We start from the raw sequence: 56,364 nt of genomic DNA, 5'->3' as shown, positions 1-56,364 counted from the left end.
GGGCGCTGCGATCACGCTCGTCGCTGTCGTCGCACTGTTGTCAGCCCTGAACGCCAACCTCTACGGCGCTTCAAGGATGATCTTCTCCCTGTCCGAGCGCGGCGAGGCTCCTGGTTTCCTGTCCAAGCTGAGCGGCTCCAAGGTGCCGGTGGCCGCCGTCGGGATTTCCGTTGCGTTCGGCTTCATCGCGACCGTCCTGGAACTGCTCTTCCCCGAGCACGTACTGCCTGCGCTCCTGAACCTCGTCGGGTCCACATGCCTGGTGGTGTGGGGCACCGCCCTGGTCTCCCAGTTCATCCTGCGCCGCAGGGCCGACCGCGAAGGAACCGAGCTGCCGCTGCGCATGAAGGGCTTCCCGGTGCTTACGGTCGTGGGGATCGTCCTGCTGGGCATCATCCTCGTGGTGGGCTTTGCCAACCCTGAGAGCGCCGGCCAGCTGATCGGTACGTTCATCCTGATCCTGGTTATCGCCGCCGGATGCTTCCTCAACGCCAAGGCGAAGGCCGGTAAGCAGCCCGTGCACATCAAGTAGCCACCTGCCTATTGAAACCAAGAGGTCCTGCGCAATTTGTTTTGCGCAGGACCTCTTTGCGTATCCAAATTGTACAAAGTGTTTCCTTGAAACTGAGCTGATTGCGCACACCCGCTAGCGGTGACTAGGGTCACAGCCATGACTACCAAACACCTGCTCGCCGCCGTCGATGAGGATGCGGCGCCGCTCACGCACGAACAGCTCCGTGAGCTCTACGCCCTGATGGCTTCCGTCCGCCACCTGGACACAGCAGCCGTCGCCTGGCAGCGCCAGGGCATCATCCCCGGCTATGCGCCCCAGCTGGGCCAGGAAGCCGCGCAGGTAGGCAGCGGATACGCCGTTGACCGGACCATGGACTTCGTGTTCCCCACATATCGCGAGATGGGCGTGGCCCGGGCAATGGGCCTGGACATGGTGGGCTACATGTCCACGCACAAAGCCACGTGGCATGGCGGAATGTACAACCCGCTGGAATCCCGCTTCGCTCCCATCCAGGCTGTAGTGGCGGGATCCGTATTGCATGCTGTCGGCTGGGCCCACGGCCAAACCCTTTCCGGAAAGCCCGACGGCGAACGCGGCGTTGCCATGACGTACTTCGGCGATGGAGCATCCTCCCAGGGCGATGTCCACGAGGCCATGAACTTTGCCGCTGTGATGAAGGCGCCAGTGGTCTTCTTCATCCAGAACAACGGCTGGGCGATCTCCGTCCCCACGGAGCGCCAGGTTGCCGGCGGCTCAGTCGCTGCGCGCGCGGCTGGATACGGAATTCCTTCGCTGCAGGTGGACGGCAACGACGTCGTCGCAGTCTTCGAGGCCACCCGTTCGGCTTTCGCCCATTGCCGCGCGGGTCACGGGCCGGTTGTCATTGAAGCGATGACCTACCGCCGCGGGCCCCACTCCACGGCGGACGACCCCGGACGTTACCGCACCCTGGATGAGGAACGGCTCGGGGCGGGCGAGGATCCCCTTGAGCGGTTCCGGCAGCGCCTGCTCGCCGACGGAGTAGCGGATGCAGCGTTTTTCGCCGAAGCACAACGGAGAGCCGAGGAGGAAGAGGAAGCCATTCGTTCGGGTATCGAGGCCCTTGGCCCACGACCGGGGGCCGAAATGTTCAGCCTGGTCTTCCAGGAACCAACACCCACCCTTCAATCCCAGGCCACAGCGTGGCGCAAGGAGTCCGAACATGTCTGAGACGATCACAGAAGCGCCGGGGACCGCGACTGACACGGCTGCGCCCGTTCTGCAGATGTCCATGCAGCAGGCCCTCAACCGCGCACTGGACGAAATCCTGGCCGACGATCCCAAAACTGTCATCTTCGGTGAAGACTGCGGCCGCCTCGGCGGCGTCTTCCGCATCACCGATGGCCTCCAGGCCAAGCACGGCGAGGAGCGCGTCTTTGACACTCCACTGGCCGAGTCCGGCATCCTGGGCATGTCGGTGGGCCTGGCCATGGCGGGCTTCCACCCCATCCCGGAAGTCCAGTTCGACGGCTTCGCCTACCCGGCCATCAACCAGATCATCTGCCAGATCGCGCGCATGAACTACCGCAGCCGCGGCACGCTCCCGATGCCGATCACGCTCAGGGTTCCCAGCTTCGGCGGAATCCGCGCCCCCGAACACCACGGCGAAAGCCTCGAAGCACTCTTTGCGCACGTTCCCGGGCTGAAAGTGGTTTCTCCCTCCAACCCGCACGACGCCTATCACCTCCTCAAGTACGCAGCCACTCGGCCGGATCCTGTCATCTTCATGGAGCCCAAGTCCCGCTACTGGCAGAAAGGTCCGGTGGACGTCACCTCCGCGACTCCCGGCACAGAGGCGTCCGACGGCGGCAGTCCCACCGGAGCCCGCGTGGTTCGGGAAGGCCGACACCTGACCCTCGTCGCATGGGGTGCCATGGTGGCCCGCTGCCTCCAGGTTGCCGAACTTGCTGCCGAGGACGGCATCGACGTCGAGGTCCTGGACCTGCGCTGGCTGAAGCCGATCGACGCCGAAGCCCTGGCGACGTCCGTCGGTAAGACGCGACGCGCCGTCGTCGTCCATGAAGCGCCCCTGACCTCAGGCCTTGGTGCCGAGGTCGCCCAACTCATCACGCAGCGTTGCTTCGACACGCTGAAGGCTCCGGTGGAGCGCGTGACCGGCTTCGACGTCCCCTATCCCTCCGGCGACCTCGAAGACGAATACATTCCGAACATCGACCGCATCCTCTTTGGGATCCAACGCGTACTGGAGTACCGCCGTGGCTGAAATTTCCTTCCCGCTCCCCGATTTGGGCGAAGGCCTCATCGAGGCGACCGTGCTGGACTGGCTGGTCTCACCGGGCCAACAGGTGGAACGCAACCAACCCCTCGTCGAGCTCGAAACAAGCAAGTCGGCCCTCGAATTGCCCAGCCCCCAGGCAGGTAAAGTGGTGCGTATTCACGGGGCGCCCGGTGACACCATCAACGTCGGCGAACCGCTGATCGTGTTCGAGGTACCGGATGACACCGCCGGGATCGTGGGCACTGTTCCAAAGGACGAAGCACCCAAGCGCCGGGTCCGCCTGAGCGCCGTACTCGATGAGGACTGACATGATGACCGGCAGGCACACCGTGGAACAGCACAGGCACACAGTTGAGGGCACCGACCCCGAATTGTTCGTTGAAGTGCATGAACCAGCCACCGATGCCGGACTGCGACCCGTCCTGTTGATCCACGGTTTCTCCTCATCCAGCAAGCTCAACTGGGCGGACAGTGGCTGGATCACCACGCTGCAGGAAGCCGGCCGTCGGGTCATCACCGTGGATCTTCCCGGTCACGGCCAAAGCCATTCCCCCGAGGACCTGGATTCCTACACCCCCAGCCGGATCCGCGCCGACCTCCTGCAGATCGTGACCGACGCCGGCGCACGGCCCCTGCGCGACGGCGATCCTTCCACGGGACTGGACATCGTGGGCTACTCGTTGGGATCCCGGCTGGCTTGGGAGTTCGCCGCGACACAGCCGGACCTGGTTCACCGGATCGTCCTGGGCGGACCGAGTTCAGCGGATCCCCTGGCAGCCTTCGACCTCGCCGCCGCCCAGCGGCACCTGGCCGATGGCACACCTATTGAGGACCAGTCCACTGCGGGGTTGCTTAAGATGGCACAGTTGCTGCCGAGCAATGACCTGTTCGCCATGCTTTCGCTGATCGAGGCCATCAAGGGTGAGCCCTTCGATCCTGCCGAAGCTGCCCCGCACGTGCCCATTCTCTTGGTTGCCGGCGAGAAAGACGATCGCGCGGCCACCATGCCTGAGCTTGCGTCCATTGCCGGCAAGCGCGGTGCCATGGTGGAGACCCTGGTGGTCCCGGGACGCACGCACACCAACGTGATCACCAGCCGGGCTTTCAAGGACGCGGCCATCGAGTTCCTGAGCGTGTAGTGATCCTGGGCGGGTAGTGATCTTGGGCGCGTAGCGATTGCGCCGGCCGGCGCTAACGGCTCAACCGCTCCGCGTTAAGGCTCATTCGCTCCAGGACGCTCAAGGCCATGGCATATTCATCGATTCCTATGCCCATGGAAAGGTCCTGGCGGGCGGCTTCCACATAGCGGAGGGCCTCGTGGTATTTTTCGCGGCCGAGCTCGCTGAGCGCCAGGCGGTCATCAATCATCGTGATCATGCCCCTGCCCACCAACGAGGCAAGCTCCCGCTCCCGCAGGCGCGCGTCATTGCCCCAGAACGGGCGCAGGATCTCATCCAGCTCATCAGGACGGACCGTTCCCTCTGCCAAAGTGCCCAAGGCCTGCCACTGCCGCCGGCTCAGCTTGACCCGGGCCAGAGTGGCATCAAGCTGGAGTTCCAGCGCGGCGTCGAGCCTTTTGATCCAATATCCAATGGGCTTGTTCACAAGCCCATGCTTCCAGCGGATGCCTCACCCGGCAAGCTTTGAACGGTAGGCTGGAAGCAGCCAAATTACGTGGAAGTGGGGCAAATGGGCATGCGTTTCAAGGACCGGGCGGAAGCCGGCCGGCGCCTTGCCGAAGGACTCCCCCAGTTCAGGGAACGGCCAGACACGATCGTCCTTGGCCTGGCCCGCGGAGGTGTCCCCCTGGCTGTGGCGGCTGCCTCCGCGTTGTACCTGCCCTTCGGTACCATCCTGGTCCGCAAACTTGGCATACCTGGCCGCGAGGAGACTGCCTACGGCGCACTTGCATGGTGCGAGGGCGACGTCGTCCGCATCGTCAACAAGCCGCTGAAGGAACATGTCCTGGCCCATGGCATCAGCCAGGCGGCGTTGGATGCAGTAGAGGCACATGAACGCGCCGAACTACTTCGGCGCGCACGGCAATACCCTGGAATCGAAAACGACCTTCGAGATAAGACCGTCATTCTGGTGGACGATGGCCTGGCTACCGGCGCCACCATGCGCGCTGCCGTGGAGGCTGTGCGGGCATCAGGTGCCCGCACGGTGGTCGCCGCCGTTCCCGTGGCCTCGCTGGAAGCCGCAACATCCTTGGCACGGGTGTGCGACTTCGTGATGGCACTGCACACGCCGGGCAAATTCCATGCTGTTGGGGCCTTTTATGAGCGTTTTGAACAGTTGACGGATCACGACGTCGTGGAGCAGCTGGAAGGTGCAGAGGCCCCAAGGGCGAAATAGCTGCTTAACGCCCGGGGCGGGCCCGGTTTTACAACCGCGCCCGCCCGGAGAATCACTGTGTTGCTGGGATTGGATCTGTTGCTGGGATTGGATCTGTTGCTGGCCTAGTGATGAACACTGAAGCCGAGGGGACGGCCTTTGGTTTCCTTGGCAAGAATCACTCCCACGGCTGAGACGATGCAGAGTCCCATGATGTACAGGCCCACTGATCCGGACCACTTGGTGGCGTCCAACAAAGCCTGGGCAATCAAAGGGGCGAAGGCCCCGCCGAGAATGGCGCCCAAGGCGTAGCCGATGGAGATTCCCGAGTAGCGGACGTGGGCAGGGAACATCTCGGCGTACATGGCTGACATCGGCCCATAGGACAAGCCAAGCCCGATGGTGAGGACGAACAAAGCTATTCCGTAGAGCAGGATGTCCTTGGAATCGATCAAAGCGAACATGGGGATCATCCATGCGAACACCAGGCCGTAACCGAGCAGGAACGTCTTTACGCGGCCAATCTTGTCCGAAAGCCAGCCTCCCACCATGGTGAAGATGAGCCACCCGAAGGAGGCAACCGTGGTGGCCAGGAGGACCTGGGGCGCCGGCATCTTCAGCGCCTTGGTGGCGTAGGAGATAAAGAAGGCGATCAACAGGTAGCCTGCGGCATTGTTGGCGATGAAGATCAGTGCCGCGAGGATGACCTCCTTCTTGTTATTCCGGAACAGCTCGCTCAGGGGCGCCTTGCTTTCGGCCTTGCGCTGCGCGATTTCCTTGAAGACCGGACTTTCCCCGACTGCGCGGCGAATGAGGTAGCCCACCACGATCAGAACCACGGAAAGCAGGAACGGCACGCGCCAACCCCAGGCTGCAAAGTCTTCCTTTGACATGCCCGACTGCAGGAAGAACAGGAGGCCGGTTGCCAGGATCATGCCGATGGGCACGCCGATCTGCGGGTAAGCACCGAAAAGTCCGCGCTTGCTGATCGGAGCATGCTCTACAGCCATCAGGGCGGCGCCGCCCCACTCACCACCGGCCGAGAAGCCCTGGACCACCCGAAGGGTGATCAGCAGAATCGGGGCCCAAAGCCCGATTGTTCCGTAGGTGGGCAGCACGCCGATCAGGGCCGTCGCCGCCCCCATCATGACAAGCGTCATGACCAGGACCGCCTTGCGTCCCAGCCTGTCGCCGAGGTGTCCGGCAACGAATGCCCCCAATGGCCGGAAGAGAAAGCTGATGCCGATGGTGGCGAAGGACAGAATTTGCGCCACTCCGGGGTTCGATTTTTCCAGGGGAGTCAGGAACAGCGGCGACAACAGCGTTGCCGTGAGCTGGGCAAAGATGAAGAAGTCGTACCACTCAATGGTGGTGCCGACCAAAGTCCCTGCCAGGACCCGGCGCTCTTCGCGCTTACTGCTTGGGCCCGACGCAGAGTCGACAGTGGAAGTTGCGGTCATTGGAACTCCAGGGGTGAGAGTGACTGGTCGGTGCATGGCTGGCATTAACCGACAGAACGGTCAGTTAGGAAAGACTACTACATACCGTGACCCAGCGCACAGCCTTTATCCCGCCACAACGGGAAAAATGCTGCTCAAGAACACAATTGTTCTATAGTTGAATAGTCAATTCGTATATGGAACGATATCTTGATGAGGTGTGCAACACAAGAGTTGACCGCCGCATGCCGTCACCCGCCAACATAGGATGGTTTGCATGAGTCCCCGCAGCGACGTCAAAAGTCCGCAGGAAGCAGCAACCCAGGCGCCGCCGTCGCAAACCCTCTCACGGGGAATCCGTGCACTGGAGATCCTTGCCGAAGCCGAACGCCCGCTTAGCATTGCTGAACTCGCCGAAGCCCTGGGAGTGCACCGTTCTGTTGCCTACCGCATCCTCCGGACGTTGGAAGACCACTCGCTGTTGATCAGGGACGATTCAGGCCGCGTCCAGCCCGGCCCCGGACTGGCCGTCCTGGCACGTGGGGTCTCCAGCAACCTGCAAACAGCTGCCCTTCCAGAGCTCACCCAGCTGGCGAATACCCTGCACATGACCGCTTTCCTGGCAGTTTGGGACCACCAGGAATGCGTCACGCTGGTCACCGTGGAACCCCGGCATTCAGGCGCCGCACTCGCCCAGCATCCCGGAAGCCGCCACCCTATAGGTATTGGCGCACCCGGCATCGCCATCCAATCGACCATGACCGAGGACCGTTGGCGTCAAGTAGGAGCAGGTATCCCCTACCGCCCCGAGGCGCACGAAGCCCGACGCATCGGCTACGCCACCAGCCACGATGAAGTGATCGCCGGGTTGTCATCAATCGCCGCTCCCATCCACGTCCCGGGCGGACGGCCGGCCGCAATCGCCGTCGTCTACATCCGCCTCGACCAGGACGCCGACGCCGTGGGTAAGGAGTTGGCTGCCAGCGCCATGCGCATCGAGAGCCAGTTGGCCTGAACCCCTCCTCCGCAGGCCAGGCATTCCTTCTGGGTCAAGTGCCCTGCCCCACAGCACAAGACCCACAGCCGCGGGAACCCAATACTCGAAGAAGGACAGGAATTTTCCTGTCCTTCTTCGAGCACTGAGAAGGAACCCATGAGCCTGAATCTTCTTGATACCTCCAACTGGCTGCCCCTGGACGGTTTGGCGCCCGGCTTCGATGCCAACAAAGCCCCCACCGTCCAGGATCTGGCGGGACGGGAATTTGCCGTCCGCAGCGATGGCGTGCCCATGACGTTCAGCTTTGATGACGAAGAAGTCCAATGGGCTGCGGCTGGAAACAGCGGGACGGCATCCTATGAGGCCTTCCTCGTAGCCGATGAGCTCTACAACGCCCAATGGCACAGTCCTGTGGAGGAAGGCCTCGCCGTTTCCTTGATCCTGGACCTCGCCAACGGACGCGCGCTCTACGTCGGCGCTCTTCTGGGACACGCATCCCCCGGCTCAACGGCAGTCCAGCACGATTTCCGCGCTGGAACCCTCGAAGGTTTCAGCGCCAATGGAACAGCCATCGCGGAGAGCACAGGCCTGATCGGGCGGCGCGTCGAATGGGTGTACAGCGATGCCCACGCCTACGAACACATCTACCTCAGCCCTACCTGGTACACCTGGCAGTGCCTCGCCGGACCGGAGCGGGGCCTCGCAGACACCGATTCCAATACCGTCTTCGAAATCCGGCCCGGTATTTTCGTCTTTACCTGGCGCGAAAAGGTCATCCCGTGCGGCTCCGTGACCATAGCCGATCATCGGAGCCCCAAAGCAATCCGCTCACATGGCAGCCTTTTCGGCTGGGATGAGGCTGGCACCAAGCCTGTGCATTTCACGTTCGGCGCCCACGGCCGGTTGATCAGCATCACCCACCACAGCCCGGAGCTTGACCCTTCGGTGTAGCTGGCCCGGTTTGACTCAATCACAGCAACAAGACACGAAAGAAAGCCCCGGCACCAGATTTGAACTGGTCACCCGCCGGGGCTTTCTTTCGTGCAGTGCTTCCGCGTGCGGAACAGTCTCAGCCTTCGAAACAGTCTCAGTCTTCGGAGCCGTGGCCGATCCGGGCATAGAGTCCGGGCTGCGAGCGCCGCAGGCGCAGCCCCCACGCGATTCCCACCAGGCCCGGCAGCAGCACTACCAGCGGCAGGACGAATGTTGCCGCCGTCGATTCCGTCTGGCCGAGAAGGACGTTGAAGTTGGCAAGGATGAGCACAAACACTACCGCCAGGAAAACAAAGCCAAGGCCGGGCGCAACACCCCGCACCCACAGGCTGGCACCATGCCGGTTCCGGCGGAAGAAGCCAATCACTGCGGCGGACACTACGGTCATGAGCAGGACCAGCCCCATGGCACCGCTGTTTGTCAGCCAGGTGAACATGGTCAGCACGGGATACAGTTCACCAAGTTCAGAACCTGATCCCGCGATGGCGAAGGCAACAGTCACGACGACGGCGATCACCGTTTGCGCCAGCGACCCCGCAAAGGGTGCGCCACTCTCTGTGCGGACTGCTGCGAAGAACGGTGGGATGACGCGCTCCCGGCCCAGCGAGAAGAAGTATCGCGCCACTGCGTTGTGGAAGCTGACCAAGGCGGCGAAAAGGCTGGTCACGAACAGGATCTGCGCGATATCACTCAACAGCACGCCTCCGTTGGTGCCCAGGAAGGCGAAGATCATGTCCGGGCCACTGTTGGTGGCTGTTTCAATGACTGCAGATGGGCCTGCACCGACGGTCATTGCCCAAGCGGAGGCGGCATAGAAGAGGGCGATGATGGCAACCGCTGCGAAGGTAGCACGGGCAACGGTTCGCTGGGGATCTTTTGACTCCTCGCCATAGATGGCCGCCGATTCAAAGCCCATGAAGGCGGCGATTCCGAAGGAAAGGACTGCGCCGATGCCGGGGACGAACAGGCTTTCGGGGCTGAACGAGCCTGCAGACACTCCTTCAGGTGCCACAGCCAGGCTGATGACGTCATAGGCGATGACCACCAGGAATTCCAGGGCCACCAGGACACCCAGCACCTTTGCCGAGAGATCCACCCGGTTAACTCCCAGCCAGCCCACAATTGCGATGCAGACCAGCACTGGGATCCACCAGGGAACGCTGATGCCGAGCCTTGCCGAGAGCAGTGAGGAGACGGTGAAGCCGAAGAGCCCATAGATGCCTACCTGCATAAGGTTGTAGGCCATCAAGGCGACCAGCGAGGCTCCCACACCGGCCGGCCTTGAAATGCCTTGGGCAATGTAGGCGTAGAAGGCGCCGGCGTTGGTGACATAACGGCTCATGGCCGCGTACCCTACTGCGAACAGTGCCAGGATCCCGCCGAGGATCAGGAACGAAAGCGGGACTCCTGTCACCCCGGTGACAGCGAAGGTGGTGGTCACCCCGCCCGCAAGGACGGTCAGCGGCGCGGAGGCCGCAATAATCATGAAGGTCACGGCCGGGACGCCCAGACGCCTCTTGGTGTCTGCGGGCCCGGCGATCTTGCGCTTAACGGGGTTATCCACGCTCATTGGTTGTGCTCCTGCCTCGGTGCCGGACGGAGATTGCGCGGCACGGTGTCGGTCATTCCGCAATCTTCCTCCGCCAAGGCGCCGCGTGACTTGTCTCACACGGCAAGGTGTTTGTCAGTGCACGCAAGCACAGCCCTCGTAAAGTCCCCCGGTGTAGAATCGTGGGCAAGCTCACGTCCGCGCTGGTGGCATTCAGTACCGGCGCCATCAGGTACGGCGGGCATTGAAAGGGAATTTGATGACCGTCGCGGCTGAGACCGGCCCCGCAACCGTGCACACGGTGGTGGCGGATTCATTCCAGGAATGGAGCCGGGCCATCTCAGCATCCTTCGTGCCATTACTGGCCAAAGGCCCTGAACATCCCAAAGACAACCACTTCCACGGGACCATGCGGGCCAGGGTCCTGGGGCAAATTTCCGTGGTCGAAGTTACGGCTGGTCCCCATACGGTCCTGCGAACGCCTGAGCTGATCGCCAAGTCCACCGGACGGTTCTTCAAGCTCAGCATCCAACTCTCCGGCTCTGGCCGCCTGGTTCAGGACGAACGCGAAGCCGTGCTCGGTCCCGGGGACCTCGCCATCTATGACACCTCCCGCCCTTACCAACTAACGTTCGACGACGACTTCCGCACTTTGGTGCTGATGTTCCCGCACGTCCTCCTTGACTTGCCGGCCGAAGCCATGGGCCACGTAACCGCCCTCCGGATACCCGGGAATGAAGGCCTCGGCGAGCTCATCAGCCCCTTCCTCGTCAGGCTTGCCGATAACCTCGAAGCCCTTTCAGGGGCCAATGGACTCCGCCTGGTCCACAATGCACTGGATCTCGTCACTACCCTGTTCAACGGCGAACTGGACCAGCTCATCGAGACCGGCCGCGATCCCCACCTCCTCCTTCTGGGCCGGATCCACGACTACATCGAGGCCAATCTGGGTGACCCCGAACTTTCCCCGGGAACGATAGCCGCCGCCCACTACATCTCCACCCGGCACTTGCACGATCTTTTCCAGGAGATCGGCACCACCGTGGCTTCATCCATCCGGCAGCGCAGGCTCGAACGCTGCAGGCGCGACCTCCTGGACCCTGTTTTGGCAGACCGACCGGTCACGGCCATTGCGGCGCGGTGGGGATTCACTGACGCAGCCCACTTCAGCCGGATCTTCCGGGCTGCGTTCGGCAACTCCCCCACCGGCTACCGCAACAGCCACTAACGGTGGCATGCCGGGCAAATGACTAGGCTGCCGCCGTCGGAGCTGTGCCTTCATCTGCCACGGCAGCCATCTCGTTCAGCATTGCCCGCAGCAGGCGCCCCTCCAACCCGGCGAAGGCAGGATCACCGGCCCGGTTGAGCAGTTCGCCGGGGTCTGTGCGGTGATCGTACAGTTCGGCGACGTCGGTACCGAAGTAGAGCGTCAGCCTGCCCTCTGCTGTGATGACCGTCCGCATCCGCACCGGCCCGGGGAGTCCATCGAGTCCGAATGGCTGCTCTTCCTCCACCAGCAAAGCATCCCGGTGCCTCTGCGCAGATCCTTGCAGCAGAGGAACCAGGGAACGGCCCTGGATACCCCGGTAGGGCGTCGAACCGGTGAGCTCGAGCAAGGTTGGTGCCAGGTCGGCACTGGAAACGAGGGCCTGGGTGCGGGCCGCCGGGATGCCCGGAACGTGCACGATCAAGGGAACATTCGTCACCGCACGGTAGTGGACAAAATGCTTGAGCATGAGGCCGTGGTCGCCAAACAAGTCTCCGTGGTCACTGGTGAAAACGATGATGGTGTCCTCGGCCAGGCCTTGGCGATCAAGCTCGTCCAGGACTCGGCCGATGTGCTCGTCCATCATGGTGATCAGGCCGTATTGTGCCGCCGCCGCATGCCTGTATTGTTCCTCCGTTGCTGCCCAGGTCATGGTGGGGTCCGGGTTCGGATGGCCCCGGTGTTCCATCATTGCCTGGATATGCGCCGGAGACGCCGAATGATCCTGGTCGAAACCCAACGGCAGGGGCAACGCACCAGGATCGTAGAGGTCCGAGTAGCCTGCCGGGGGTGAAAAGGGGTGGTGGGGATCAGGGAAGGAGACAAACATGAAGAAGGGCTGGTCCTGGCCCGCCGCGTCCTTCAGATGCTCGATAGCCTTCTCGCTCACATAGCTGGTGGGATGCACTTCAGGGGGAATGGCTGTCTGGTACACCTGGTCCCATCCGCCATACCGGCTGGCGGAGTTGCCTGCACCTCCCAGCGTTTCGGGGTCGACGCCGCGTTCCCTGGCCCAATGGACATAGTGGCCTCCGGGCCGGTCCCCATGACCAATGACGAGGTCCACGTGTTGGTAGCCGTAGTAGTCGGCAGGGAGCCCGATGAAGCGTTTATCGTGCGCCTCCCGGTTCTCCCACTGATCCCAACCGGGAGCGTAGCCGGGCCGGCGGGCGTCACCAACTGTTGGATCCAGGAGCATCGGATCGGTACTCCGGATCTCCTTGGCCTGGTGCGGCTCAAACTCCCACCCCATGTTTTGGTGGTGCAGTTTTCCTACTCCCACAGTGCGGTAACCGCCCGCTGCCAAGGATCCGGGAACAGTCTGCGTCAACGGATCCAATGTGATTCCATTGCAGCGCGTCCCGTGCGCCGAGGGCCACCGGCCAGTCATCAAGCTGGCCCTGTTGGGCATGCAGGTAGGGTTCGCCACCGTCGCATTCTCGAATACCACGCTCCTGGCTGCGAGCGCATCAAGGTTGGGCGTCCGGACGACATGATTGCCACCGAAGCCCAAGTGGTCGGCCCGCAATTGGTCCGCGATGAAGAACAGGACGTTGGGCCTGCCCTTGGCGGCACTGCCGCGCTCCCGCGTCATACCGGCCTCTTGATGAGGGACAGCACTTCCGTGCGCTGGCGTGCGAACTCCGGAAGCGAGCGCGTGGTGATCTGGTCGCGCGGAGCCGGTAGGTCGACGTCGACGATCTTCAGGACGCGGGCCGGCTTGGAGCCCAGGACCACAACGCGGTCTGCCAGATAGACGGCCTCGTCGATGTCATGGGTCACCACCAGAATGGTCATGTTGAAGTCCTTCCTGATCTTCAGGCACAGGTCTTCGAGGTCGAAGCGTGTCTGTGCGTCCACCGAAGCGAAGGGCTCGTCCATGATGAGGATCTCCGGCCGGTATGCGAGGGCACGGGCAATCGCCACACGCTGCTGCATGCCGCCGGATAACTGCCACGGGTATTGGTTGTCGGCGTGGGAAAGCCCGACGGCGGCCAGTGCGCTGTCGCAGCGTTCTTTCAGTTCCGCTGCGGGCAACTTGAGGTGCCGCAAAGGAAGAACGAGGTTCTTCCTGACCGTCAGCCACGGCATGAGCGAACGGTTGTAGTCCTGGAAAACCAGCGCCATTTCCGGCGGTGGGCCACTGATGGTACGGCCGTCGATGGCTGCCCTTCCGCTGCTGGCCGGATGAAGCCCGGCCAGGCATTTCAGGAGGGTCGTCTTTCCGACGCCGGAGGGACCGACGATGCAGACAACCTCGCCGGCATCCACGGTGAAAGTGAGGTCTTCGATGACTGCATGGGATTTTTCGCCACTCCCGTAGCTCTTGGCCAGGTGAGCCACGTCCAACCGTGGAGTGGTCGCGTTGATGCGGGTTTCTGGTTGCTGTGCCATGGCGGACTTTCTGTTTCGGGTGTAAGGGCTCGGGGCCTGTCGGATGCTCATGCTGCACGCGCCATGCGCCGTGAGCCGATGTACCAGGAGAGGACCTTGCGCCTGAGCAGGCTGAAGAGGACATTGACAAGGAATCCGATGACGCCCAGGAGCAGGATCCCGGCCCACATGTCCGCTGTCATGAAGCTCTGCTGCGCGAGCAGCGTCATGGCTCCAATGCCTTGGGAACTGCCCAGCATCTCACTGGCGATCATCACAATGAAGGCAACCTGCAGGCTGACCTGCAAGCCGGAGAAGATTTGCGGCGCCGCCGCGGGAAGCAGGACGTTCAGGACGCGCTCCTTCCGGGTCAGCCTATAGACCCTCGTCACATCCATGAGGTCGTTGCCCACCCCACGGATACCGTCCACGGTGGCGATCATCGTTGGGAACAGCGCCGCCAGCGCGATGCTGGTCACGCGCATCTGGGTGCCGAATCCAATGAGGGAGATGAAGATCGGCACCAGGGCAACCGGCGGTATTCCCCGAAGGAAGTGGATCAACGGATCCACCATCCAGCGAACCGGGGGAACAAGAGCCGTCACGAACCCGATGGCAATCCCCGCAAAGGCTGCGATGGCAAATCCCAGGAACAGGTTTCCCAGGCTCAGCAGCACATCTGACTGGAAGTGCTCAAAGAGCCAGAGCTCCTGGAACCGGCCAACGATGGTGCGCAACGGCGGGAAGAAGGGGTCAAGGGAGCTCTCGGACAGGAACCACCAAGCCACCAACAACAGCACGGGCGCTCCGGCGCCGATCAACCAATTTCTCATTGTGGGGTTTCTCATCACGGCACCACTTCACGGTAGGACTCATGCCAGTGCAGGACACGGCGCTCGGCCAGCCGCGTGGCACCTTGGAACAGGAGGCCCAGAACGCCCAGGACGATCACCAGGCCGTAGAGGCTGGCATAATCACCGGCCGCCTGGGCTTGGTAAATGCTTTGGCCCAGGCCCGGGCCACCGCCGAGCAGACCCGCTACCACAGTGACCACCAAGGCGGCCGGGGCAGCAACCCGCATGGCGGTTCCGATGTAAGGCATGGCGCTGGGCAGGACCACGCGGGCCAGGATTTCGGGCTCGCGCATGCCGTAGGAGCGGGCAGTGTCCCTGGCAACGGGATCGGTGCTCTGGACTCCGTCGACAGTCTGCATGACGATCGGGAGGAGGCAGCCGAACACCACCAGGAACAAGGACATCTCCCCGGTTGGGCCCAGTACCAGCACCGCCAAGGGAAGAATGACGATGGGCGGAACGGGCTTCAGGAATTCCAGCACCGCCAAGGTAGCGAACCTGACGGTCTCAAAAGTCCCGACAAGCAGGCCCAGGATGACGCCTGCCACCGCAGACAAAGCCAGCGCGAGCAGCGCGATCCCGATCGTGGCTCCCAACGAGGACCAGAACGTAGCCGTCCCCAGGATGGTTGCCAGGGTGCTGAAAACAGTGGTGGCTGGCGGCAGGGCATTTCCTGCCACCTTTGCCTCGGCAAGGACCTGCCAGATGACCAGCGCTGCTGCAATGCCCAGCGCACTGAAGGTCAATGGGCGGATGGACCTTTTCATGATGAGCCTCCCATGTCCGGTTCGTGCCTACTTTCCGAAGACAAGATCGCCCGGCAGCTTCACGGGTGCACTCAGGAAACCGAGGTCCGCAAGGTTCTTGTTGGCCCTTTCAATGTCCTCCGTGCGGACGTCCTCAGGCCAGTAGTTCACAGCTCCTGATTTGACGACGTCCAGCGGGGTCTTGGTGATCTCGGCGCTGAGTTGCTGTGCCTCTTCGATGTGGCCATTGGCGTACGCATTGGCCTTATAGATAGCTGCCTTGAAACCCTGCAAGGCCTTCTCCTTGGATTTGACGGTGTTGGCACCCGAAACCCAGAGGCCGATTGCGCCCTGTTCAAAGAATTCGACGCCCGGCGATGCCAGCAGCCTGTTGCCCTCGGACATCGCCTTCGACGTGAAAGGTGCAACGAGCGACGCTGCATCGACGCGTCCCGAGTTCAGGGATTGAAGGGCCGATGAAGGATCCAGGACCATCCAGTTCACCTTCGCGGGATCGCCGCCGTCGTCCTTGACGAGCTTGCTGACGGTGACTTCCAGTTGTGCCTTGCGGGCCGGGACGCTGACGCTCTTGCCTTCGAGGTCTTTTGGCCGGGAGATCGATGATGCCTTCTGGACCAGGAGCCCTGTGTCATCGACCCTGTTGAGGTCGCTGGATTTCCCTGCGCCGTCTTTATAGCCATCAGCAGCAGCGATGATCTTCAGTGGCACGTTCTGGCTCAGCGCATTCAGCAGCGGGATGGAGGGTGTATAGGTGAGATCGATCTGGCCGCTCTGGGCAGCTGCAATACCGGCGGGCGGGTTGGCAATAACGGAAGTCTCGACGTTGAGACCCTGTTCCTTGAAGTAGCCCTTGTTGATGGCGAGCTGGATCGCGGCATCGGATCCGATACCGATGGTACCCACCTTCAGTGTGGTGGTCCCGTCAGCGGCCGGGGTGGAAGCCGGGCCTGACCCGCCGCCGCAGGCAGCAAGTGCCATGGACAGGACTGCGGCCAGTGCCAAAGGAAAACTGCGTCGCATGTGGTGCTCCTTGAATCGCGAAATGGTTGGAACGGAGGGGTTTTGTTCTAGCTGTTGGATTGGTGGACTATGCGGCCACCGCTCAGGGTGAGCCTGACCTCGGCGTCGAGGAGCTTCTCGATCTCCTCGTCATCCGGCCAGGGGTTTGACAGCAGGCAAAGATCTGCGGCCATACCCGGCATCAGTGCTCCTTTGAAATGTTCTGCGTGGTCTTGCCAAGCTGCGCCTATGGTCATGGCGGCGAGCGCTTGGAGTCCGGTGATCCGTTCAGGATCGCCGGGGTTGCCTGGCGTGGAGCGGGTGGCACGACGAACAGCAGCCGCCACAGTCCGGCGCCAGTCGGGACTGGTGACGGGAGCGTCGGAGGCCAGGTTGAAGTGCACGCCGGCCTCCAGAGCGGAATGCAGTGGCTGGTGGCGGGAGAACCGTTCCTCGCCCAGTACCTGGCGCATCATGTCCCCGGCTTCCTCGCGGATCAGCGGGTTGGTGCTGTAGCCGATGTGGTGGGAAGCCATGGTGGCCAGGGTTTCGGTATCAGTGAAGGCGCCATGGATGATGTAGTGGCGATTTCCTGCCACTTTGGAGCCGGCTTCAGCGGTTCCATCGGCCGCTGCCACAATCGCTTCCACGGCCGCGGATGTGGCGGCGTCGCCCGTTGCATGGACTCCTGCCTGCAGTCCCGCGTCGTTGATAAGCCGAAGTATCCAATGGAGTTCGGCAACCCTTTGGGCGTCATCGGCACCTTGGATCACCAGGTGGCCATGCGTGCAGGCGTTTCCATATGGTTCGCTCATCCACGCGGTACCACTGCGCGGAATGCCGTCGGCGAAAATCTTGACGCCGGCAATCCGCAGCTGCTCCGGATCGATGCCCCTGCTCACGTAGGTGTTGGCCAGTCCGCTTCGCAGGCCCTCGTCGATGGCCTTCGCATCGGCTCCCCCGGTCCCCGCGAACAGCATCAGGACATTGATCCTTAGTGTCAGTTCACCAGCTGCGGTGAGGTCGCCGAGTAACTCAAGTGCCGCCGTCGAGCCCGCACCGTCCATTAGTCCGGCACTGGCAGGGCCCAAACCCGGATCTGTCAGCGACGTAATGCCCAGCGAGTGCAACTGTTCCTGCAATTGCAGCAGCGCAGGGCGAAGCGTCGCGTTCGGCACCGGTGGCATCATCTTTGAAACCAGTTGCATGGCGCCGTCCTGAAGAAGGCCAGTTGGGCTGCCATCGCCGGCCCGCACCACTGTGCCACCGTCGATGTCTGCCGTAGCAGCAGTGATGCCCGCCCGACGCAGCGCTTCACTATTGGCGAGAAGTTGATGGCCTGTGCGGTCGAACGCAACCACCGGTGTACCGGGGCGGCAATCCAGCAAATATCCGCTTGCTGGTCCGAGCAGCGCCTCGTCCCAACCATGCGCACGAACCCAGCCGTCCTCCCCTGCTGGCGCCCTGTTGATGATGTCCACCACGGCCGCCCAATCCGGTGCGATTGATGGATCCAGCCGCACGTAGCCAAATGCGGCCATTGCCGCCGAAACGAAATGCAGGTGGGCGTCATTGATTGCGGGAATGAGAGCGCCTCCGGCGGCATCCACAACCACGGTGCCGGGCCCAACCGCCCTCGCAGTGTCCGTGCTTCCGAGTGCCAGAATGCGTCCATCCCTGATGGCCAGGGCGTCTGACATCCGGTCCGGTTTTGCCGGGTCCATCGTGTGGACCGAGGCATTGACGATCACCAGATCGGCAAGTTCTTGCATCGGTTCTCCTCAGGTCATTGCATCCCATGTGATGCAGACAACAACGTTCTAGAAAGAAGTATGTCGTCTGACTGGGTCACTTGACTAGGTTTTCCGGTAAAATTCTTTTCAGGGGTCTTTCCAAAGGCTCCACGGCATTGCCAGGAGCCAGCCCGGGCGCAGAACGCCTAGGATCGATGAGACCGATGATCAGCGTGCCTGATCACGGATATGACTAAGGACAGGAAGGGGCGCGGATGGCCAGGGTTCCCGCCGAAGCAAGGCGGCTGCAGTTTGTTGAGGCTGCGGCACGGGTCATTGCCCAGGATGGGCTCGCCTCGGCTACAACGCGCCGGATCGCCAGTGAAGCCGACGCGCCGCTTGCGGCACTCCACTACTGTTTCCGTAGCAAGGACGAGCTTCTGGAAGAGGTCTACAACTTCCTCAGCCGCGATTATGCGAAGGCATTGGAACCAGTGGCTGATCCCGGATTGGGCCTGCGCCATATGATCGGAGCCCACGCCCGGCGAATCTGGACGCGCATGCTGGAGAATCCGCATGAGCAGGTGACCACCTTCGAGCTTTTGCTCCGGCGATTCCGCGTCGAGGCCGATGACCAGCCCCAGGCCCTGCTGATGAACCGCTCCATGTACGACGGCTGGGTCAGTTCAACCCTGGAACTGTTCCGGGGCGCGGCAGATGCCGCCGGCGAGCCAGTCCCCCACAATCTTGAGGACGTCACCCGCCTCTTCATCTCCGGTATAGACGGCATCAGCATGCAGCATCTGGCCGACCCCGACGAAGAACGGTCAATGCGCCTTGTGGAGCTAATGGCCCGCTCCCTCGCCGGAGCACTGGACTACGACTGAGGCTGACGCTTCATGACCAGGTAAGTCAGAACTCCAAGCACGAACAAGCCCGCTGCGGCAGCCATGGACACGACGAAGGCTGCACCAGGCCCCTGCGCCTGCGCCAACTGCCCGGCAAGGTAGGAACCAAGCGCGGTACCGGCCACGATCCCACTGGCAAGGGCCGTCATCACCGTGGCCATCCGGCCGGCCGGGGCAACCACGCCACCGATGCTGAACACCGTGACCATGACTGGTCCCACCGGGATGCCCAGCAAAAGCAGCACGAACACCATGGGCCAAATGCCTGCAGGAACCAGCAACAACAGTGCGAACAAGGACATCGCCAAGGCAGCTGCTACCCATCGGGCGGCAAGGCTGAAACGCTGCGGCCAGAACGCAACGGACAGCGCCGCCACGGCTGAGCTCAAGCCCATGACGGAGTACAGGAGGCCGGCAATTTCCGCCGTAGCGTACTGGGCAGAAAAGGCGCTCAGGGCATTCTGCGTAGCACCAAAAAACGTGCCCATGCACACCATTGCCACAACCGGCACAGCCACAACCGCGCCCGCCCGGCGACCCCCTCGCTTTGCTGCACGTTCACGGGAATTACCCACGACGGCGGCAGCAGCCTTACGGGGTGCCGGCACCACGGCATTTTGGCTGGGGTGGACGGCGAAGGCGGGTACAAGGGTGATGGTCATGAGCGCTGCCAACGCCAAAGGCAGCCAAGGAGCAATGAGGCTGGCCAGAATTCCAACCAGGGCAGGTCCGAGCACGAACGTAATCTCGTCAGCAGTGCCCTCGTAGGAAAGTGCCGTGTCCAGATCGGCACGGCTGGCCGCCACGCTCCGGCCTCCGTTCGCCGGCACTCCCGCTCCTGCTGCAGGAGCATCCTTCGTGGAAACAGTGGCCATGCGGACCGATGACAGGTTCCGGGTGGTCAGCGCCATCCAGCGAACACGGGCCATGGGGCCGACCTGCGGGCAGCTCGCCCCGGCCAGGAAACCTGCCACTAGCACGCCCGCAGCGTCCAGCACGGAGGCAGAAGTTGGGGTCATATAGGCGGCGGCAAGAAGGCCGAGGACGGCCAGAGTGTTAACAACTGCCGCAACGAGCAAAACGATGCGCTGGCCGGCACGATCGGCCAACGACCCGAGGACGGGAGCTCCCACTGCTGACCCGATACCCACTGCTCCGGCAGCCATGCCGCCAATTGCGTAGGAATGACTCACCGCTGTTACCAAGGTCAATGTACCCACGGTGAGCATTGCCAACGGAAGTCTTGCGAAGAGGCCGAGAGGCAGGAACCCCGGCCCTGCGAGCTCAGGCAGCCGCGCGAACCTTCCGGGCAGGCGGGACCGGTTGGTGGACGGCGTTGGGGTCTGATGTGAAGGCAGTGGCTTGGAAGCCAAAGAAGATTTTTCCATTGTTCCGGGTTCGCTAAAGTCTGCGCATCGTCCCTCCTCCCGATGCGCGCAACCCGGTGTAACGGATCAAGTCTATAGGATCCGGGCTCAGGCAGGCATTTCTTCGGCAACAACCACCGAGGAACCATGCCTGCCCTTGATCACGTGCAGCTGACTGCTGATGCGTTGCTTCATTTCTGCGACATGGCTGACCAGCCCGACAACCCTGCCGCCGTCGCGCAGCCCCTCCAAGGCGTCCATGACCTGTTCCAATGCTTGCTCGTCCAGGCTTCCGAACCCTTCATCGACGAAGAGCGTCTCAATATCCACTCCACCGGCCTCCTGCTGTACAACGTCAGCCAGGCCCAGGGCCAATGACAAGGAGGCCATGAAGGATTCTCCGCCTGAGAGCGTGGATGTGTCACGACGCTGGCCCGTCCATTCATCCACCACTTCCAGTCCGAGACCTGATTTCTGGTTGCGTGCCGCCCGGGCGTCGGTGTGTTGCAACGTGTAGCGGCCATCGCTCATGGCAACCAGCCTCTCCGAAGCTGCGATGGCCACCTGCTCCAGCCGGGCAGCCAGGACATAGCTGTTCAAGCTCATGCGGTAACTGTTATCCCCTGCGCCACGAAGGGTGTCTGCAAGCCCACCCAACAAGATGGCATGCTCGCGCGGTTCCCTCCCCGCCTCGGCCAGCTTTTGATACTCGGCGCGGATCCTCTGCACAGACTGGACTGCTTTATGTGCGAGCCCCGCGGAAAGCGCAAGTGCCTTTGCCGCGTCCATGGCACGGGCAGCCCCAGTCCTGGCGACGCTGAGCTCGTCCTCCGGCAGGGGAAGCTCGCCGATGCTGACTTCCTTCGCTGCCATGACGAGTTCCTCGGCGGCAAACAGCTCATCCAGCCGGGCAGCTTCGGCCTCGAAATCCGCGAGTGCGTTCTCCAATGCCACAACATCCGACGGTGGCATGAGCTGGCGACGCACATCCTCGACCGATGAAAAACCGGACCCGGGCAGTGCCCGTTCCAAGGCAGCAAGCGCCTCCAGGCGCGCAGCTGCGGCACGTTCGAGTTCGTTCGCGGCATCTACGGCAGCCTGAAGCAACAAACCCTGGGAGGTGAGAGCTTCTGCCCTCTCACGAAGGCTGGCGAAGCCCTGTCCCAGGCCGGCCAGCTCGTTTTCAAGCGCAAGATACTGTTCCTGGAGTAACTCGACAGCAGAGCTTGCTTGCACTGCGGCATTCGTTGAAGCGGCATGTTCCTCTTGCAGGAGGGTCATGCGTTTGATGAGACCCTCATGCTCTTTGCGGAGCTTCTCCAACGCGACAGAGGCCTTTCGGGCTTCGGTCGCCGCAGCTTCGGATGCGACCAAGCGGGCGGCTGATTCCTCTGGATCTGCGGAGCCACCCTGGGCAGCCAGGCCCGCCAGCAGCTGCGCGGCTCTTGATACCTCCTCCGCGATGCGTCCCAGAGCTTTCTCGCTGGCTTCAAATAGTTTGCTGGCTTCTTCCTCTTCCTGGGCGATGGAAAGTGCAGAACGAGCTGCGGCCGCGGGATTCGGATGCTCGTTGCTGCCACAAACGGCGCAAGGCTGTCCAGGCACAAGGGCTGCCGCGAGTTCACCGGCCGCATTGGCCAAGCGCGCCTCCCTCATGTCAAGCCATGCTTGCCTGAGGTCCTGCGTTTTGTTGCGGGCACGGGCGTGGCGCTCAGTGACGTCCTGCAACCCGGCGGCGGCAGCTTCATGACGGGACACAACCGACACCAGTTCGGCCGCAGCGGCCGCCTCCCGTTCCAGGTCTTCGATCCGTGCAGCCGAGGGTTCCAGTGCTTCCATCCCCGTCTTCACCGCCGCTTCCTCGGCTCGAAGGTGTTGCAGGGACTCTGCTGCTGCCTGGGCGGCCGCCAGGTGGCTTGAGTGTTCTTGTCGCTTGGCTGCGAGCCGCGTGGCCACCTCTTCCATGCGCCGTTCATCTGGAAGCCGGGCTTCGAGGACGGCGAGGGTGGTCTTTACTGTCTCAAGCGCAGCAACAGGATGTGCAGCATCCAAACCTTTGGATTCAAGCTGCTCCCGGGAGCTGTCCCTCTCCTCCAAGGCCGAACGGAACTTACGTTCCGTGGCCTCCACGGCGTCCAGTTGTCCCCCAAGGACGGCCGCACGACGATGTCCTCCCAGCTTTTCCTTGTTCTCCAGTGCCCGCGCTGCAGCTAATTCATGCAGAACACGCCGCTGCATTCCAGCAGCGAGCCTGGCATGCCGTTGGGCCTTCTCCTGGTCCTCCTGAAGTTGTTCCGCAAGCCGTACGGCCCGTGCATCAGCCGCAGTGGCCTCGTCTTTACGTCGCCCGGCTTCTTCCAGCAGCTCCATCTCCAAGACCGCGAACCATGCCTCTGGCGCCTCGACAGCCGTCTCCACATTTGCCGGCGCATCGGCAAGGCCAAGCTGTTCCCGTTCTGCGGCTGCCCTGTCAAGCAGCATCTTCAGTTCGGCCGCATTGTCCTGCACGGCGCGCGAAGCTTCGGCCGCCTGCCGCGCAATGTGCTTCTCCACGGACTCGAAGCGCTGCGTCCCAAAGAGCTTCTGGAGGAGCTCGAGCCGATCGTTGGCTTTGGAGCGCAGGAAAGCCGCAAAGTCACCTTGGGGAAGCATCACAACGCGCGTGAACTGGTCCCGGTCCATACCCAAAAGCTCGGAAAGCTCGGCGCCGACTTCGTCATTCCGCGAAGATTTTTCCTCCCAGACTCCGGAAACCCACTCCCGCAGCAGGGTCTTGGCTTGTTGGGTGGTGAAGCCGTTCCGGCCCCGCGCGCTGGGGCGTTCCCATGCCGGGGAACGGCTGACTTCGAAACGCCTGCCCCGCGCGGAGAATTCGCACACGACACGCGGTTCAGCACCCGGCGCTGCATGATCGCTGCGAAGGCGCTTACCTTCCTGGCGTGCACCCGGAACGGAACCATAGAGGGCGAAACAGATGGCGTCCAGGATGCTGGTCTTGCCGGCCCCGGTGGCGCCGTTGAGCAGAAACAAACCCTGGGCACTGAGTTGGTCGAAATCAATGTGTTGCGAAGTCGCAAAAGGCCCGAAAGCCTCAATTTCGAGTCGATGGATTCTCACAGTTCAGCCTCCTCCAGCCGCACGGCCTCAAGGGCGGCGCGCAGGGCAGCTTCTTCCGCAGATCCAGGACTGCGTTCCCGAACGTGTTCCAGGAATCCGCAGCAGACCTCGAGGTCGTCCTGGGCTGCTGCCAGCCTGCTGCTGTAGCTGGCTTTTTCTTTGGTCCCGGCACCCTCGGGTTCAAAGGACAGGACCAAGGTGTCAGGGAAGCGGGTTCGGAGCTGCTCCATTGCCTGGACGGGCCGTTCGGCATCCGTGAGCGTGATTTGGCAATACGCAGCTTCGGCCCAGGAGTGCTCGCTTGATTCAAGGAGATCGTTCAGCCTGCCCCTCAACACGGCCAGGCTCTTGGCAGCTTCCCAAAGTACTTCCTGGACAGCAACGCTTCCATCGTCATCGATGTCCACCAACCACGCGCCCTTGCAATGTTTTGCTTCGGAGAACGAATACGCCAGTGGGGAGCCGGAGTAGCGGACATTCGGGGCCAGTTCCTGCCTGCCGTGCAGGTGGCCGAGTGCCGCGTACGCAAAGTCCTGGAAGAGATCCAACGGCACGGCGCCCAGCCCTCCGATGCTCAAGTCCCGTTCACTGTCCGAAGTGATACCTCCGCTGGCGAAAGTGTGTGCAAGGACCACCGGATGCACTGCGCCCGATGCACGGCGGTCCTGGAGGTCGCGCCGAATCCGCTCGGTTGCTTCACGGGTGACCTCGAAATGACTCGCGGTCTCCACCTCCAGCCGCTCCGCGACGAGCCGCGGTTCCAAATAGGGAATCCCATAGACAGCAAGTGTCGCGCTGCTCTCCCCATCTTTTCCGAAGGGAACAAGCACGGGAACATCCAGGTCCTCGACCCTTGTCCTGAGGTGAACGCCGCCGCGTTCGAGCAAGCGTGACGCGAATCCGAGCCGAATGGCGGAATCGTGGTTGCCGCTGGTGAGCACTACGGTGGCCCCGGCTTGGGTAATGCGCACCAAGGCGTCGTCGAGAAGTTTGACGACATCCAGTCCAGGCAGGGCGCGATCATAGACGTCACCCGCAATGAGGACAACGTCTACAGACTTCGCTTCCACGAAGGACACGAGCTGGTCCACAAAACCGCGCTGGGCTTCAAGCATGCCAACGCCGTGGAATGACCGGCCGAGATGCCAATCGGAGGTATGGAGTAACCGCATATTTTCAAGCTAACTGTGGGCACCGACAAAAAAGCGCAGACAGGCCGTCCGGCGTCGATCCTGTCAGTCTCCTAGCCCTTCTTGCCGTCAAAGAAGTCGCGCGCGTCATCTGCAGCAGCTTCTTTCCGGACGGTCCCGGTCTCCACTGCCGCTGCCTCTGCCTCTGCCTCTGCCTCTGCCTGGAAATCGTCAGTGTCATCGGCGTCCAGGTGCTCGCCCTCGATAGTTCCGGCCGTCGCTGACGCCGCGTCATCTTCAGGGGTAGTGGCGGAGGAGGCGTAGCCAAAGCCACGGAAAGCGAGTCCGGCCAGCGCGGCGCCCATCAGTGGGGCTACCCAGAAGAGCCACAATCCTTCCACGGCCCATGACGGGCTGAAGAAAGCCAGTGCAGTTGCGCGTGCGGGATTAAACGGAAGGTTGCCAAGGACCTGGCCAAACTGCAACAACACGGCGACGCAAAGGCCCACGGCAAAGGGGGCCACGGCAGGAAAGGCACGGCGTCCGGCAGTCGCTCCAAGGAACACCGCAACCAGCAAGGCGGAGCCAACAACTTCAACGATCAAGACCCCTGCCATCTGGGTTTGGGCGGCAGCATGCTCTCCATAACCGGCCGCCACAGAGCCGAAGGCAGCCCGCGCATCCGTCAGGACCGGAACCGTCAGAACCACAACGTAGGCCAAAGCTGCGCCGATCACGCTGCCGATGATCTGCGCCGCAAGGTAGGCAACAGCTGCCAGCGCGCGGATGCGGCCGGCGATCAGGTTGCCCAGAGTGATTATTGGATTGAAGTGACCGCCGGAAACGTGACCGAAGGCCAGCATGGCCACCGTCACCGTCAGGCCGGTCGCAAGTGCGGCGGGCAGGGGCGCTGATGAAGGGTTCGAGAAGATCGACACGCCCACTGCCACGAGCACAACAAACATCGAACCGACGGCTTCAGCGGACAGCCGCGCGAACAGCCCCGGTTCGTGGTCGGTCGTGGCTTGCACAGGAGAGGTCATGTCGAATGATTCCTTACGGTTGGTGGTGTGGACGCGGGGCAAAGCCCTTGAGCATCCTGCCAGTTGAGTCTGGACGGTTGCTGGGTCCCGGCTGACTACCGATCCGAGCTTAGCCGCCCAAGGCAATGGCCGCGATCGCAGTTAGGCCGAGCCCTATCACGGCCAGGGTGCTGACAAAGATGAGCCGTGCCGAAGCTGCCTCGGTTCCAGCATGAAGCTGGCGTGATCGGACCCACACCACAGAAGCCAGCACAACGGTGGCGGCAGCAGCCATGAGGGCGCAGATACCTTGGTAATCCAGCCCGGGAAGGCCCGGAATGAGATGGCCCGTTGAGGGCTCGGAGGTAAGCCAACTGCGCCAGATGAAAAGATCCACCACCACCAGCGAAATGAGGGTTCGCCGCCAGGCCAGCGTGGTCCGTTCCGGCTGTAGACCGGGATCACGGAGGTCCATGCTCAACGTGCGGGCCTCGTCATCCTACAAACCTCGTCATCGCGCAAACCCGGTCATCGCGCCACCAAAATCAACACGGCGAAAGCGAATGCCGCCACGGCCACCACGATCGTCATGAGCAGCATGACCCAGGAGAACGGCAAGGCTTCATCGTTGCGCATCGCAGCTTCCATTTGCCCCCACCTGCGGTATGACAGTGCGGCCAGGCCGGCGCCGATCAGGGACAGGAGCACACAGAGGACGATCCTGACTGGCTGGGGGGCAATGTTGGGAGCCAGTTGATCGATGGCAATGGCCCCGGCGAGCAACGCCAACGACGTCCGGATCCACGCAAGGAAGGTCCGTTCGTTCGCCAAGGAGAACCTGTAGTCAGGTGTCTTGCCTGTCCGTCGCCAAGCCGGTTCACGCACGTCATCTCTCCAAGTTTTCCTAGTGCTGGGCAGCCTCCCAACCATATCAGCGGCCGTCCACATCAACTGCTTACCCCATCGGATACAGCAGGGCGCGGTAAGTTGATGGCATGAGTTTTGAAGCGTCCTCCCCCGCCGCCCCGTCGTTTGAATCCCGCGTCCACGGGACACTGCTGGGAGGGGCCTTGGGTGATTCCCTTGGCTACGCAGTAGAGTTCGACCGCCTTGATGCCATTCGTGCCCGTTACGGTTCCGCCGGGCTCACGTCGTTTGACCAGCTCGACGCCATGGGCGAGTTTTCGGACGACACGCAGATGACGCTGTACACCGTGGACGGCCTGGTCGACGCCCTCGAATGGGCCAATGATGGGGTGGCGGCAGATGAGATCGCCTGCCTTTGGCTGGCCTACCTTCGCTGGCTGGCAACCCAGGACGTTGCCGTTTCCCCTTCTGCCCCGGTTCCGCAACCCCGGTGGATAGACGGCCAGGAAGTACTCCGGCGTCGTCGGGCCCCGGGAAACACCTGCCTCAGCGGATTGGCTTCAGGAGAAATGGGCACCGTGGCCAGGCCAGTTAACCCCGATTCCAAGGGGTGTGGCACAGTCATGCGTTCTGCACCGTTTGGACTCGTGCCCCATATCTCCCGTGAAGCCGTGTACAAACTCAGTTCAGATGCTGCCTCGTTGACGCACGGACACCCGTCAGCACGGCTGAGCGCGGCTGCCTTCAGCTTGATGATCCAGAATATTGTGGCCGGCAGTGACGTCCGCACCGCAGCTATTGGCGCCTTGGACTACGTGAACGGCGTGCCCACCAAAGCGCCCGAACTGCCCGGGCGATTGGAAGCGGCTTTGAGGCTATCCTCGGAGCCCGCTCCCCTCAGTCCTGAAAAGCTGGTCACAGCGCTGGGTGAGGGCTGGGTCGCTGAGGAGGCACTCGCCGTCGGGCTTTATGCGGTTCTCTCCACGCAAGGCAGCGAGCCCACTGAGCACTTCCGCCAAGCCATCGCGGTGGCCATCAACCACAGTGGCGACAGCGATTCCACCGGTTCCATCGCCGGAAACATTTTGGGCGCCTACTACGGCGAAGCTTGCCTTCCTGCCGAATGGCTCGGGGCATTGGAAGGCACAGAGGTCATTCGTGGCATGGCGGACCGGCTGCTCGCCGTCACCACAGGCTGATTAGCTTCCCACCGGACGCAGGCGTTAGTTTCCGCCCACCATTTGCAGGAACTCGCCTTCCGAGACCACCTCGATCTGCTGGCCTTTCGCGTGAAGTTCCAAGACCCGCTTGGCCTTGCCCGTCAGCCGCCCGGCGCGCAGGTCCCCGGCCACGAATCCGTCGCCCACCACAAGCACGGTGGTGCGTGCGGTCACCCTGCTTTCGGGGCGTGCACCCATCTCTGCTGCCCGGGACTTGGCCTCGGGACGGGTCATGATGAGGTCGCCGGTGAAGACCACCGTCTGGCCGAACAGCGGATGTCCCGGTTCGGCTGCGGGATTCGGCAACGGATTAGGGCCTTCCTCGGGCCATGCGGACCATGCACGTCCGGGACCGTTCAGGGCGCCGTCCAGGGTTTGCTCCGCGGGACTATTTGCCTTCCTGCCCGCGAGCGCGGCAAGGGTGGGCTTGGAGAGGCCATTCATGGGATCGAAGGCAGGTTGCCTGGGCAACGTGAGGCCAAGCGAAAGATAGAGTTCCGCGATGCTGTTGGCGTTGTTACGGCGGGCGATGTCCACCAGGATTCCTGCGCAGGCGCGTGCGTCCTCGGCGGCATCGTGGTGGTTGACCAGGGGTACTCCGGCTTCCTCCGCTGCGTACGGCAGCGAGTTGGACACCAACGAGTAGCAGCGGCGGGACAGCATCACGGTGCAAACGTACTCGTAGGCCGGGCCTGCAAGTCCGGAGACCTCCAAGCCGGATCGGATAACGCCCAGATCAAAGGCTGCGTTGTGTGCCGCAAGGACGTCATTGCCGATGAAGGCACCGATTTCGGGGAAGAGGTCCCCGAACCTGGGACGGCCGGCAACGTCTTCGGCACGGATGCCGTGGATGCGGGTGTTGTGAAACTCGAAGTGGTCATGGTTCTCCGGCGGGCGCATGAGCCAGGAGGCTTCCTCCACCACCACACCACCGCGGACTTTGCTGAGGCCGACCGAACACGGCGACCCCCTGAAGCCGTTGGCTGTTTCAAAGTCGATCGCCGTAAAGTCCAATGCCACTGGACAAGGTTACAGGCCGAAAGGGTGCGTTCTTGCCGGTTTCCGCGGCGGGGCGGCGTTTCCGGGCCGCATTGTGGTGAGGGTTACGACGACGGCCGTCCAGTAGGCTTGATAGGTGATCTTTACTGCGATGAACGACTTAGCCGTATCCACTTTCGGGGGCGCGGGACCGGTGCGTCCACCCATGGCCTCGTTCCTGCCGGACTGGCTTAACCCCCAGGTCTTCCTGGCTGATCCAGCCTTGGCCCCGTGGGTAGTGCTGCTGGTATGCGGCATTGTCTTCGCCGAAACCGGTCTGCTGGTGGGCTTCTTCCTGCCCGGCGATTCCATGCTGTTCACCGCTGGCCTCCTTGTAGCCACAGACACCATCAAGTTCAATATCTGGGCCTTGGCCGCCCTCATTATCGTTTCGGCGATCATTGGCAACCAGACCGGCTACCTCATTGGCTCAAAGGCCGGCCCTGCAATCTTCAACCGCCCCGACTCCAGGCTTTTCAAGAAGGAAAACGTCGAAAGCGCCCACGCTTTCTTTGAGAAGCACGGCGGCAAAGCCCTGATTCTGGCCCGGTTCGTCCCCATCATCCGTACGTTCGTACCGGTGATCGTCGGCGTGGCCCAGATGGACAAACGCAAATTCTTCCTCTTCAACGTCATTGGCGCCGCCCTCTGGGGCGGCGGTGTCACCTTGCTTGGGTACCTTTTGGGCGACCGGGTTCCGTGGGTCAGCAGCAACCTGGACATCATCTTCATCGTCATTGTCCTGATCTCGGTTATTCCCATCATCATCGAGGTAAGCCGCGGCGTCGTCGCCAAGCGCAAAGCTGCCGCGGAAGGCAGCAACCCCGTGGAGGAATTCATCGAGGAGCACGAAGGCGGAAAGCACCGCGAGAAGTAGGCCCCACCGCACTTTTTTAGCCATACAGGAGAAGGCACCGACGCAAAAGCGGGGTGCCTTCTCCTGCATGGCCAAACCTGGACTTCCGAGAGCCGGTTTCCAGTGTTGGTTGGAATTGTTAGCTGGAATGAACGCCCGAGAGCGCTGCAACGATCGCGGGGAGCAAAGCCCGGAATGCCTGGCCTCGATGGCTGATGGCGTTCTTTTCCTCGGATGTCAGCTCCGCGCAGCTGCGGTCCATCCCCGCGGGCTGGAGCACGGGGTCATACCCGAACCCACCCTCACCACGTGGCTCGCGCAGCAGGGTGCCTTCGAGCTGCCCGTACTCAACGGTTTCGTGCGTAATTCCATCTGCTCCGGGCACTGCCAGGGCGGCCGCGCACACAAAAGCTGCCCCGCGGAAGGTGTCCGGCACATCGGAGAGCTGCGCGAGCAGCAAGCGCAGGTTCGCTGCGTCGTCCCCGTGCTTTCCCGACCACCGGGCGGAGAAGATGCCTGGCGCTCCGCCCAGGACATCAACGGCAAGCCCCGAGTCATCCGCGATGGCCACCAAACCCGTTGCCTCAGCCACGGCACGCGCCTTCAGGAGTGAGTTCTCAGCAAAGGTGACCCCGGTTTCCGCCACGTCCGGTGCACCAACGGCAGCTGCATCCACCACTTGGGTATCGACGTCGAGCCCTGGAACCTGGCCGCGAAGCAGCTCCCGGAGTTCCTTTAACTTGCCCTGGTTGTGCGTTGCCAGGACCAGCCGCGGAGCACCGGAGGCGGAGTCGCCGCTCACGGAGCTTCCGCCAGCGTCTCGCGCTGGATAGCCGCAAGCTGGCCCGTGCCGATCAGGGCGAGGTCCAACAGGGCGTTGAGCTCATCGCGGTCGAACGGAGCGCCCTCGGCCGTTCCCTGGACCTCCACGAACTTGCCGGATCCAGTGACCACCACGTTCATGTCCGTTTCGGCCCGGACATCCTCGACGTACGGCAGGTCCAGCATCGGCACGCCATCGATGATGCCCACGGAAACGGCAGCAATCGTGTCCACCAGCGGCTCGGCATTACGGGCGATGAGTTTGTTTTCGCGGGCAAACCGAATCGCTTCGGCAAGCGCCACATAGGCGCCGGTGATGGCCGCGGTGCGGGTACCGCCGTCGGCTTGCAGGACATCGCAGTCAAGGACGATCGTGTTCTCGCCCAGGGCTTTGGTATCGATGATGGAGCGCAGCGAACGGCCAATGAGGCGGGAGATCTCGTGCGTGCGTCCGCCGATCTTGCCCTTCACGGACTCGCGGTCGGATCGGGTGTTCGTTGCCCGGGGCAGCATGGCGTATTCGGCGGTAACCCAGCCGCGGCCCTCGCCCTTGAGCCAGCGTGGAACGCCTTCGGTCAGGGAAGCCGTGCACAGTACCCGGGTGTTTCCGAACTCGATGAGCGCCGAGCCCTCGGCCTGCTTGGACCAGCCGCGGGTAATGCTGATAGGACGCAGTTGATCGGGGGTCCGGCCGTCGGCGCGGATAACGGGTGTGGCTGTAGCTTCAGAAGTCATGCTTCAAGCTTAGCGACGATGGGACAACGCCCGACGCCGCCCAGCCGGCCAGGCGTACAGGGCACCATCCGGAGGGGCTTAGATCGTGTAGTGGACCCCGGCGACGGCAACAGCAACGTCCCCGGCAAACACCGGCTTGGCCTCGGACATTACCTTGGTCTGCGAAGTCCACACCGGAATGTGGGTCAGAAGCAGGCGTTTGGCGCCGGCGTTCATGGCGGCCTCCCCGGCACGCTTACCCGTTAGATGCACATCCTTGATGCCGTCATCGCGGCCTTCCTCGAACGCGGCCTCGCACAGGAACAAATCAGCGCCACTGGCCGCATCTTCCAGCCCCTGGCACGAATCGGTGTCCCCCGAATATGTCAGTACGCGGGTTACCGGCGTTCCGTCCTTGCCTGGTTCCGTTGCCGTCACACGCAATGCATAAGCCTCTTCCACGGGATGGTTGACGCCGTAAGGCGTCACCGTGAAAGGACCAACAGTGACGGGCTTCTGTTCGGCCCAATTGGTAAAGTCGAACTCCTCATGCATGCCGGGATCCAGGTCCAGCCCATAGGCAGTTGCCATCCTGTCCGCAGTTGCTGCCGGCCCCCACACGGGAATCCGGTCCCGCCCCCAACCGCCGGGCTTCCACCGGACCGCTACGTGGAGGCCACACAAGTCCATGCAATGGTCCGGGTGCAGGTGCGTGAGGAATATGGCGTCGATGTCCTCAAGATCCGTGTAACGCTGGATGGCGCCCAACGCTCCGCTCCCAAGGTCCATGACGATCTTCCATTCCCGCTCACCGTCATGCGCAGTCACCAGATAGCACGACGCCGGCGAGCCGGGACCCGGAAATGAACCAGTACAGCCCACGATGGTCAGTTTCACAGGCCACGTCCCAAGGTTGCGCTGGAACCGGGGCTGGGTCCCCTTTCCGGTTGCACGAAGTAGGAGCGACGCGACAGTCCCGCGCCGCTCCTGGCCGCTTCCAGCATTTCCGGCGTGATGCGCGCCAGGCTTCCGGTGGGGTATTGCGCAGCCACGTGGTCGACGTGCTTGACGGACAAGACCTCGGGGCCGAGGAAACGGCGGGCCAATGTTTCAAATTGGACAGCATCCCCCGTTGCAATGAACTCATGGCTGGGGGCACTTGCATCGGTTCGCTGGATACCGTGGGTGGTCAAAGCGCGGTAGACGTCCTTTGCAGTTTCCTCCGCACTGGACACCAGGGTCACGTCCTCGCCCATGACGAAAGAGATCACCCCGGTCAAGAGGGGGTAGTGCGTGCATCCAAGCACCACGGTGTCTACACCAGCGTGTTTCAGCGGCTCCAGATACTCATTCGCCGCTGCCAGAAGGTCAGCTCCCGTGGTGACGCCGGCTTCAACGAAGCTCACGAAGGCCGGACAAGCCACAGAGGTAATGGCAAGATCGGGGGCTGCCGCGAACGTGTCCTCATAGGCGCGCGAGCCCACGGTGGCGGAGGTCCCAATGACGCCGATCCTGCCGGAACGGGTGGCCGCGACCGCTCTACGCACAGCGGGTTGGATGACCTCGATAACAGGGATCCCATATCGCGCGGTATAGCGTTCACGCGCATCCCGGAGAACTGCGGCCGAAGCAGAGTTGCAGGCAATGGTCAGCAGCTTCACACCCGAATCCACGAGCTCGTCCATCACACCCAGTGCGTTGGCCCGGACCTCGGCGATGGGCAGTGGCCCATAGGGTCCATTTGCGGTATCCCCCACGTACAGGATCGATTCGTTGGGGAGTTGATCGATGATGGAGCGGGCTACCGTCAACCCACCCACGCCGGAATCAAAGACACCAATCGGACGGGACCCCATGAGCTCATTGGGGACCACCAGGTCAGCGGGCGAGGCAGCAACCGCGACCCCTGTGGCGTCTAATGATCCGGCGCCTGATGATCCGGCGCCTGTTGAATCGTCGCCCTTTGAACTGTCGCCCGTTGAACTGCCAGATGCTGAAGTCATGATTATTCGAGAATAAGGCTTCCCCTGTGTTGCGGCCATTACCTGTGGCCTCCGCCTCGTGTCTGGTGTGTCACATAGGCAGGCCCGGTGATGACCTCCCGGATCAGGATTTTGCCTGCCTGGCCGACATCATCGATTGCACCAGAGACTCCTGGAGCCAGGTGGTGAAGTTGTAGACCAACGCCAGGTAACTCTCCACGTCCTCCGCCTGGCTCCAGTCCTGCATGCTGTGGATATGCTCGGCGTCCGCCTCATCGCGGATGTCCAGGCGTTCGGCCAAAACCAGGCGAACATCATTCAAGGCCATGGACCAGCGCGTTGCGTCCTCCAGGGTCAGGACAAGATCATCCTTGTCCAGGCCCATCGCTGTGGCCTTCAACGCGCCAATCTTGTTTTCCCGCACGGAGCGTTCGGTCAATTGGCGGAACTCAAGCGAGCCGCCGTCGTCGTCCTTCATGACATTCGGCAAAAGCCGCAGCAAGGCGCGATCGCTCGGTTGCTTCACGTCCATGTCCAAGCCGATCAAGGCGGCCAGCGGGTCCTCGTTCTCCCGGGCATCGGACTCCAGCATCGAGATGACGTCGTCCAGCAGCCCGCGTAGTAGATCCCGTTCGGCAGGCTCAAGGTAGCCGGTGATTCCCTTGAGTCCGTATTTGAATGCCTTAGCCACGCTGGCGGCCGCCCTTCCCGGGTGCTTCGTTTCCGCTTGCCGCTTTCTCCACGGTGGCCCACAGTCCAAAGCCGTGCATGGCTACTGCGTGCTGCTCAACCTGTTCCTTGCTGCCATGCGCCACGATGGAGCGGCCCTTCCTGTGGACTTCCATCATGAGCTTGTGTGCTTTGGACTCGGAGTAGCCGAAGTAACTCTGGAACACATAGCTGACGTAACTCATGAGGTTGACGGGATCATTCCAGATCACCAAATTCCAAGGGATGTCCGGGGCAGTCAGGACATCGGTGGACGTCTGTTCTACAGCTTCCGTCCGCTCATCAATGTCCGTGCCAAATGCAACGCTAGGGGTCATCTGTCCATTCTATGGCGGCTCGCACTAGAGTGAATTCGTGAGTAGAGCCACGTCTTGGGACCATCCCGCCACTTCCTTGTACACCGACCACTACGAGTTGACGATGCTCCAGGCCGCCCTGCACTCGGGGGCTGCCCATCGCCGCTCAGTGTTTGAAGCGTTCGCCCGGCGCCTGCCCGACGGCCGCCGCTACGGCGTGGTAGGGGGAACCGGCCGCCTCCTGGAAGGAATTGCCGACTTCAGCTTCGGTGAAGCCGAGCTCGCATTCCTTGAGCGGAACAAGGTGGTCAACCAGGAGACACTGGACTACCTTGCCAACTACAAATTCACTGGAGACATCTGGGGCTACGCGGAAGGCGACGCCTACTTCCCCAACTCCCCCATCCTCATCGTTGAGTCCACGTTCGCAGAAGCCTGCATCCTGGAGACCTACATCCTCTCCGTCCTGAACCACGACAGCGCCATCGCCTCTGCCGCATCAAGGATGACGTCAGCGGCCGGCAGCCGGCCATGCATCGAAATGGGTTCCCGGCGCACCCAGGAAGAATCCGCGACGGCGGCTGCCCGCGCGGCAGTAATCGCCGGCTTCGCCAGCACCTCCAACCTTGAGGCCGGACGACGCTACGGCATCAAAACCGTTGGCACGGCGGCGCACTCCTTCACGCTCCTCCACGACACCGAACGCGAGGCCTTCGAAGCACAAATCGCCGCATTCGGCCCGGGAACCTCGCTGCTGGTAGACACGTACGACGTCGAAACAGCGGTGCGCACCGCCGTCGAACTGGCCGGGGACAAACTGGGCGCCGTCCGATTGGACTCGGGCGACCTGATTGCCCAGGCGCAGTGGGTCCGGCAACTGCTGGATGACCTTGGAAACGTGAACACCCGGATAGTAGTTACCTCGGACCTGGACGAATTCGCCATAGCCGCCCTCCAGTCCGCCCCCGTGGACTCCTACGGGGTTGGCACGTCCTTGGTCACGGGCTCAGGCGCTCCCACCGCCAGCATGGTGTACAAACTGGTGAGCAGGACAAACGACGCCGGCGAGTTCATCTCCGTTGCGAAAGCGGCCAAGAACAAGGCCAGCGTAGGTGGACGCAAGTACGCCCTGCGCAAACTCAACGAACACGGAAGGGCCACGCAGGAGATCGTTGGAATAGGTCGCCGGCCGGAAGACGACGGAAACGACCGTTCATTGTTGCACCAGTTCATCAAGAATGGTGAACTCCTGCCCGGCTGGACTGGCCCCGAAGGCGTGATCCGCGCCAAAGAACGGCACGCCGCCAGCATGGCCGAATTGCCCGCCGTAGTGAACCGCCTGCAGCGCGGTGAGGCCGCCATCCCCACCATCTACGAGGAGAATTGATGTCCAGGGCCCTGATCATCGTCGATGTCCAGAACGACTTCTGCGAAGGCGGTAGCCTCGCCGTCGAAGGAGGCGCCGCAGTTGCCGGCGCCATCACCGAGTACGTGGATGCGAACCAGCAGCATTTTGACCACATCGTGGCCACCCAGGATTGGCACATCGAACCGGGCAGCCATTTCTCCGATGAGCCGGACATGGTGGATTCCTGGCCGCCGCACTGCCGGGCCCGGACCAAAGGAGCTGAACTCCACGAGGACCTGGACCCGGAATACATCCAGGCTTACTTCCGTAAAGGACAGTACACAGCGGCCTACTCCGGCTTTGAAGGCGTCCTTGCCCCGGAAGACGACGTCCCTTCCGGGGATCTCAAGGCCGGGTCCGTCGTCTCCGAGGTCCTGGATGAAGATGCCATCGGCCTCGATGACTGGCTGCAAAGCCACGACGTCGAAGAGGTGGTAGTCGTAGGCATCGCCACGGACTACTGCGTCAAGGCAACGGCCCTTGACGCCGTACAGGCCGGATATGCCACTACGGTCATTGCGGACCTGACAGCGGGAATCGCCGGGGACCTCACCGAAACCTTCGACGAAATGGAAGCCGCCGGCGTCGAGGTTGAACGCAGCCAGGTTTAACGCAGCTGGGTTTAACGCCGCCAGGTCCGGCTACTTTCGCCCGATGAACCAATCCTGCAACTTACGCAACCGCGCCTGAAGTTGTTCCTCGTTCGCCTGGGCTACAGCAGGTCCACCGCATAGTTCGCGCAGTTTCGTGTGCACTACTCCGTGCGGTGTACCTGTCCGAGCGGACCACGCGGCTACGTTCTTGGCCAGTTCGTTGCGCAAGTCCATGAGCATGCGGTGGTCGGGTACGGCCGGAGAAGCTGCGGCAGCCAAAGGCGACTGGCGCTTTTTGCGCGATTGCTGTTCGTGCTGCCGCTGACGCAGCAACGTCCCTACCTGCTCGGCGTCGAGAAGCCCCGGAATGCCGAGGAAGTCCAACTCCTCATCGGAGCCGATGTCCGCTCCCGTACCGAATTCACCGCCGTCGAAAAGGACGCGGTCAAAGGAAGCCTGCGAATCGAGGGCTTCGAACTTGCCCTTGGTGAGCTCGTCCGAGGCCTTGTCCTCGCGGTTGGCCTCGGCCATGAGGTTCTCTTCAGGGCTGAAGAGTCCGTCCTCATCCTTTTCCGGGCGGTCAAGGGCGTGATCGCGCTCGGCCTCCATGGTATTGGCCAGCACCATCAGGGGTGGCACCGAGGGCAGGAAGACCGACGCCGTCTCGCCCCTTTTGCGGGCACGCACAAAACGGCCTACGGCCTGGGCAAAAAACAGCGGCGTCGAGGTGGACGTGGCGTAGACGCCCACCGAGAGGCGGGGAACGTCCACGCCTTCGGACACCATCCGGACGGCGACCATCCACCGCTTGTCTCCCGCGGAGAATTCCTCGATCTTGCTGGAAGCCTTGGAGTCGTCAGAGAGAATTACCGTGGGCGACTGCCCGGTGATCTTCTTAAGCTGCCCTGCGTAGGCACGGGCGTCGTCGTGGTCCGTGGCGATAACCAGCCCACCGGCGTCCGGGACCGTCCGGCGAACTTCGCCAAGGCGTTTATCCGCGGCGGCAAGGACAGCCGGAATCCATTCGCCGGTCGGGTTCAACGCCGTCCGCCAGGCCTGTGACGTGATGTCCTTGGTGACAGCCGCTTCCCCAAGGGAGGCGGCCATTTCGTCACCCGCACTGGTCCGCCAGCGCATCTGGCCCGAGTAGGCCATGAAAAGCACGGGACGCACCACGTGGTCCCGGAGGGCATTGCCGTAGCCATACGTGTAATCGGCTTTGGAGCGGCGAATGCCGTCGCGGTCCTCGGCGTATTCCACGAACGGGATGGGTGAGGTATCGGAACGGAACGGCGTACCGGTCAGTGAAAGGCGCCTTGCCGCTGGGTCAAAGGCCTCGCGCAAGCCGTCTCCCCAGGACAGGGCCTCTCCACCGTGGTGGATTTCGTCCAGGATGACCAGCGTCCGGGCGGCTTCTGTCTTGGCACGGTGCAGCATCGGCTTGCTCGCCACCTGGGCATACGTCACAGCGACGCCAACGAATCCACGGCCATGCTGGCCATCGGAATTCTTGAAGTTGGGGTCAATGGCGACGCCCACCCGGGCAGCGGCGTCAGCCCACTGCCGCTTCAGGTGATCCGTGGGAGCCACGATGGTGATCCTGTTAACTACGCCGCTATCCAGCAGCGTGGTGGCAATGCGCAAGGCGAAGGTAGTTTTACCGGCGCCAGGCGTAGCCACGGCCAGGAAATCCTTTGGATGCCTGGCCATGTAGAGGTCCAGGGCTTCCTGCTGCCAGGCACGCAGCTTGGGCGCTGTACCCCATGCGGCGCGTTCCGGGTACGCCGGAGGCAGGGATGGACCACCAAATAATGTTTCTGTCATGCGGACTCCCCCGGCCTGATGGCAGCGAAAATTAGCCCCGGTTCTCCGGGCACGCGGCAACGGACCGCATTGCGGTCACTACGGGAAGGGGCCTGTGTTCTCTCCCTACCCACTACTTGGAGTTGCCCGGGCCGCTGTCTCCACCGTCATTGCCGGGACGGAGGCCCTCATAGATCTCCTTGCACTCCGGGCAGACCGGGAACTTCTGGGGATCGCGCCCCGGCGTCCAGACTTTGCCGCAGAGGGCAATGACGGGCTCGCCGGTCATTGCCGACTCCATGATCTTTTCCTTGCGCACATAGTGCGCGAACCGCTCGCGGTCGCCGGGCTCCACTTCCTGGCGCGTTTCCTCGCGCTCAATGGTGGATGTGGACGTTCCGGCTCCGGAAAGCTCGCGCATGGGGTCGTTTTCGAATGGATCCGGAGGAAGCGTAGTCATGGCATCCATCTTACCGTCTACAGACCCTGCCACTCCGGCTTGTTGTCATAGGTGTGGCGGTAGTAATCGGCCAGCTTCAGCGACGACGCCGCGGCCTCGTCCACCAATATTGTGGCGTGGGGATGCATCTGAAGGACGGATGCAGCGCAAATTGCGGCTACCGGACCTTCGACGAAATCCCGCACTGCCTGGGCTTTTTGCGCACCCGTAGCCACCAGGATGACGTGGCGGGCATCCATGATGGTGCCCAACCCCTGGGTGACCACGTGGTGCGGGACGTCGTCGATGCTGTTGAAAAAGCGTGCGTTGTCCTTGCGGGTCTGCTCGATCAGCGTTTTGATCCGGGTGCGGGATGCCAGCGATGAACCGGGTTCATTGAATCCGATGTGGCCGTCCGTGCCGACGCCCAGGATCTGGAGGTCCACGCCGCCGGCATCCTTAATTGCATCCTCGTAGGCCTGGCAGGCTGCTTCCAGGTCCTCGGCGGCACCATCGGGGCCATGCACATTCTCAGGCTTGATGTTTACCCGATTGGTGAACTCGCGCCGGATCACCTCGCGGTACGACTCAGGATGACCTGCTTCAAGTCCAACGTACTCATCAAGCGCGAATCCATGTGCCTCACTGAAGTCCACGCTCCCGGCTTCGTAGCGCCGGGCCAATTCGTCGTAGATAGGCAGCGGAGAGGAGCCCGTGGCCAAACCCAGGACCGCGTTCGGCTTGCGGCGCACAAGGGCTTCGATGGCATCTGCCGCCAGTGCGCCAATCTGTTTGGTGCCAGGGAGAATGACAACTTCCATCGTCACTGCCTTTCTTGTGTAGGAATTGCGCGGTATTGACACGAGGTTATCCCATGTCCCATGAGCTTGCCATGGTTGTTACGGCGTCAGCGGTTCACACTGACCTGGGCGAACATCTCCGGGCCCCGTGCATCCAACCATTTACCGCCCAGGCGCACTCCGACAATGAACAGGCCAATGCCCAAAAGTGGACCCACACCAAGGTTAATCCAGCCGGGGACGACGCTGCCGGTAAACAGTTGGGCCCCCACCAGCGCAAGCTGCGGCAGGAGCAAGAGAACCAGGACACCCATGCCTATCATCTGCACGGCCAGCGTCTGGGCAACGTTGCCAGGTGGCTTCTTGAACGGGCTGTCACCGGGCAAGGGCACAGCGATGTTGTATCGCGCAGAGATCACCGAGGATAAACCCAAGCCGGTGAACAACGTGCCCAGCGACAGTCCCACCACGTTCGGAGCCCACGCCCAGGAACCGGTGAAGAAGAACGGACCTATGGAAAAGAGAAGCACAAGAGGCAGGGCAATGGTTAAGCACGCAATGGCACGGCCCAGGCGGTCATCCACACCCCTGACACCTGCTGCCAGGTGAAGGGCAAAAGCGGTGTTGTCATAGGAAACATCAGCGCAGATGGACCACGCCATGACAAACGCCGTCAGCGGCCCAAGGAGCATGAGCATTCCGTAATCACCGCTTTGGCTCCCGCTGAAGAAGAAAATCACCGGAAACAGTGGAACGACCACCAGCGAGCCCGCGTATCGAGGGTCTTTCATCCAATAAATCAAGGCGCGGGCAGCAACCGCGCCAGCCGGTGTACCTGGCAGTAGATCGAACAGCCCACGCTTGCCGCCCTTCTTGGCGGAACCTCCGGCGTACGGCGGGGTCACCAAAGCGTGTTGCAGCAGCAGGTGCCAGCACAGCAGCAATCCGGACAGGGTTGCAGCACCAATGAGGAGTTTCAGTCCGGCGGAAGCAACATCGCCGGCCTCGAGGTCACCGCCCAGGGACCAGGCCGCGCCAAGAGGGGTCCAAGAGACTGTACGGGCGAGCCCAGGGAGATAATCCGCCGTGCCGCGAACTCCGTCGACGATACCCACGATGATGGGACCCATCAGCATGAGCGGGATGAAAAAGACAATGCTGCTGACGTCCTTGAAACGGCGGGACGATGCCAGGCCGGCAGTCGCCGTCGTCACCACTTTGGACAACACGATGCAGGTCAAGGCTCCCAAAATCGCGCCCAGCAACGCACCCGCCACGGATGGAAAACTCCGCCACCACGTGCCAACAGTCGCCAGCGCGACAAGGGCTGTGGCAAGGCCCGGAATCCCGATGAAACCCGCCAAAGCAAGGCCGGTGAGAAGCTGGCGGGGTGGGATCGCAGACGTGGTGAACCGTGCGGGATCCAGCGTCATGTCGGCTGCGGAGGCAAGAAGGGGAACCACTGCCCAGCCCAGCATTGCCGCAGCACCGCCCAAGACCACTACGGTCCGGGCGATTTCAGGGTCCGCCCAACGCAGGGCAATCAAGGCTCCAATCAACAGGACCACGATTCCCAGCGCATACAACAGCCCGATGCCCATTCCGATGAGCTGCGCGGGGCTGCGCTTGAAGCCGTTCATGAGCAACCGCCATTTAAGGCTTAGAAGGTGCGCAACCACTCCAGTCCCTCCGTCCGGTGCCCGCCGCCTACCAACTGCACAAAACGTTCCTCCAGCGTGGAACCGTTCCGGACTTCATCCACGGACCCCGCCGCGAGGACACGTCCTGATGCCACAACTGCCACATGGCTGCACATGCGCTGCACGAGGTCCATGACGTGGCTGGAGACGATGACCGTACCTCCGGAAGATACGTAGCTCTCAAGGATGCCCCTGATGTTTGCAGCCGACACCGGATCCACCGATTCAAAGGGCTCGTCCAATACGAGCAGCCGCGGAGCATGGATCAGCGCCGAAGCCAACGCAATCTTCTTGGTCATACCTGCCGAGTAATCAACCACCAAGGATCCGGCATCGGCTTCAAGGTCCAAGGCGGCCAACAGTTCGGTCACCCGAGGACGAACCACGTCCCGGTCCATGCCGCGGAGCAGGCCCGCATAGGTGACCAGCTGTTCCCCGGTCAGCCGGTCAAACAAACGGACACCATCGGGCAACACACCCATGAGCTTCTTGGCCTCCAGGGGCTGGGCCCAAACGTCCACACCATGGACCAACGCCGTGCCAAAGTCCGGCCTCAGCAGCCCAGTGGCCATAGACAATGTGGTGGTCTTGCCGGCACCGTTCGGACCCACCATTCCATAGAAAGAACCCACTGGAACCTCCAGGCTCAGGCCAGCGACAGCGATCTTTCCGCCGAACCGCTTGGCCAGGCCGCGGATGGACAGGGCCGATAGGTCCCTGTGCGGGTCTGCTGACAGTCCGGGTTCAACCGCGGAATCCTGCGGTGCAGGCCGGCGAAGCCGGGATGGCTGGGAGAGTGGTTCATGGCGCGGTTCCGTCATGGCTCCAGCCTAGCCCCGGCTTACAGTGGTGTCGGGACGTGCTAGAAGCCGTGGCGGGGTATGGCTCTGCGGTACTGCGGAACCCAGGAAATTTCGTGTCCGAGCTCATAAGCGGCCCTGAGCCACCAGTGCGGATCGCGCAACGCTGCCCGCGCCATGAAGACCGCATCGGCACGCCCGTTTGCCACGATATCCTCGGCCTGGGTGGCACTTGTGAGCAGGCCCACTGCGCCGGTGGGTATACCGGCGTCGCGTTTTACCTGTTCGGCGAATCCAGCCTGGTAACCGGGAGCGGGCCGGATTTGTTGATGGGCGACCGCCCCGCCACTGGAGACGTCCACGAGGTCGACACCGCGTTCGGACGCGGCCTTGGCAAGGCGGACGGAGGCATCGATATCCACTCCCCCTTCCGCCCAATCAGTTGCGGAAATCCGCAACAACAATGGCATGGAATCCGGAATGACCTCTCGCACGGCGTCTACGACCGCGAGCATCAACCGGTTCCTCCCATTCTCAGTGCCACCCCATTTATCAGTACGGGTGTTGATAAGGGGGCTTTGGAACTGGTGAAGCAGATACCCGTGTGCGCCATGGATTTCCACGGTGTCAAAACCTACGGCCACAGCCCGGGCGGCCGCAGCTGCAAAGTCGGCAATAACTCCACGGATGTCTTCTTCGCTCATGGCTTCCGGCGCCGCGTAACCGTCGTAGGGCTGTTGGGTAGGACCAAAAGTGACCCAGCCGCCGTCGGAAGCTGGAACGGAACCCGTCCGGTCTGAAAACGGCCAGTACGTCGACGCCTTACGCCCGGCGTGCGCGAGCTGGGCACCGATCTTGCAGTCGACGGCGCCGTGCTGGTGAACGAAGTGGACAATCCGCTCCCAGCCGGCAGCCTGCTCATCGGAGTACAGTCCAGCGTCCCTGGGGCTGATCCGGCCTGAGGCATTCACCGCAGCAGCTTCACCCAGGATCAACGCAGCACCACCGGCCGCAAAGGATCCCAGGTGCATCAAGTGCCAGTCGTTGGGTATGCCTTCACCCGTTTCCGGGGTGCAACTGTACTGGCACATAGGTGAAACCCACCCACGATGCGCAATGTGGAGCGAACGCAGCTGCAGGGGCGTAAACAGCGCCGAGGGCACTAGAACAGAACCCTCGCAAGTCCTTGACGGGCTTTGGCCACCCGCTCATCCGACGTGCCCACTACTTCGAAAAGTTCAAGCAGGCGTAGGCGGGCGGTCTCGCGCTCGGGACCGAAATTCCGGCCGATGAATGCAATGATGCGGTTGAATCCATCCTCGATGTGCCCACCGGAGATGTCGAGGTCGGCCACGCCCAGCTGGGCCTGCACATTGTCGGGCTCCTGTGCTGCCAGTTCCCGGAGGTTTTCAGCTTCGGCAGCTGAGATCTTCTCAAGCCGGGCCATCAGCTCCACCTGCGCCAAGCCTGCCTTGGCGTCTGCGTCGGCGGGCATTTCCAACAATGCTTGCTTATAGGCAGCCGCCGCTCCGGCGTAGTCTCCGGCCTCGATTGCATCGATGGCTGCTTGATGGAGGGGAGGCAGCGGTGCTGGTTCCGCTTCGCCCTCCGGCGCAGCATCACCGATGCTTCCGGTCACGCCGTTGGCGGCTGCAACCTTGAGCAGTTCATCAACGAGGCTGCGGATCTGCTCGTCATCGGCAGGGCCCTGGAACAACGGCACGGGCTGCCCTTTGACGACGGCAACAGCCGTGGGCACTGCCTGGACCTGGAAGGCCTGTGCGAGTTGAGGGAACGCATCAACGTCAGCGGCAGCAAGAACCAAGCGTCCGCCATAGCTTTCGACGACGCGCTGGGCTGCGTCGAGGACAGCCGGAGATTCGGCGGCATAGCGCGACCAGAGAAGGAAGAGGACAGGTATCTGGGCGGACAACTGCACCAGATCCTGGAAATTGGTTTCGGTAGCGTCCACGCGAAGGGGTGCACGTCCCGATTCGGCTCCGCTGGGTGCCCCCGATTCCGGGCTGGCGGAATCGGTTGGCGCGCCTGCAGGCGGCGACTGGGGCGGGGCGGCGGGCCGGCGCAACGACGAGAGGTCGACGGCGCCGCGCAGGTTCAGCTGGCTGGCAGCGGCTGGAGTGGGTCGGTATCCGGGCGAACTCATACCGTCCACTCTAGCCGCTGCCTTGCCATGGGCATGTCCTACTTGAAGCTGGCTCCCACGAGTCCGCGGGTAGCGGCTACGAGCTTCATGGGATCAGCAGAACCTGCCGGCGGAATGTAAACGGCCACCGATTCGGCGAAGTTCAGGACCATACCTGTGGTGGTTTCCTTGCCGCCGGCGAAAACAGCGGAGTCGTCCTCGAGAATCAGTTTGTCCCCTGCCGCCTTCGGTGTTCCTTCAAAAGCGAAGTCCAGGCGCCCGACCACCAGGGCGCCGCCATCTGCCGTGCGCAGCACCACGGTCTGGTTGTTCACCGGTGTATGGGAGAACTTGAAGTTGGCACTGGTTCCGTTCTTCACGGTGTCCGCCTGGTAGGCAAGGGCACCGGCGATGTACGGCGAGGACTGACCATCAGCGAGCTTGCTCCTGTTGGGTGAGTCAGGAGTTGTCAGCATCTCGCCAAGGATTCCCAAGGCTTCGTTGCCGCTGTAAGCCAGGCCGGTCTTGTCATCAGCTGCGGCAGGAGCGGTTCCGTCACGGGGAACGGGGAACGACGGGAAGTTGGTGCCCGGCTGCAACGGAGCGCTGCCCCAGAGCTTGTAGTTTTCCCGCGGTGAGAGCTGGACCAACGTCAGGACCTGGGGCACGACGTTGCCCTCACCCTGGGTCAGGGCAAAGACCGTACGCGGCCAGTCGCGCTTGGTACTGATGACGCTGCTCTGGAGCTTGGTGGCACGAACCGGCATCCGGGGCTCGTAAGCAGACACCGTGGAGCGGATCTTGTAGTTCTGGGTGCGGACCTGGAGTTCCATCTTGTCCACGCGCGGCGCGAGCTTGGCCGCATCCTTGGCGGCATCCGCTGCGTCCACAGTGCTGGCAACCTGCTCCAGGATGCGCTGCAGTTGGGATTCGAGCATTACAGGTGCCGCGTCCCCTTCCGTCGAAGCGGAAGAAGAGTTGGTGGGTTTGGGCGTGGACGTTGCCTGGGCAGCGATCGCCGAACTTCCCACAAGCGCGGTTGCGAGTGCAGCGGCAACGGCAGTAACGCGCAGGCTTGAGCCTTCTGCTCCAGCGCCGCGGCGACCGTCAGCCTTGCCGGGCGGCGCCTGGACGGGCAGGGTGGTGGTTTCCCCGCCACCACGCGGTCCACCGAAGTCATCACCCTTACGGTGCTCATCGCCCTTGCGGCGGTTGCTGATGGCCTTGGAAACGAACGGGAGGGCTACTCCGGCAAGCATGATGATAATGCCAAGCACGATGAGCGGCACGGCCCAAGGCGTGGTTGCGTTGTTGGGGAAGGTCATCGAGATTGACGACGGCGCAGGCTTGGTTCCGTCGCTGGCTACCAGGAGGGACCACTCGCCTCCAGCAGGAGGATTCCAGGTGTAGTCCAGTTCTCCGCTGGCGTCTTCTGTGTTAACCCACAGATCCGAACCTACAGGAGAGGGAGCAGTTGCTTCCCCGTCAGTGGAGGCAACCTCAAGGGACTTCTGGTCCTGGGAGACTCCCGTCAGAGTGTTGTGGGCAGTTTTGCCCACCCAGGCTTCGACGTCGTCCGGGCGGCCCGTGGCAACGATGAAGTTGCCTTCACCCTGGATCTTGATCTTCACCGGCCCGTCATGGAGGGCGATCAACTTTTGGTCGATCACGGTCAGCGGGGCAGCTTTTGTGTCACTGGGAACCGAGGCCGTCACGGTCTCGGCGGGGGCCCAGAAGGTTAGCTGGCCAATGCCGGCCAGCATCGTCAGCAGGCCCAGCAGCACCAGCAAGGCTGCAGTCTTCAAACGCACAGGATCACCTATCATCAGCGGTCGTTGAACTTCAAGGGTAACCGTTTTGTTATCAAAGAGTCAGATCGGCCCATCCCGCCGGGGACGCCTGGTTCCCTGCAATGGCGCCGCCAAGGCCGGATTCCGGGCTCCTGATAGTGTGGCGATGATCATGATATCCAGGCGACCAGCGCCTGAAATCGCAGCGTCACCACCGCATTTGGCTAATAACGTAGACAAAAAGTGCAAACAACGTAGAAAAGGCAGCAGAACCGCGTGAAAGACCACTTGGAGCCCCGTCCCATCGATGAGTCAGGGTCAACTGTGGTGGATGCCCCCGCGGATGGGACCTCCGCTACTGTTCCGGTCCGCACCGGACGCCTGGCCGCGATAGCCCGCAAGCTGAGGCAACCCATCCCGGGAGCCCGCACCCGGGTCAGGTTCGAGATGCCTCCCGAGGACGAGGCCGTTGTTGCAGCGGAAGGCATCAAGGCCGACGAAGACAACGATTTCGGTGCTCCCGGGCCCCGCATGTCCTCCCAGCACCCGTTATATGTGGGCTTCATGGGCACCGCGGGGGTCGGCGTGGCCCTGCTGGTCTTTTACATCGCGAGCAATACCACCCAGCTGATCCTATGGATCGTTGCCGCGCTCTTCATCGCCCTCGGTCTGGATCCGGTAGTCCGATGGCTTGAGACGCGAAAGGTGCCGCGCCCTGGCGGCATCCTGATATCCGTCTCTGTCCTGGTCCTTGCGGTCGCCGGGTTCTTCGCAACGTTGATTCCCACCATCGTGGAACAGGTTTCCGAGATCGTCCGGCAAGCGCCCGAGTGGATACGGGGCTTCCTCGACTCTGATTTCTTCCGGACCGTGGACAGCCAGTTCGGCATTCGCGACCGCATCACTACCGAACTGGATAAGTTCGTCAAGGATCCCGAAGCCATGGGTGGCATCTTCGGCGGCGTGGTGGGCTTCGGTTCCACCGTGGCCAACGGATTGTTCGGCACGCTGATTGTCCTGGTGCTTAGCCTGTACTTCCTGGCTGCCCTGCCATCCATGAAGAAATGGGCCTACCGCCTGGCGCCGAGGTCGCGCCGCCCCCGTGTCGAGGCACTTTCGGAAGCGATTACCGATTCAGTGGGCAACTACGTGATTGGCCAGGCCTGCGTTGCCCTGCTGAACGCATTCTTTGCCTTCATCGTCATGAGCATCCTCGGCATTCCCTTCAGCGTCCTGCTTGCCTTCGTGGTGGCACTGTTGGCCTTCATCCCGCTGGTTGGCGGCATGATCGCCGCAGTTGTGGTTATCCTCGTGGCGCTGACAGCCGGATGGCAAACGGCCGTTATCTATGCGATCGCCTACTTTGCCTACCTGCAGTTCGAGGCCTACTTCATCTCGCCGCGCATCATGCAGCGGGCAGTGGCCGTTCCGGGTGCCGTCGCCGTGATCTCAGTCATCGCCGGCGGAAGCCTGCTGGGTGTCCTGGGTGCGTTGATTGCCATTCCGACAGCGGCGGCCATCATGCTGCTGATCAAGGAAGTCTTCATCATGCGCCAGGACAGGCACTGATTTTCCCCGTCCAGTCGTCCCGCGTTGGCCTAATCATCCCGCGTTGGCCCGTTCATCCCGCGTTGGCGACCGGGCCCGCCCACTCACGTGGCAGACCGTTCACGCCGGCACCTACCGGAGTGACGTCGTCGACGATTTCGTCCAGGACGCGCGCTGCGTACTTCTCCCCCACCCACAGGTGCTTGGCACCGTCGACGCCCACCAGCCGCGCCTGCGGTATCAGGCTGAAGCGCTGGGCTGCCTCCGCGGGTCGAAGGTAATCGTCGTGTTCCGGAACCAACACGGTCAGCGGCTTTCCGGAGGCTGCCCACTCCTTGAGGTGGACGTCCGTTGCCCGGTGGAGTGGCGGAGACAGGAGGACCGCGCCCTCGATCTGTGATGCCACAGGTTCCACTGCGCCGTACATCAGTGCCAGTTCCGTCCCGAACGACCAACCCACCAACCACCGGTTCGGCAGGCCACGCTCAACGGCGAAACGGACGGCGGCTTCGACGTCGTAACGCTCACCGATGCCCTCTTCAAACTGCCCCTGGCTGGTACCGCGCGGCGAGTGTGTGCCACGGGTATTGAACCTCAGGACCGCCACCCCTGCCAGCGCCGGAAGCCGGTAGGAAGCCTTGCGGTAGACATGCGAGTCCATGAAGCCGCCATGGGTCGGCAGCGGATGAAGGGTGATCAACGTTGCGGTGATTTCCCCCGACTCCGGCACGGCCAGCTCCCCCAGCAAGAGTTTTCCGTCGTCGGTGGTAAATTCCACGTTCTCCCGACGTGCGGGAAGGACGGTGGAGGCCCGGATCGCCGAGGGAGCATCCTGCGCAGTGAAAACGAACGAAGCGGGGTCGAAAGTCATGCTCCCAAGCCTAAGGGAATCGGCGGGACCTGGTCAGCGGTACCGGTAGGTTCGTGACGTCCAGCAGTTGGTGTGCCAATGCCTGCGCTCGGCCAACCCGGCGGCTTCGCCAAAAAGGTGGTTGTCAGACCACACCACCAAATGGGCGATACCGGGGAGGATGGCTGTCGAGCAGCCCGGGCAGATGTACTGCTTCTCCGCCTTCCGCGCCGTCATGGTGCGGACCATCCAGTCGCCATCGGGGGCGCTTTCCCTGCGCGCAATCCCCGCCCTTGCCCGTTCCAGGTCCAGTTCCGGGGCCTCGTCTGCCCACTTGCCGGCAGGTTTGTTCGAACGTGTGCTGGCGGCGTTGCGACGAGGGCGGTTGGAACGGGGCATGATTCCATTCTGCCCCAGCGACCGGCCGCCACCGGGTAAGGTAAGGCGGGTGCGACTCGTCATAGCCCGTTGTTCTGTTGATTATGTTGGCCGTCTCAAGGCCCACCTCCCACTCGCCACCAGGCTCCTGCTGGTCAAGGCCGACGGCTCGGTGCTGGTGCACTCCGACGGCGGCTCGTACAAGCCGTTGAACTGGATGAGCCCACCGGCCACGCTGCGCGTAACTTCCCCCGAGGAAACCGAAGTGGAAGAGGGCGTCGTTGAGCAGTGGACCGTGCAGTCGGCCAAGACCGATGACCGCCTCATCATCAACATCTACGAGCAACTGCATGACACCTCACATGATCTGGGTGTCGATCCCGGACTGATCAAGGACGGCGTGGAAGCTGACCTGCAACGCCTCCTGGCAGAACAGATCGAAACGCTCGGAACCGGTTACTCACTCATCCGGCGGGAATACTTCACCGCGATCGGACCCGTAGACATCCTTGCCCGGGATGCGACCGGCGCAACGGTTGCGATTGAGCTGAAGCGGCGCGGCGACATCGACGGCGTCGAGCAGCTGACCCGGTACCTGGAGCTGTTGAACCGGGATCCACTGCTGGCGCCCGTCCGTGGGATTTTTGCAGCCCAGCAGATCAAGCCCCAGGCCAAAGTCCTGGCCAACGACCGCGGAATCGACTGCATAACGCTGGACTATGACGCCATGCGCGGTGTGGACGACAGCGAATCCCGTCTCTTCTAGCGAGTGTGCCGCAGACCACTAGAATCAGAGTCATGACTGCCGCAGACCATTTCGTCCACTCTTCCGCGCCCAGCCACCAAATCCTCACGGGAACGCTCGTAAGTGACGGTGTGGTGGTGGAAGACGGCCTCCTGGCCATCGACGGCGACCGCATCGCCTACGCAGGGCCGGCGGACGGCTTTGACGCGGACGCGTTTGAAGGATTCGGGCACGCCATACGCATTGGTGCGCCCAGCGGCCACTTCATCTTCCCTGGCTTGGTGGACGTCCACTGCCATGGCGGAAATGGTGGTGACTTTCCAGGCGGAGAGGAGGCCTCGGCCCGTAAAGCAGTAGAGTTCCTGCACCGCTCCGGCACCACAACTTTCCTCGCAAGCATGGTTACGGCGCCCCGGGAGGACCTCCTTCGCGGGATCGAACTCTACGTGAAGCTCGTCGACGAAGGTCTGGTGGCCGGCATCCATTTGGAGGGTCCTTTCCTCTCCCATGCACGATGCGGCGCCCAGAACCCGGATTACCTGCTGGAGCCGGACCTGGACCTCATGAACGAACTCGTGGGCGCTGCCGCCGGCAAACTTGCCACTATGACGTATGCCCCGGAATTGCCCGGGGCCGCTGCCCTGGTGGACTTAATGACCTTCCACGGCGTGACGCCCTCGTTGGGACACACGGATTGTGACGACGCCACTGCCGCTGCATCGTTGGCTGCGGCCCGCGAGGGACTGGAATCGGCAGGGTTCGACGGCGTCAGCTCGCTACCGACAGTGACCCACCTTTTCAACGGGATGCCACCCATGCATCACCGCGCGCCAGGCCCTGTTGCTGCCTGCTTGCGGGCCGCCCAGGCGGGAAAGGCGGTGGTGGAACTCATCGCCGACGACACCCACCTGGACCCCAGTACCGTGGCCACCGTTTTTCAGTTGGTGGGTGCCGCCAACATTCTCCTGGTGACTGATTCGATGGCCGCTGCGGGGCTTTCGGACGGAAACTACATGCTCGGACCGTCGCCGGTGACCGTCAGCAATGGCGTGGCAACCCTGGATGCCACTGGCTCCATCGCAGGGGGCACGGCCACGCTCCTGGAAGTGGTCCGCAAGACGGTGGCCGCCGGCGTCGCCCTTCCGGACGCCATCTGCTCAGCGACTGCAGTGCCTGCAGCCATTCTTGGGCTCTCTGACGAGGTGGGTGGATTGCGACGCGGCCTTCGCGCTGACGTTGTTACTACCGATCAGGAACTCGGCCTTACTGCGGTCATGCGTAACGGACAGTGGTTGGCTTAGGACAATCAGATCGCGGCGAATTGCGGTTGTCCGCGTTACCTTCTTTTTACCGAAAATTTTCCCGAATTGCCTTAAAGACCGTTGACCTCCGGCACGCCACATGAAAGTGTTGTAGCAGTCTTTGTGTAGGTGGTTTTCATGCTCGCAAGACGAGTTGCGAGCGTGAAGCTCCTGCGAAACCGGACAGGCCAAGCCTGGACGGAATCCGGATCTTCTCGCGGAGTAACAAGGGCCGGTACGAGGTGTATCGGACTGCTGTTCCATAATGAGGAGAAATACATGGCACTGGGAACCGTCAAGTGGTTCAACGCTGAAAAGGGCTTCGGCTTCATCACCCCGGATGACTCGGATGGGGATGTTTTCGTTCACTACTCCGAGATCCAGACCGGTGGCTTCAAGACCCTCGATGAGAACCAGCGCGTTCAGTTCGAGATCGGTCAGGGCGCCAAGGGCCCCCAGGCAACCGGCGTTACGGTCGTCTAGTCTTAGCTGTTGGTTTTGTTTGTTGGAGTTTCAACAAACACGTTGGTCCCGGCTTTCCAGTCGGGATCAACGTGTTTAACAGCCGGAATGTCGGATGAAATGTCTGATATTTCGACAACCCTTGTTACAAAGCGTGAAGAAATGCTAAACGGCGTCAGAGAAAAGACGTCGTGAATTCAAGCAACCAGTGTCCGCAGCAGTCTGGCAGATTGCCGCACGGACAATCCCGGAAGGTATGCGCGGCTCAGCGCCCTTCCTATTGCGGGCAGGTGCAACGGCTCCTGGTAATACATATACAAAGTTCGGTAATCGGGTTGGAACCGTGACTTAAAGGAAGCAAGGGAACGGAACCCATAGACGGGTTCCAGGGCCTGGCCAACCAAGTCCAACATGCCGGCAAGTCCCTCGGCCTGCTGATCAATCTCGTCCTTCTCCCGCGCCAAGGGCGAACCGGAGAGTGAGATAACTTCCACCGACTCCCTGAGATGGAGGATGGCGGATGCAATCAGGAATTCCATCACTCCCGGGAAGGCATCGCCGCGGCGACGCATGAAGTCCAGGGTCCAACTGACAACACTGCCGTTCCGGTAGACAGGAAGCCAGCTGGTGACGCCATAAACGAACCCCTCAGCATCAGTGGCCACGCAGCACAACACGTCAGGGTCCTCAAGTTCATCCAGGCCGCCCAGCGTGAATCCCATTTCAGGTACTCGTTTTTGTGCAGCCCACTCTTCGGACACCTCACCCACTTGTGCACGCAGAGCATGGGGCAATCCGTCATACCGGCCCCATGTGGCAGTGATCCCCATCTTTGCTGCCCGGTTGAGGGACGTCCTGACGTTCTGCCACTCCTTGCCGCGGAACTCCAAACCCCTGATCCTCAACCGGGTTTCCTGCGCGACAGCAACCCTTCGAAAGCCGCGGGCCTGAAGCATGGGCCACAAGTCATCTGTACATGAGTAGAGGCAAGGAATCAGGGCATGCTGGGAACAGAAATCAAGGAATCCTCCAGCAGTCTCTACATGGTGCTCCCCCGAGCCCACGGGACCGGCCAAGGTCAGGGCGACATGGCCGTGCTGCTGGTACGCCACTGCCCCCGTACCGCCAGGATTGAACCAATATTTGTTCGGCTCCCAGAGCGCCATCCACGACAACGAATCACCACCGGCTTTCACCAGCTCGCGTGCACGGTCCCGCCCTTGATGGTCCAGGCCGGCGGCGTGGTGGCCTCGGATGAGGAGTATCCAGACTCCAATCAACGCCACAAGCCAGAAGACGGTCCCGGAGTAGGAGAACAGAAAGACTTCAAAAGCGTCGCGCTCAGCAAAGACCTTGCGGTACACGCTGGGCAACGGAACCGGCAGGTACTGCCGGGCGAGCTCTGCACCCAAACCCAGCAAGCCGCCGTCGCGCGTCATGCCGCCCGAAGCCAGCCATACGGCAGTGTATGCAAGCGCCAGGGACGCACCTGTGAGGCCAACCAGCCAAAAGACGCGCCGCCGCAAACGGGCAGAGGATTCGACCCTGAAGTGTCCACGATAAGCAAACAACAGGACCGCCAGGGTAAGCGGAACCAGGACCAAGGGGATCAGATGCACAACTGCCGGGTTCAACATCGCCGCTTGACGTCCCGGGGGCATTGGAATGCCCGCAAAAAGGCTCAAGTAGACAGTCGAAAGGGCCACTACGACCAACTGGACACCGATCGCTATCCCCAACGCCAGGCGCCGCCCACGCCGCATGCCGTCGGCACAGATCAGCAACAAGACCACGGGCACAACCGCAAGTGCCAGGCCAAACGGACCCGTATAGCCCTGACGGCTTAGCTCGAGGCAAGCCACGTCAATGGTGCCGCCGCAATTGCTTTCCAGTTGGCTCAGAGTGGGGAGCGGGTTAAGGATGACATCCCGCAACAAGGCCAGAGGTCCCGAAGGGCTCTTGGCTGCAGCGGTCAGTATGGGGCCGGCAGCGAAAATGGCCATGGTGAGGGCCAGCAGGTTCCGCACTTCACGGCCTGTGGAGCGGTGCAGGTGAAGGTGACCTTGGCTGCTCTGGGTCCACCACGCAGCCCCCAGGCCCAACAAAGCTCCCACAAGCCCCATCAAGGTCTCGGCGTGCCCGATGTACAGCACGAGCAGCAGGGACAAGGAGAGAACCACGGTCCTCAATCGTCGTTGCCAAAGCGTTGGCAACATGGCGCTGGCGGCAAGCGCTGTGGCGATCAAGGCACCGTAGGGTCCTATCAGCCGGGTATCCACCATCCTGGAGATCCAACCATCATCCATGTACCGCGCCACCTGGGTGACCAGGAGGAATGCCGCAACGCATGCAAACTGGCTGCCCAGGAAGACCCCGGCCGTCCGGAAGAAGCCGAACCGCCGCTCTGCAAGCCCCAACAGGAACAGGATCATGAGCGCAGCAGTGACAAACGCCAGCAGGTTGGTCGTAAAGAACAATGACGTCCAGATAGACCACCACTCCCCCGACCGCAGCCCAGCCAGGGTCACGCCCGCCACAGGCAGCAACGATTCCGCAGGACCCCCAAGGATGCTGCCGGACACAACGGACACGGCCACGAACAGCGCAAGCACGAGCGTGGTGAAGGGAGTAGCACGGAGATGTTTGGCGGCTTGCCTCAAGACGGGCTGCACGAGGCCTTTCAGGGCAAGGCTCACTGGACTATTCCCCAACGGGAAGACAAGAAATCCAGCGCATCAGGCATACCCCGGACCACAGCATCCCACGAGTGGCCGGCGTGCTGGATTGAGTGTGCTTGGACGCTAAATCCCGCTGCCGTTCCAGCGTCGGCAAGAACGTGCATATAGTCTGTGAACTCGGTGTCCGTGGCGCCCGCTGCCAAGTACAGGCCGCTGCCCGCGTAATCCCGCTGTTGCATCAAAAACAAAGGGGTCCTTGACTCGAAAGCCGCCACGTCGCCGTCGAACGAGTCTGCGATGGTCTTGTTCCGGTCCTTCGCCAGCGATGGCTCCCGCTCAGCGGAAAAACCCACTACCGAAGTAAACAATTCCGGATGCTTTGTCCCCATCTGTACCGCGCACGTACCGCCATACGAAAAGCCACCCACTGCCCACAGCCGGTGATCGTTTGATACATCCAAGGTGGAGCTGATCCAGGCAGGTACGTCCTGGGAGAGATAGGTGTCAGCCTGCGCGATGCGGCTGTCCATGCATAACGTGTTGGCGCTTGCCGAGCCGTTTGGATCCACCACGACCGCGACGGGGGCGATCCCGCCATGGGCGTCAGCAAACCTGTCCAGTTGCGCACGGAGTTGGCCCCCTGTTAACCAGTCGGCGGGGCCCCCGGGTTGGCCTGAAAAAAGCACCAGCACAGGCAAGCTTGGCCGTGCTGCGGTTTGATAGGCCGGAGGCAGGTAGATGTAGGCCTCCCGTGCTGTGAAGCCCGATATGTTTCCCGGGATCTGGGCCTTTCGAAGGATGCCGCCCCGCGGCATTGACTCGGGAGCTCTCCAAACCGACGGCGCAGGTCCAGGCTTGCTGTCCGGAGCGCGTTGAAGGCTGCCCTCCAAGGGCTGGATACGGGCGACGGCTGTACCTAGAAGGTCAGCCACCGTGTTGTTCAGTCCGAAGTAGGCATTGACCTGGACAACGCTCAAGAGAACCACGCCCAGCGTCGCTACCAGGCCGCGGGCACGACTTTTCCACGTGGCACGGGGAAATCGCGTCGCAAACAGCAGAGCGGCCGCGACAGCCGGAACCGACCACGCCAATGTCTCAAAGGGGAGGTTTTCCGAGAAGATGGCCATCAGATCAACCAGGACCCAGTGGGCCAGCGCCACAACGGCGACGCCACCCGCCACGCAGGCCGCGACGGCCAGTGGCCAGGAACGCTGACGCCTCCATAGAAGGTACGCAGCTCCCACCACACCGCCGATAATGCTCAACCACAGGAATGGTCCATCAACAAGGCTGACGTCCAGAAGAAAATCCATGGGGCCTAACGCCAGGTTCCGACGCCGATGACAGGTCCGGCCTCGAGCCAGGAAGAAAGACCGGCATAGGCATCGAAGTTCATGGCAAGCATGAACTTCTTACCTTCATATTGGAGTTCAACCACGACGACGCCGGGCTGCACCTTGACGAGCTCATCCTCAGTAGGTTGACGCCGGCCAAGCAACTCCAACGAGCTGCGTTTATATCTGTGTTTTGGGATCACGCTCAGGGACATCAAGCGGAACCACTCAAGTTCATTGTCCTGATAACGACAAACCCCCATCTGCCAGCTGTTTCCAGCCGTGCAAATGGAGGCGTCAACCGTGCCCAGGGCGCGCCGCAGATTGAAGCGGCGCACCCCAAAAAGGCACAGTGAAAAAATCAGCAACGCAAACGCCGTTGCCAGGGCGATGAACGGAATAAGGGAATCGTCCATCAAGGTCGTGCTATCGGATCCCCGCTGTAGCCGCTTCGCCCAGTTGGGCGTTGTCAGCAACAATGACCACACGATCGTTGTCGACGGAGAAGAAACCACCGTCAACAACTACCGCAATACGGTCACCGGAAACCGGCTGGATTGCCAGCTCACCCTCGGCCAGGATGGCCAGGAGGGGCGAGTGGCCCGGCAGGATTCCGATTTCACCATCGCTGGTGCGGGCCTTCACCATCTTGGCCGCGCCGGACCACACAAAGTGGTCCGCTGCGACAATCTCAACCTCGAGCTCAGCCATACTACTTGGTCTGTTCCTGGATCTTGGCCCAGTTGCGCTCGACGTCATCCAGGCCACCGACGTTGAAGAACGCCTGCTCTGCGATGTGGTCCAGCTCGCCGTCGCAGATAGCGGTGAAGCCTTCCACGGTGTCCTTGATGGACACGGTGGAGCCTTCAACGCCGGTGAACTGCTTGGCGGTGTAGGTGTTCTGGGACAGGAACTGCTGGATACGGCGTGCACGCGACACGACGATCTTGTCTTCTTCAGACAGTTCGTCAACGCCGAGGATGGCGATGATGTCCTGGAGTTCCTTGTTCTTCTGCAGGATCTGCTTGACACGGACAGCCGTGTTGTAGTGGTCCTTGCCGATGTACTGGGGGTCCAGGATGCGGGAAGTCGACGTCAGCGGGTCAACGGCCGGGTACAGACCACGGGAGGCGATTTCACGGGAAAGTTCCGTGGTCGCGTCGAGGTGCGCGAAGGTCGTTGCCGGAGCCGGGTCGGTGTAGTCATCAGCAGGCACGTAAATAGCCTGCATCGACGTGATGGAGTGGCCCTTGGTGGACGTGATGCGCTCCTGGAGGAGGCCCATCTCGTCAGCAAGGTTCGGCTGGTAACCCACAGCGGACGGCATACGGCCAAGCAGCGTGGAAACTTCCGAACCTGCCTGCGTGAAACGGAAGATGTTGTCAATGAAGAGCAACACGTCCTGGTTCTGAACATCGCGGAAG

General features: G+C 62.2%; 56 protein-coding genes (2 of these 56 cut by a window edge). 18 read left to right on the top strand and 38 right to left on the bottom strand.

Annotated elements, in window-relative coordinates:
* From J2Y41_RS13545 to J2Y41_RS13525, 5 genes are all read left to right on the top strand, one after another.
* On the top strand, positions 1–532 hold the final stretch of the coding sequence (locus J2Y41_RS13545) for an amino acid permease (protein WP_309929099.1). Its footprint begins 854 nt before the window's first position; only the last 532 of its 1,386 coding nucleotides appear in the window; its start codon lies off the left edge, out of view; its stop codon occupies positions 530–532.
* A 138-nt stretch (positions 533–670) separates the two neighbouring features.
* Entirely contained in the window at positions 671–1,723 is a 1,053-nt protein-coding gene (locus J2Y41_RS13540; RefSeq protein ID WP_309929097.1) for a thiamine pyrophosphate-dependent enzyme, read from the top strand.
* Positions 1,716–2,777 (top strand): alpha-ketoacid dehydrogenase subunit beta, encoded by a 1,062-nt coding sequence (locus J2Y41_RS13535; protein ID WP_224164629.1) that lies wholly within the window; start codon positions 1,716–1,718, stop codon positions 2,775–2,777. The genes J2Y41_RS13540 and J2Y41_RS13535 overlap by 8 nt, the downstream gene beginning before the upstream one ends.
* The gene (locus J2Y41_RS13530) at positions 2,770–3,099 is read left to right on the top strand and encodes a biotin/lipoyl-containing protein (RefSeq protein WP_224090878.1); all 330 of its coding nucleotides are present in this window, start codon (positions 2,770–2,772) and stop codon (positions 3,097–3,099) included. Before J2Y41_RS13535 ends, J2Y41_RS13530 begins: the two co-directional genes overlap by 8 nt.
* 1 nt (position 3,100) lies before the next feature.
* Positions 3,101–3,931 carry an alpha/beta fold hydrolase gene (locus tag J2Y41_RS13525; protein WP_224090880.1) on the top strand — a complete coding sequence of 277 codons (831 nt, stop codon included), beginning with the start codon at positions 3,101–3,103 and terminating at the stop codon, positions 3,929–3,931.
* A gap of 52 nt (positions 3,932–3,983) precedes the next feature.
* Here the strand turns inward: J2Y41_RS13525 and J2Y41_RS13520 are convergent, their stop codons facing one another.
* Positions 3,984–4,397, bottom strand: a complete 414-nt coding sequence (locus tag J2Y41_RS13520) for a MarR family transcriptional regulator (protein WP_224164632.1) — start codon at positions 4,395–4,397, stop codon at positions 3,984–3,986.
* Between the two features lie 69 nt (positions 4,398–4,466).
* On the opposite strand from J2Y41_RS13520, the gene J2Y41_RS13515 reads away from it, so the two are divergent.
* Complete coding sequence (locus J2Y41_RS13515) at positions 4,467–5,150, top strand: phosphoribosyltransferase family protein (protein WP_309929092.1); 684 nt, start codon at positions 4,467–4,469, stop codon at positions 5,148–5,150.
* A 104-nt stretch (positions 5,151–5,254) separates the two neighbouring features.
* On the opposite strand, the gene J2Y41_RS13510 is transcribed toward J2Y41_RS13515, so the two are convergent.
* Positions 5,255–6,589 carry an MFS transporter gene (locus J2Y41_RS13510; protein WP_224090888.1) on the bottom strand — a complete coding sequence of 445 codons (1,335 nt, stop codon included), beginning with the start codon at positions 6,587–6,589 and terminating at the stop codon, positions 5,255–5,257.
* Between the two features lie 247 nt (positions 6,590–6,836).
* Between J2Y41_RS13510 and J2Y41_RS13505 the strand changes: the two genes are divergently transcribed.
* Entirely contained in the window at positions 6,837–7,583 is a 747-nt protein-coding gene (locus tag J2Y41_RS13505; RefSeq protein WP_224164634.1) for an IclR family transcriptional regulator, read from the top strand.
* Between the two features lie 138 nt (positions 7,584–7,721).
* A complete protein-coding gene (locus J2Y41_RS13500; protein ID WP_309929089.1) occupies positions 7,722–8,516 on the top strand; it encodes a MoaF C-terminal domain-containing protein in 795 nt (264 codons plus the stop codon).
* 136 nt (positions 8,517–8,652) lie between these two features.
* Here J2Y41_RS13500 and J2Y41_RS13495 read toward each other — a convergent pair whose 3' ends face one another.
* Entirely contained in the window at positions 8,653–10,128 is a 1,476-nt protein-coding gene (locus J2Y41_RS13495) for an APC family permease (protein ID WP_309929084.1), read from the bottom strand.
* A gap of 238 nt (positions 10,129–10,366) precedes the next feature.
* Between J2Y41_RS13495 and J2Y41_RS13490 the strand changes: the two genes are divergently transcribed.
* Complete coding sequence (locus J2Y41_RS13490; protein WP_224090890.1) at positions 10,367–11,335, top strand: helix-turn-helix domain-containing protein; 969 nt, start codon at positions 10,367–10,369, stop codon at positions 11,333–11,335.
* A 22-nt stretch (positions 11,336–11,357) separates the two neighbouring features.
* Here J2Y41_RS13490 and J2Y41_RS13485 read toward each other — a convergent pair whose 3' ends face one another.
* From J2Y41_RS13485 to J2Y41_RS13460, 6 genes are read right to left on the bottom strand one after another with little or no spacing between them, the layout of a single operon-like run.
* On the bottom strand, positions 11,358–12,968 hold the full coding sequence (locus tag J2Y41_RS13485; RefSeq protein WP_309929078.1) for a sulfatase-like hydrolase/transferase: 1,611 nt from the start codon (positions 12,966–12,968) through the stop codon (positions 11,358–11,360).
* Entirely contained in the window at positions 12,965–13,819 is an 855-nt protein-coding gene (locus J2Y41_RS13480) for an ABC transporter ATP-binding protein (protein WP_309929075.1), read from the bottom strand. Before J2Y41_RS13480 ends, J2Y41_RS13485 begins: the two co-directional genes overlap by 4 nt.
* Positions 13,816–14,595, bottom strand: coding sequence for an ABC transporter permease (locus J2Y41_RS13475; protein ID WP_396133537.1), 780 nt, complete (start codon positions 14,593–14,595; stop codon positions 13,816–13,818). The genes J2Y41_RS13480 and J2Y41_RS13475 overlap by 4 nt, the downstream gene beginning before the upstream one ends.
* The gene (locus tag J2Y41_RS13470) at positions 14,595–15,368 is read right to left on the bottom strand and encodes an ABC transporter permease subunit (protein ID WP_309929068.1); all 774 of its coding nucleotides are present in this window, start codon (positions 15,366–15,368) and stop codon (positions 14,595–14,597) included. The genes J2Y41_RS13475 and J2Y41_RS13470 overlap by 1 nt, the downstream gene beginning before the upstream one ends.
* Before the next feature lie 27 nt (positions 15,369–15,395).
* Positions 15,396–16,388 carry an ABC transporter substrate-binding protein gene (locus J2Y41_RS13465; RefSeq protein ID WP_224090899.1) on the bottom strand — a complete coding sequence of 331 codons (993 nt, stop codon included), beginning with the start codon at positions 16,386–16,388 and terminating at the stop codon, positions 15,396–15,398.
* Positions 16,389–16,435: 47 nt separating this feature from the next.
* Complete coding sequence (locus J2Y41_RS13460) at positions 16,436–18,139, bottom strand: amidohydrolase (protein ID WP_309929064.1); 1,704 nt, start codon at positions 18,137–18,139, stop codon at positions 16,436–16,438.
* Between the two features lie 236 nt (positions 18,140–18,375).
* On the opposite strand from J2Y41_RS13460, the gene J2Y41_RS13455 reads away from it, so the two are divergent.
* The gene (locus J2Y41_RS13455) at positions 18,376–18,987 is read left to right on the top strand and encodes a TetR/AcrR family transcriptional regulator (protein ID WP_224164643.1); all 612 of its coding nucleotides are present in this window, start codon (positions 18,376–18,378) and stop codon (positions 18,985–18,987) included.
* On the opposite strand, the gene J2Y41_RS13450 is transcribed toward J2Y41_RS13455, so the two are convergent.
* The 6 genes from J2Y41_RS13450 to J2Y41_RS13425 all read right to left on the bottom strand — a co-directional run bounded on the left by J2Y41_RS13450 (position 18,978) and on the right by J2Y41_RS13425 (position 26,529).
* Entirely contained in the window at positions 18,978–20,396 is a 1,419-nt protein-coding gene (locus J2Y41_RS13450; RefSeq protein ID WP_224164644.1) for an MFS transporter, read from the bottom strand. The two genes, J2Y41_RS13455 and J2Y41_RS13450, sit on opposite strands and share 10 nt — an antisense overlap.
* 87 nt (positions 20,397–20,483) lie before the next feature.
* Positions 20,484–23,492 (bottom strand): SMC family ATPase, encoded by a 3,009-nt coding sequence (locus tag J2Y41_RS13445; RefSeq protein ID WP_309929059.1) that lies wholly within the window; start codon positions 23,490–23,492, stop codon positions 20,484–20,486.
* Positions 23,489–24,664 (bottom strand): exonuclease SbcCD subunit D, encoded by a 1,176-nt coding sequence (locus J2Y41_RS13440; protein ID WP_309929056.1) that lies wholly within the window; start codon positions 24,662–24,664, stop codon positions 23,489–23,491. The genes J2Y41_RS13445 and J2Y41_RS13440 overlap by 4 nt, the downstream gene beginning before the upstream one ends.
* Positions 24,665–24,735: 71 nt before the next feature.
* Positions 24,736–25,665, bottom strand: coding sequence for an aquaporin (locus J2Y41_RS13435; RefSeq protein WP_309929053.1), 930 nt, complete (start codon positions 25,663–25,665; stop codon positions 24,736–24,738).
* 109 nt (positions 25,666–25,774) lie between these two features.
* Entirely contained in the window at positions 25,775–26,119 is a 345-nt protein-coding gene (locus J2Y41_RS13430) for a DUF202 domain-containing protein (RefSeq protein ID WP_224091073.1), read from the bottom strand.
* 53 nt (positions 26,120–26,172) lie between these two features.
* Complete coding sequence (locus J2Y41_RS13425) at positions 26,173–26,529, bottom strand: YidH family protein (RefSeq protein ID WP_309929050.1); 357 nt, start codon at positions 26,527–26,529, stop codon at positions 26,173–26,175.
* Between the two features lie 110 nt (positions 26,530–26,639).
* Here J2Y41_RS13425 and J2Y41_RS13420 point away from each other — a divergent pair, with 110 nt between their 5' ends.
* Positions 26,640–27,710, top strand: coding sequence for an ADP-ribosylglycohydrolase family protein (locus J2Y41_RS13420; protein WP_309929046.1), 1,071 nt, complete (start codon positions 26,640–26,642; stop codon positions 27,708–27,710).
* A 24-nt stretch (positions 27,711–27,734) separates the two neighbouring features.
* Here J2Y41_RS13420 and J2Y41_RS13415 read toward each other — a convergent pair whose 3' ends face one another.
* Both J2Y41_RS13415 and J2Y41_RS13410 read right to left on the bottom strand, forming a co-directional pair.
* Positions 27,735–28,751: an exonuclease domain-containing protein gene (locus tag J2Y41_RS13415; RefSeq protein WP_224090915.1), complete on the bottom strand. Its 1,017-nt coding sequence runs from the start codon at positions 28,749–28,751 to the stop codon at positions 27,735–27,737.
* Positions 28,752–28,760: 9 nt separating this feature from the next.
* On the bottom strand, positions 28,761–28,937 hold the full coding sequence (locus tag J2Y41_RS13410) for a hypothetical protein (RefSeq protein WP_309929152.1): 177 nt from the start codon (positions 28,935–28,937) through the stop codon (positions 28,761–28,763).
* Here J2Y41_RS13410 and J2Y41_RS13405 point away from each other — a divergent pair.
* Positions 28,882–29,646, top strand: coding sequence for a DedA family protein (locus J2Y41_RS13405; RefSeq protein WP_224090919.1), 765 nt, complete (start codon positions 28,882–28,884; stop codon positions 29,644–29,646). The two genes, J2Y41_RS13410 and J2Y41_RS13405, sit on opposite strands and share 56 nt — an antisense overlap.
* Before the next feature lie 118 nt (positions 29,647–29,764).
* Here J2Y41_RS13405 and rdgB read toward each other — a convergent pair whose 3' ends face one another.
* The 6 genes from rdgB to clpS all read right to left on the bottom strand — a co-directional run bounded on the left by rdgB (position 29,765) and on the right by clpS (position 34,189).
* The gene (gene rdgB, locus J2Y41_RS13400) at positions 29,765–30,427 is read right to left on the bottom strand and encodes an RdgB/HAM1 family non-canonical purine NTP pyrophosphatase (RefSeq protein WP_309929040.1); all 663 of its coding nucleotides are present in this window, start codon (positions 30,425–30,427) and stop codon (positions 29,765–29,767) included.
* Positions 30,424–31,182 carry a ribonuclease PH gene (gene rph, locus J2Y41_RS13395; protein WP_254186194.1) on the bottom strand — a complete coding sequence of 253 codons (759 nt, stop codon included), beginning with the start codon at positions 31,180–31,182 and terminating at the stop codon, positions 30,424–30,426. The genes rdgB and rph overlap by 4 nt, the downstream gene beginning before the upstream one ends.
* A gap of 78 nt (positions 31,183–31,260) precedes the next feature.
* On the bottom strand, positions 31,261–32,058 hold the full coding sequence (locus J2Y41_RS13390) for an MBL fold metallo-hydrolase (protein WP_309929035.1): 798 nt from the start codon (positions 32,056–32,058) through the stop codon (positions 31,261–31,263).
* A complete protein-coding gene (gene murI / locus J2Y41_RS13385; protein ID WP_309929032.1) occupies positions 32,055–33,203 on the bottom strand; it encodes a glutamate racemase in 1,149 nt (382 codons plus the stop codon). Before murI ends, J2Y41_RS13390 begins: the two co-directional genes overlap by 4 nt.
* 64 nt (positions 33,204–33,267) lie before the next feature.
* Complete coding sequence (locus J2Y41_RS13380) at positions 33,268–33,834, bottom strand: DUF2017 domain-containing protein (protein WP_224090922.1); 567 nt, start codon at positions 33,832–33,834, stop codon at positions 33,268–33,270.
* Entirely contained in the window at positions 33,827–34,189 is a 363-nt protein-coding gene (clpS, locus tag J2Y41_RS13375) for an ATP-dependent Clp protease adapter ClpS (RefSeq protein WP_216923934.1), read from the bottom strand. The genes J2Y41_RS13380 and clpS overlap by 8 nt, the downstream gene beginning before the upstream one ends.
* 37 nt (positions 34,190–34,226) lie before the next feature.
* Here clpS and J2Y41_RS13370 point away from each other — a divergent pair, with 37 nt between their 5' ends.
* Both J2Y41_RS13370 and J2Y41_RS13365 read left to right on the top strand, forming a co-directional pair.
* Positions 34,227–35,555, top strand: a complete 1,329-nt coding sequence (locus J2Y41_RS13370) for a nicotinate phosphoribosyltransferase (protein WP_224090926.1) — start codon at positions 34,227–34,229, stop codon at positions 35,553–35,555.
* Positions 35,555–36,187 carry an isochorismatase family protein gene (locus J2Y41_RS13365; RefSeq protein WP_224090928.1) on the top strand — a complete coding sequence of 211 codons (633 nt, stop codon included), beginning with the start codon at positions 35,555–35,557 and terminating at the stop codon, positions 36,185–36,187. The genes J2Y41_RS13370 and J2Y41_RS13365 overlap by 1 nt, the downstream gene beginning before the upstream one ends.
* 30 nt (positions 36,188–36,217) lie before the next feature.
* On the opposite strand, the gene J2Y41_RS13360 is transcribed toward J2Y41_RS13365, so the two are convergent.
* The 8 genes from J2Y41_RS13360 to J2Y41_RS13325 form a co-directional block, all read right to left on the bottom strand.
* Entirely contained in the window at positions 36,218–37,993 is a 1,776-nt protein-coding gene (locus J2Y41_RS13360; RefSeq protein WP_224090930.1) for a DEAD/DEAH box helicase, read from the bottom strand.
* Positions 37,994–38,105: 112 nt separating this feature from the next.
* On the bottom strand, positions 38,106–38,441 hold the full coding sequence (locus J2Y41_RS13355; protein ID WP_216923938.1) for a DUF3039 domain-containing protein: 336 nt from the start codon (positions 38,439–38,441) through the stop codon (positions 38,106–38,108).
* 8 nt (positions 38,442–38,449) lie between these two features.
* A complete protein-coding gene (gene nagB / locus J2Y41_RS13350) occupies positions 38,450–39,232 on the bottom strand; it encodes a glucosamine-6-phosphate deaminase (protein ID WP_216923939.1) in 783 nt (260 codons plus the stop codon).
* An 86-nt stretch (positions 39,233–39,318) separates the two neighbouring features.
* Complete coding sequence (locus J2Y41_RS13345; protein ID WP_309929024.1) at positions 39,319–40,890, bottom strand: transporter; 1,572 nt, start codon at positions 40,888–40,890, stop codon at positions 39,319–39,321.
* Positions 40,872–41,732: an ABC transporter ATP-binding protein gene (locus tag J2Y41_RS13340; protein ID WP_309929022.1), complete on the bottom strand. Its 861-nt coding sequence runs from the start codon at positions 41,730–41,732 to the stop codon at positions 40,872–40,874. Before J2Y41_RS13340 ends, J2Y41_RS13345 begins: the two co-directional genes overlap by 19 nt.
* A gap of 41 nt (positions 41,733–41,773) precedes the next feature.
* Positions 41,774–42,874, bottom strand: a complete 1,101-nt coding sequence (locus tag J2Y41_RS13335; RefSeq protein WP_309929020.1) for an NADH:flavin oxidoreductase/NADH oxidase — start codon at positions 42,872–42,874, stop codon at positions 41,774–41,776.
* Entirely contained in the window at positions 42,874–43,875 is a 1,002-nt protein-coding gene (locus tag J2Y41_RS13330; protein WP_309929018.1) for a tetratricopeptide repeat protein, read from the bottom strand. Before J2Y41_RS13330 ends, J2Y41_RS13335 begins: the two co-directional genes overlap by 1 nt.
* A gap of 38 nt (positions 43,876–43,913) precedes the next feature.
* Positions 43,914–45,680, bottom strand: a complete 1,767-nt coding sequence (locus tag J2Y41_RS13325; protein WP_224090940.1) for a hypothetical protein — start codon at positions 45,678–45,680, stop codon at positions 43,914–43,916.
* Positions 45,681–45,920: 240 nt separating this feature from the next.
* Here J2Y41_RS13325 and J2Y41_RS13320 point away from each other — a divergent pair, with 240 nt between their 5' ends.
* Entirely contained in the window at positions 45,921–47,213 is a 1,293-nt protein-coding gene (locus J2Y41_RS13320) for an AI-2E family transporter (protein ID WP_309929014.1), read from the top strand.
* A gap of 52 nt (positions 47,214–47,265) precedes the next feature.
* Here the strand turns inward: J2Y41_RS13320 and J2Y41_RS13315 are convergent, their stop codons facing one another.
* Together J2Y41_RS13315 and J2Y41_RS13310 are read right to left on the bottom strand one after the other, a co-directional pair.
* Positions 47,266–48,063, bottom strand: coding sequence for an alpha/beta fold hydrolase (locus tag J2Y41_RS13315; protein WP_309929010.1), 798 nt, complete (start codon positions 48,061–48,063; stop codon positions 47,266–47,268).
* Between the two features lie 33 nt (positions 48,064–48,096).
* A complete protein-coding gene (locus J2Y41_RS13310; protein WP_224090942.1) occupies positions 48,097–48,441 on the bottom strand; it encodes an ATP/GTP-binding protein in 345 nt (114 codons plus the stop codon).
* 49 nt (positions 48,442–48,490) lie between these two features.
* Between J2Y41_RS13310 and nucS the strand changes: the two genes are divergently transcribed.
* The 3 genes from nucS (at position 48,491) to J2Y41_RS13295 (ending at position 50,949) form a co-directional block, all read left to right on the top strand.
* A complete protein-coding gene (gene nucS, locus J2Y41_RS13305; RefSeq protein ID WP_216923947.1) occupies positions 48,491–49,186 on the top strand; it encodes an endonuclease NucS in 696 nt (231 codons plus the stop codon).
* Positions 49,187–49,218: 32 nt separating this feature from the next.
* On the top strand, positions 49,219–50,466 hold the full coding sequence (locus J2Y41_RS13300) for an N-acetylglucosamine-6-phosphate deacetylase (protein WP_224090944.1): 1,248 nt from the start codon (positions 49,219–49,221) through the stop codon (positions 50,464–50,466).
* A gap of 279 nt (positions 50,467–50,745) precedes the next feature.
* Positions 50,746–50,949 carry a cold-shock protein gene (locus J2Y41_RS13295; protein WP_018776337.1) on the top strand — a complete coding sequence of 68 codons (204 nt, stop codon included), beginning with the start codon at positions 50,746–50,748 and terminating at the stop codon, positions 50,947–50,949.
* A gap of 176 nt (positions 50,950–51,125) precedes the next feature.
* Here the strand turns inward: J2Y41_RS13295 and J2Y41_RS13290 are convergent, their stop codons facing one another.
* The 5 genes in view from J2Y41_RS13290 to atpD are tightly spaced (at most 10 nt apart) and all read right to left on the bottom strand, a layout consistent with a single transcriptional unit that may run on beyond the window.
* Positions 51,126–53,639 carry a DUF2156 domain-containing protein gene (locus J2Y41_RS13290; RefSeq protein ID WP_309929000.1) on the bottom strand — a complete coding sequence of 838 codons (2,514 nt, stop codon included), beginning with the start codon at positions 53,637–53,639 and terminating at the stop codon, positions 51,126–51,128.
* The gene (locus tag J2Y41_RS13285) at positions 53,621–54,919 is read right to left on the bottom strand and encodes an alpha/beta hydrolase-fold protein (RefSeq protein ID WP_309928997.1); all 1,299 of its coding nucleotides are present in this window, start codon (positions 54,917–54,919) and stop codon (positions 53,621–53,623) included. The genes J2Y41_RS13290 and J2Y41_RS13285 overlap by 19 nt, the downstream gene beginning before the upstream one ends.
* A gap of 5 nt (positions 54,920–54,924) precedes the next feature.
* Positions 54,925–55,356: a DUF2550 domain-containing protein gene (locus tag J2Y41_RS13280; protein ID WP_224091077.1), complete on the bottom strand. Its 432-nt coding sequence runs from the start codon at positions 55,354–55,356 to the stop codon at positions 54,925–54,927.
* 10 nt (positions 55,357–55,366) lie between these two features.
* Positions 55,367–55,651, bottom strand: coding sequence for a F0F1 ATP synthase subunit epsilon (locus tag J2Y41_RS13275; protein ID WP_216923952.1), 285 nt, complete (start codon positions 55,649–55,651; stop codon positions 55,367–55,369).
* A gap of 1 nt (position 55,652) precedes the next feature.
* On the bottom strand, positions 55,653–56,364 hold the final stretch of the coding sequence (atpD, locus tag J2Y41_RS13270; RefSeq protein ID WP_144649785.1) for a F0F1 ATP synthase subunit beta. It continues 740 nt past the right edge of the window; only the last 712 of its 1,452 coding nucleotides appear in the window; its start codon lies off the right edge, out of view; its stop codon occupies positions 55,653–55,655.

This window comes from Arthrobacter sp. 1088 (assembly GCF_031455315.1).
In the GTDB taxonomy this organism is placed as follows: domain Bacteria; phylum Actinomycetota; class Actinomycetes; order Actinomycetales; family Micrococcaceae; genus Arthrobacter.
The sequence above is the reverse complement of the archived record's forward strand: the minus strand, read 5'-3'. Positions and strand labels throughout refer to the sequence as shown.

Excerpts from the sequence above, each read along its gene's own strand:
- J2Y41_RS13480 (WP_309929075.1), bottom strand. The coding sequence starts at position 13,819 with ATGAGCATCCGACAGGCCCCGAGCCCTTACACCCGAAACAGAAAGTCC.
- J2Y41_RS13440 (WP_309929056.1), bottom strand. The coding sequence starts at position 24,664 with ATGCGGTTACTCCATACCTCCGATTGGCATCTCGGCCGGTCATTCCAC.
- nagB (WP_216923939.1), bottom strand. The coding sequence starts at position 39,232 with ATGGAAGTTGTCATTCTCCCTGGCACCAAACAGATTGGCGCACTGGCG.
- J2Y41_RS13330 (WP_309929018.1), bottom strand. The coding sequence starts at position 43,875 with ATGAGTTCGCCCGGATACCGACCCACTCCAGCCGCTGCCAGCCAGCTG.
- J2Y41_RS13410 (WP_309929152.1), bottom strand. The coding sequence starts at position 28,937 with ATGGGTGGACGCACCGGTCCCGCGCCCCCGAAAGTGGATACGGCTAAG.
- J2Y41_RS13340 (WP_309929022.1), bottom strand. The coding sequence starts at position 41,732 with ATGACGGAACCGCGCCATGAACCACTCTCCCAGCCATCCCGGCTTCGC.
- J2Y41_RS13430 (WP_224091073.1), bottom strand. The coding sequence starts at position 26,119 with ATGGACCTCCGTGATCCCGGTCTACAGCCGGAACGGACCACGCTGGCC.
- J2Y41_RS13280 (WP_224091077.1), bottom strand. The coding sequence starts at position 55,356 with ATGGACGATTCCCTTATTCCGTTCATCGCCCTGGCAACGGCGTTTGCG.
- J2Y41_RS13490 (WP_224090890.1), top strand. The coding sequence starts at position 10,367 with ATGACCGTCGCGGCTGAGACCGGCCCCGCAACCGTGCACACGGTGGTG.
- J2Y41_RS13420 (WP_309929046.1), top strand. The coding sequence starts at position 26,640 with ATGAGTTTTGAAGCGTCCTCCCCCGCCGCCCCGTCGTTTGAATCCCGC.
- J2Y41_RS13435 (WP_309929053.1), bottom strand. The coding sequence starts at position 25,665 with ATGACCTCTCCTGTGCAAGCCACGACCGACCACGAACCGGGGCTGTTC.
- rph (WP_254186194.1), bottom strand. The coding sequence starts at position 31,182 with ATGACTTCTGAAGCTACAGCCACACCCGTTATCCGCGCCGACGGCCGG.
- clpS (WP_216923934.1), bottom strand. The coding sequence starts at position 34,189 with ATGACCCCTAGCGTTGCATTTGGCACGGACATTGATGAGCGGACGGAA.
- J2Y41_RS13355 (WP_216923938.1), bottom strand. The coding sequence starts at position 38,441 with ATGGATGCCATGACTACGCTTCCTCCGGATCCATTCGAAAACGACCCC.
- J2Y41_RS13470 (WP_309929068.1), bottom strand. The coding sequence starts at position 15,368 with ATGAAAAGGTCCATCCGCCCATTGACCTTCAGTGCGCTGGGCATTGCA.
- J2Y41_RS13325 (WP_224090940.1), bottom strand. The coding sequence starts at position 45,680 with ATGATAGGTGATCCTGTGCGTTTGAAGACTGCAGCCTTGCTGGTGCTG.
- J2Y41_RS13455 (WP_224164643.1), top strand. The coding sequence starts at position 18,376 with ATGGCCAGGGTTCCCGCCGAAGCAAGGCGGCTGCAGTTTGTTGAGGCT.
- J2Y41_RS13315 (WP_309929010.1), bottom strand. The coding sequence starts at position 48,063 with ATGACTTTCGACCCCGCTTCGTTCGTTTTCACTGCGCAGGATGCTCCC.
- J2Y41_RS13495 (WP_309929084.1), bottom strand. The coding sequence starts at position 10,128 with ATGAGCGTGGATAACCCCGTTAAGCGCAAGATCGCCGGGCCCGCAGAC.
- J2Y41_RS13505 (WP_224164634.1), top strand. The coding sequence starts at position 6,837 with ATGGTTTGCATGAGTCCCCGCAGCGACGTCAAAAGTCCGCAGGAAGCA.
- J2Y41_RS13540 (WP_309929097.1), top strand. The coding sequence starts at position 671 with ATGACTACCAAACACCTGCTCGCCGCCGTCGATGAGGATGCGGCGCCG.
- J2Y41_RS13450 (WP_224164644.1), bottom strand. The coding sequence starts at position 20,396 with ATGGAAAAATCTTCTTTGGCTTCCAAGCCACTGCCTTCACATCAGACC.
- J2Y41_RS13465 (WP_224090899.1), bottom strand. The coding sequence starts at position 16,388 with ATGCGACGCAGTTTTCCTTTGGCACTGGCCGCAGTCCTGTCCATGGCA.
- J2Y41_RS13405 (WP_224090919.1), top strand. The coding sequence starts at position 28,882 with ATGAACGACTTAGCCGTATCCACTTTCGGGGGCGCGGGACCGGTGCGT.
- J2Y41_RS13525 (WP_224090880.1), top strand. The coding sequence starts at position 3,101 with ATGATGACCGGCAGGCACACCGTGGAACAGCACAGGCACACAGTTGAG.
- J2Y41_RS13310 (WP_224090942.1), bottom strand. The coding sequence starts at position 48,441 with ATGCCCCGTTCCAACCGCCCTCGTCGCAACGCCGCCAGCACACGTTCG.
- J2Y41_RS13295 (WP_018776337.1), top strand. The coding sequence starts at position 50,746 with ATGGCACTGGGAACCGTCAAGTGGTTCAACGCTGAAAAGGGCTTCGGC.
- J2Y41_RS13485 (WP_309929078.1), bottom strand. The coding sequence starts at position 12,968 with ATGACGCGGGAGCGCGGCAGTGCCGCCAAGGGCAGGCCCAACGTCCTG.
- J2Y41_RS13365 (WP_224090928.1), top strand. The coding sequence starts at position 35,555 with ATGTCCAGGGCCCTGATCATCGTCGATGTCCAGAACGACTTCTGCGAA.
- J2Y41_RS13275 (WP_216923952.1), bottom strand. The coding sequence starts at position 55,651 with ATGGCTGAGCTCGAGGTTGAGATTGTCGCAGCGGACCACTTTGTGTGG.
- J2Y41_RS13535 (WP_224164629.1), top strand. The coding sequence starts at position 1,716 with ATGTCTGAGACGATCACAGAAGCGCCGGGGACCGCGACTGACACGGCT.
- J2Y41_RS13510 (WP_224090888.1), bottom strand. The coding sequence starts at position 6,589 with ATGACCGCAACTTCCACTGTCGACTCTGCGTCGGGCCCAAGCAGTAAG.
- J2Y41_RS13475 (WP_396133537.1), bottom strand. The coding sequence starts at position 14,595 with ATGAGAAACCCCACAATGAGAAATTGGTTGATCGGCGCCGGAGCGCCC.
- murI (WP_309929032.1), bottom strand. The coding sequence starts at position 33,203 with ATGGCCGCAACACAGGGGAAGCCTTATTCTCGAATAATCATGACTTCA.
- J2Y41_RS13500 (WP_309929089.1), top strand. The coding sequence starts at position 7,722 with ATGAGCCTGAATCTTCTTGATACCTCCAACTGGCTGCCCCTGGACGGT.
- J2Y41_RS13300 (WP_224090944.1), top strand. The coding sequence starts at position 49,219 with ATGACTGCCGCAGACCATTTCGTCCACTCTTCCGCGCCCAGCCACCAA.
- J2Y41_RS13460 (WP_309929064.1), bottom strand. The coding sequence starts at position 18,139 with ATGCAAGAACTTGCCGATCTGGTGATCGTCAATGCCTCGGTCCACACG.
- J2Y41_RS13285 (WP_309928997.1), bottom strand. The coding sequence starts at position 54,919 with ATGGATTTTCTTCTGGACGTCAGCCTTGTTGATGGACCATTCCTGTGG.
- J2Y41_RS13360 (WP_224090930.1), bottom strand. The coding sequence starts at position 37,993 with ATGACAGAAACATTATTTGGTGGTCCATCCCTGCCTCCGGCGTACCCG.